This is a genomic window from uncultured Gordonia sp. (assembly GCF_937858515.1).
GTDB lineage: Bacteria > Actinomycetota > Actinomycetes > Mycobacteriales > Mycobacteriaceae > Gordonia.
This window is the reverse complement of sequence record NZ_CALLZT010000044.1, coordinates 1-41539: the sequence shown is the minus strand read 5'-3', so window position 1 is coordinate 41539 and position 41539 is coordinate 1. Positions and strand designations below refer to the sequence as shown.

Sequence of the window (41539 nt, the reverse complement as noted above, 5' to 3'; positions counted from 1 at the left end):
CCCGGACGGCGATCTCACCACGGTTGGCGATGAGGACCTTGCTGATGCCTTGGGATGTGTTCGCAGAGGGAGTGGGCACTGGTTCTCCTGGGCTGCCGCCGCCTCGTGTGCGGGGCACTTCTCGTAGTGGCTCTGACCTTGGTTCGCGTTGGCCGCCTCATGGAGTGCGAGGCGTGACCGACGACACTTGAGTGTAGGCGCCGTCGATTCCGCGACTCACCCTAGCGCACCGAACGATTGCTCGGTAGAAGGGTTACCGTTTACCCGTCAGTAGCGAAAGTACTGCGGTCGCCGATGTTCCTCAGCAGTTCGGCGAATCGGTGGAGATAGACCACCACCAGGTCGCCGGTGGACGGTGCGGAGGCGTCGGCGGCGGGGAAACGGGCCGACACCCGCAGGCCACCGGGCGTGCGGTTGAGCCAGATGAACACTTCCTCCGGCGCGTAGCTGTGGCTGCGCAGCACCCGCGCGCGACCGGCGTCGGCCGCGGCGGCACCGGGCGCATACCGGGTGTCGATGAACGACAACGCGAACCGAGGCTCACCCGCCACGACATCGGGGTGGGCACTTTCGATCAGCTCCGCGACGCGCAGGTACGGCAGGGTGGACCCGGCCCGGCCGTGTTTGAGTTCGGCGCCGGCACGGGCGATCAGCTGCCCGAACGTCGGCGAATCCGACATGTCCAGGCAGATGGGTGCGAGTCCGACGAACCAGCCGAGCGAGGCCAGCCATTCGGGTCCCTCGCGGGTATGCCGCGGCATGACGCACCGGAACTCGGTGTCGCCGGTCATGTCGTGATAGACGATGGCCAGTGCCGACAGCACCCCGGCGAACAGCGATCCGCCCGCCTCCGAACAGACCGCGGTGAACCGGTTGGTCTGGTCGTCGTCGAGCAGGAGTTCGGTGAGGGAATCCTGCGGCGGTCCCGACTCGGACGCGGATGTGGCGGCGTCGGCGCGCGACACCTCCGGCAGCCGGCGTTCAGCAGCGGCGAACCGTGGCATCTGGCCGTGTCCGGTGCGCAGGAACGTCGTCCACGCCTCGATCGCGGGATGGTCGGGGCCCGTCTCGTCGGCGAGCCTGCGTTCCTGCGCGCTGAAATCGACGTAGCTGCCGACGTCGGGCAATACAGGTGTGGTGTGGTCGCGGGCGGCTCGGTAGAGGGTGACCAGTTCGTCCTGGGCAACGATCAGCGAGTAGCCGTCGAGGAGCGAATGGTCGCCCGCGAACAGCAGCGTGAACGAGTCCTCGCGGGCGACGGTGGAGAACATGTACGCAGGCCAGTGCAGGGGGGCGGTGGCCCGGTCGAACGAACCCGCGATCTGATCGATCATGGGTGCCGGATCCGAGTACCAGCCGACTTTGCCCATGCGCAGGTGCACAGTTCCCGGTCCGGTGCTCAGCCGGACCAGTCCCGGTGCGCCGTCGTGCGGGCGGATGCCTTTGAGGACGACGTGACTGCGTAGGACCTCGTGCCGGTCGATCCACGCCAGCAGGGTGGCCCGGATCGCCGGGATCGACAGCGGCTCATCGAATTCGATGGCCAGGCCCAGCCACGATTCGCGGCCGCCTTCGCGTCGGGTCCGCAGCCGGTGCGCGAACGCCGAGCGCAGATGCTGTTCATGGTTGTGCGAGGTGGGCCGCGAGTCGGTGCTCCACTCGCCGAGACCACCGGGCACGAACGGAGTCCACTCCGCCAGTCCGCCCGGCGCGATGGGTTCTTCGAGAATCTGGACGAACTTCATACCGGGCCCCGATCGTTCGTCAGATCTGGCGGCGCACGGCCGCTTTGATCCGGCCCAGGATGCCTGCCATGCCGCGCAGCCGCAGCGGACTCACCGACTTGTCCAGGCCCAGATCGTGGTAGAAGTCGCCCGGCACGCCGAGGATCTCCTCGGCCGACGCACCGTCGAGCCCCTGATGCAGGATCGAGGCGAAACCACGCGTCGTCGGCGCCTCCCGCGGCGCGCTGAAGTACAGCCGGACGTGGGCCGGTTCGGAGGCGTCCACCGACAGGAACACCGGCGACTGGCATTCGGGCACCGGTTCCATCGCCTCGGTGCGCAGATGTTCGGGCAGGTCGGGCAACTCCCCGGCGAACTCCAGAAGCAGCGTCACCTTGTCCGGATCGGACAGGGCGGCGAAGTCGTCGACGATCTCGGCGAGCGCCGGGGGCACGCTCACGCCGGTGCCGTGCCCGGTTCTTCACCCACCGCGATCGGCGCGCGTACCGTGTTGCCCCATTCGGTCCACGAGCCGTCGTAGTTGCGGACGTCGTCGAAACCGAGCAGGTAGGTCAGGACGAACCAGGTGTGGCTGGATCGTTCGCCGATTCGGCAGTACGCGATGGTCGGGGTGCTCGGGTCGAGTCCGGCGTACACGTCGTCGAGCTCGGCACGGCCACGGAACCGGCTGTCGGGGGCGGCGGCCTTGGCCCACGGGATGGACACCGCGGTGGGGATGTGCCCACCGCGCAGGGCGCCTTCCTGCGGATAGTCGGGCATGTGGGTGCGTTCGCCCGTGTACTCCTGCGGGGAGCGCACGTCGACCAGCGGGACGGTGCCGATCGCCGAACGCACGTCGGCGGCGAACGCGCGGATCCTGCTGTCGTCGCGCTCGACCACCGGATAGTCCGAGCGCGGGAACTCGGGGACGTCGAACGAGGTGTCGCGGTCCTCGGCTAGCCAGGCGTCGCGACCGCCGTCGAGCAGCCGCACGTCGGGGTGACCGAACAGCGTGAACACCCACAGTGCGTACGCGGCCCACCAGTTGCTCTTGTCGCCGTAGATGACGACGGTGTCGTCGCGGCTGATGCCCTTGCTGCGCATCAGTTCGGCGAACTGCTCACCGGTGATGTAGTCGCGGGTCACCGGATCGTTGAGGTGCAGATGCCAGTCGATCTTCTGCGCGGTCGGGATATGACCGATGTCGTAGAGCAGCACATCCTCGTCGGATTCGACGATCTTCAGGCCCGGCGTGCCCAGATGCGCGGACAGCCACTGAGCGGACACGAGCCGCTCTGGATGGGCGTATCCGGCGAACGCGGGATCGGGGTCGGTTTCGACGCTCACGTACGGGTTCCCTTTCTGGGGTGGGAGCTTGCCTGCTTTCCGAGTGTCGACACTACCTACTACCGTGCGTCGGTGCGTGGGTAGTGGCCTACTGCGCGTCCGGCCCGTGCCGCCACAGGTCGGTGACGTCCACACCCACCGCTGCAAGCAGTTCCCGCACGGTCGGCAGACCGATCCCGACAACCGATGACGGGTCGCCGTCGATGCGGTCGACGAACCAGCCGCCGAGCCCGTCGAGAGTGAACGCGCCTGCCACCGACAGCGGCTCGCCGGTGCCGACGTAGGCGTCGATGGTCGCGTCGTCGACGTCGGCGAAGTGGATGGTCGTCGATGCCGTGCGAGCGGCCTGCCCGCTGAGTGCGCCGCCGCTGATGCGGGTTACGTGATGCCCGGTCAGCAACTGCCCGGTACCGCCGCGCATCCGTCGCCACTGCTCGCGTGCGACGTCGGCGGTGTGGGGTTTGCCGGTGAGCACGCCGTCGAGCAACAGCATCGAGTCGCAGGTGAGTACCACGGTGTCCGACGGCGTGGCTGTCCGGCCGACGATCGTCGCGCACACCTCGGCGGACTTGGCGGCGGCGAGCCGCACCACTGTGTCGGCGGCCCCGACGTCGGCGAGCTCACGCAGTATCGCGTCCTCATCGACGTAGGAGACGACGACCTCGGGGTCGAGGCCGGCATCGCGCAGCACCTTCAGGCGTGCGGGAGAGGCCGACCCCAACACCACGTGGATGCCTGGCGATGGGGTTGTCGCCACCGTCAACGGTGCCGGTGGGTGAAGCTCGTCGGCATCCCCCACGTCCCGCGCAGCCGCTCGGCGTAGTTGCCCCAGTCGTTGCGGACCTCGGGTTCGGGCGTGCCGCCGTTGCCGGCTGCCACCGCCAGCACCACCGTCAGCGCGGCGGTCTCCTCGTCGGTCGGGTTGCCTTTGACCACCTGCAGGAACGGGCGTTCGGGCTTGCTCTCGTCCGGCGTGTTCTGCTCGCCGGTCACGGTGTCGTCGCTCACAGGGGAATGTTCCCATGCTTCTTGGGCGGCAGGTTGACCACCTTGCGTTCGAGCAGCCGCAGCGCCGTCGCGATCTGTCCGCGGGTATGGCTCGGCGGGATCACGGCGTCGACGTAGCCGCGTTCGGCGGCCACGTACGGATTGACGAGCGTGTCCTCGTACTCCTGCTGCAACTCCAGCCGCAGCTCATCGACGTTCTCGCCGTTGGCCGCGGCATCCTTGAGCCGGTTGCGGTAGACGAAGCCGACCGCGCCGGAGGCACCCATGACCGCGATCTGGGCGGTCGGCCAGGCCAGGTTGACGTCGGCGCCCATGTGCTTGGAACCCATCACGTCGTAGGCGCCGCCGTAGGCCTTGCGGGTGATGACGGTGATCTTGCCGACCGTCGCCTCGCCGTAGGCGTACAGCAGCTTGGCGCCGCGGCGGATGATGCCGTTGTATTCCTGGTCGGTGCCGGGCAGGAAGCCGGGCACGTCGACGAGGGTGATGATCGGGATGTTGAAGGCGTCGCAGGTGCGGACGAACCGGGCGGCCTTCTCCGAGGCGTTGATGTCGAGACAGCCGGCGAACTGGGTGGGCTGGTTGGCGACGATGCCGACGCTGCGGCCGTCGACCCGGCCGAAGCCGACGATGATGTTGGTGGCGTACTCGGCCTGGACCTCGAGGAACTCGTCGTCGTCGAGGATGCGCCGGATGACCTCGTGCATGTCGTACGGCTGGTTCGGCGAGTCCGGGATCAGGGTGTCGAGTTCGAGATCTTCCTCGTTCAGGGAATCCTCGATGCCGGCGGCCACCGCAGGTGCGGGCAGGCGCGGGGCCTCGCTGCGGTTGTTGCTGGGCAGGTACGACAGCAGCTCGCGGACGTAGTCGAGGGCGTCCTCCTCGTCGGCGGCGACATAGCTGGCGGTACCCGACTTGGACATGTGGGTGTGCGCGCCGCCCAGTTCTTCCATCGTCACCTCCTCGCCGGTAACGGTCTTGATGACGTCGGGGCCGGTGATGAACATCTGGCTGGTCTGGTCGACCATCACGACGAAGTCGGTGAGAGCGGGGGAGTACACGTGACCACCGGCGGCGGCACCCATGATGAGCGAGATCTGCGGGATGACACCCGAGGCGCGCACGTTGCGGTGGAAGATCTGCCCGTAGAGGCCGAGGGAGACGACGCCTTCCTGGATGCGGGCGCCGGCGCCGTCATTGATGCCGATCAGCGGTCGGCCGGTCTTGACGGCCAGATCCATGACCTTCACGATCTTCTCGCCGTACACCTCGCCGAGGCTGCCGCCCAGAACGGTGGAGTCCTGGCTGAAGATGCACACCTCGCGGCCGTCGATGGTGCCGTAGCCGGTGACCACACCGTCGCCGACCGGACGACGATCGCCGAGACCGAAGTTGGTGCTGCGGTGGCGGGCCAGCGCGTCGAGTTCGACGAATGAACCCTCATCGAGCAGATGGGTGATGCGCTCACGCGCGGTGAGCTTGCCCCGCTCGTGCACCTTGGTGACGGCGCCCTCGCCAACCGGATGCAGGGTCTCGTCGAGTCGCTTTCGCAGATCGGCGAGTTTTCCCGCTGTTGTGTGGATGTCAGGCGTGCCGCCTGAGGTTTGCGCAGAGGTCATGAACAACGATGCTAACGACATCGTTGTGATGTACGTCAACTACTCCCAATGTGAGATTCTCCTCATGTTCCCGAGCGCTCGGTCGGGAACGGGGACGTGAAGGCCGTCGCGACCGGTAAGCTCGGCACCCATGAGCCTCGCGCCCGACCCCCAGGACCTTGCCGACCGCCTGTCGGAGACGCGCTGGCACACCATCGAAGTGGTCGAGTCCACCGTGTCGACCAACGCCGACCTGATGGCCCGCGCGGCCACCGAAGGTACGGCCGAGGTGGCCGGCGTGGTGCGCATCACCACTGACCAGACCGGTGGCCGGGGGCGGCACGGCCGCACCTGGACCGCGCCGGCCGGGTCGTCGGTGGCGATCTCCGCGGCGGTCGCGGTCGGTCCGCACGCCGACCGGCTGGGCTGGATGTCGCTGCTCGCGGGCGTGGCAGTCGCCCGGGCCGTGGACGCCATGGGAGTGGCGGCGGTCCTCAAATGGCCCAACGACGTGTTGATCGACGGTGCCAAGGTGTGCGGCATCCTCTCCGAATACGCACCGGCCCCCGATGGCGGCGTCGCGATCATCGGCATCGGCATCAACACCGACATGACTCCCGAGCAGCTCCCTGTGCCCACCGCGACGTCGCTGGCGATCGCCACCGGCGCCCCCGTCGACGTCCAGGATCTCACCGCCACCGTCCTGGCCCAGCTCGACGCAGTGCTCTACGGCTGGCCCGACGACATCGTCGCCCTCGCCGCCGCCTACCGCGACCGCTGCGATACCATCGGTCGCCGCGTGCGGCTCGTCGCTCCCGGCGACCGCGATGTCATCGGCACCGCCGTCGACATCGACGCCGACGGCCGGGTGATCGTCGAGACCAGCGCCGGGGAGCGCATCGTCGCCACCGCGGGCGACGTCACCCACCTACGCGTCGCCGACTGACGATTCCGTAGCCCTTTCGGACGAAACATCCCAGCACATCTTGCCGGGGGCGGCGCGGACTGCGAGTGTAGGTGGTCCGAGTCGTCGTTTAGGAGCGCTTTATGAAGGTTGTCCGTTACTCGTTGGTGGCCGGTGCCGTCGGCCTCGGTCTCGCGCTGTCCCCGATCATGGCCGACGCCGAAACCGGCGCTCAGACGGCACCGACGCAGTGCGTTCCGGGTACGGTGCCCGCCGGTCTGCCCGGAGGGTGCATCCCGGACATCTTCGCCGGATGGGCAACCGGCAGTCTCGGAGGGTAGCCATTGACGCTCACCCCCGACGATTCCCGCTCAACGATTTCCTTCAGAACCAAACGGAGCTGATTGGCGTTCAATGAAATCGCTGCGCGGGAAATGTTGCTAGTGGAGTGGATCGCGTGATTGATTCTGGGCGTAATGGTTGGGTGATGGTGGTGTTGTCTGCGCTTGCCGGGATATTGGTCGTTGCGCTGGTGGCTGCTCTGGTCTATGTGTTTGTCCTGCGGGACGAGTCGCCGTCGACGGCCCGATACGAGTCCGCGGACTTCGCCTCACAGATGCCATTTACCGAACCTGTGTTGGTGGGCGGTCCAGACACCGGCGCCTCGGTTTCCGGTGGCACCGTCACGCAGTCGCCGCGGTGCGTCGCGTCGAAGCTCAAGTCGCAGCTGGCTGCGCGACCGGATGTCGCCCGTGCGTGGGCACAGATCGTCGGTGTCGACGTGAGTGGCATCAGCAGCTATCTTGACACCCTGCGGCCCCAACTGATCACCGCGCCCCTTCAGGTCACCAATCACGACTACGAATCCGGGCAGCCGAGGGAACTGCAGTCAATCCTTGATGTCGGCACTGCGGTACTCGTCGACAGCCAGGGCATTCCCCGCGTCCGATGTGCATGCGGAAACCCACTGAAGCCAGCGAAGTCCAAGGCCTCCGAGATCAGTGGCGCACCGGACGGATTCGATGCCGCCGGTATTGTTACGACGTTCTCGGCGGATATTCTCGACGTGGTGTCCGTGGATAGTTATCGTAAGAACGGCACTCCGGAGTGGATTACGCACGATCGGAAGTTCCTGTGCCGGGCTCCTCGCGGACTTGGCGATAAGCTCGTCTGCGTACTCAGCGGTCTCACCCCACCTTTTACCGCCGACACACTGTGCTTCATCTACTCGCAGTATTCTCCGGAACCGAGCGCGTCACGGGCTATTTATCTGAGTGCTATGTCCGATGGTGTCCCGTGCCACACCATTCTGCAGGGTAATCCGGGAATATCTACGAGCACCGGATGGGAACTGCGAGGAAATGACGGTCGGCCAATTCGGCAACTCCCTGACAACAGCGCGATCGAATTCGACAGCAGCGAAGGGCTGGTCAGATGCGAGAGTCGAGGTGACGAGTTCGGTTGCCATTTCACCCAAACAAGTGTTGGTTTCGTCCTCTCGCCGACGAAAGCGGAATTCACTCGGTGACTGAGCAACGGCCACGTGGAGAACTGGTCCCTCGGGCATGTCGATCGTTGCATCTGGACTTGGTCAGATGCTGGACAGCTGCGCGACGCGTGCAAGACCCAACTTCGGGTGTCGCTCAAAACGATGAAATTTCGTCGGTCCCCGGCGGTTGACACCGTCGGGCGGCACGATGGCGTCATCAGTCAGCTCGGATGACGTGAGGGTGCTATGAATACTGTTCGTGTCTGCGGCGGCGTTGCGGCGGCCATCGTAGCTGTATCGGTGCCGCAGGTAGTTGTCGATGATGCTGTCACCGCGGCGCCGGCTCGGGTGGTACTGGGAGTGAGTCAGGGCAAGTACTCGATGGGTTACGGTGAGGTCCGTCCGTCGACACTCACTTCAAACTCGATGTGCGCCAATGTTATTAGTAAGATCAAATGGACTTCTTGGGGTGGCGCGAAGGCGCGTGGCCACGGCGTCTTCTGCCAGTCGGCTGGGGCTGAATATCGCGGTGAACCCATTCAACGGGCAACGCTGGTCGCCTGGGACATCGGGATATGCGGAGGGAAGCGCAGCTACCGCAAACTGAGTATCGATGGCTGGAAAGCAACCAACATCTGCCGGGCATATTAGCGACTACTTACGTCGCCGCGGCAGGAATACACCTGTTGGACCAGGGATGTGGGAACCATTCGGAAGGATACCTGCCATGAGAGTTGCTCGTCGTTGTGCGGGCACGGTCGCGGTTCTTGCGGCTGTGGTGATCGGTCCGCTTCAGGCGGCCTCGCCCGCAGCTGCGGCACCGGTGGTCAAGGTCCCGGCGAACATAGTGTCGCCAGACTGTCGTCCCATACTGTGGGAGGCCGTCGTCTGGACCGTGTCGGTTCTGGAACGTTCGTGCGTGGTGGTGGTGCACCCACAGGGCACGAACTCGCGCGAGGTGCTCGGGAGCTACTCCGTCGACGAACTTCTCGCCCTTATCCGAAAGCATGGCCCCCTGGCGCGGACGCCCCGCCCTTAGCCGCCCTTAGCCGCCCTTACACGACCGGTGCGGGTGCGATCACGACGAGGCGGGTGACTCCGCCGCTCGACACCGATTGGAGCACCGATCCGTCGGGGGCGACATAGACGCCGCCGGACGGTTGGCCGGGGATGTCGATGACGGTGGTGGTGCCGATGATGTGGACGTGGGTGGTGACGGTGCCGCCAGGGCCGTCGGTGTAGGTCGTGTAGTAAGCGGTGCCGTCGCTGCGGATGGCGACGTTGCCGGAGAGATAGCCGGTGATCGTCGCGCTGACCGTCGCGATGCCTGCCGGCGTGATCGTGGTGAGGTACAGATCGGGTGGCCAGGACCCGACCCCGGTGATCACGTAGGCAGTTCCGTCGGGCGCGATCTGAGTGCCCAGAATCGGCGCACCGTTGAGGTCGATGGTGTTCCCCGAGGGGGTGATACGGGTGAGGTGCCAGGTGGGGTCGGAGGCGTCGCCGGTCCGGCTGAGCTGGTAGGCGGTGCCATTGGGACCGATCTGAATCGCATTGCCGGGAATGCCCGCGAAGTCGACCACCGTGACGGCTCCGTTCGGTGCGATCTTGGTGACATACGTTTGGCCGGTGACTGATTGGTACGTGGTCTGGTACACGGTGCCGTCGGGAGCGACCCGGGCACCGTCGAACGGTTCGCCGGTCACCTGTATGGGCGTAATGCCCCCGTTGGGGGCGAACATGAGTACGTAGGTGGTCGCGACGCCGGAATCGATTTGCTGGATGGTCTGAATCGCCGTCCCGTCCGGCCGGAACCGGACACCGTCATTCGCCGGCAGCCCGGCGACAGCGTAGGTCACGGGGGCTTGGCCGGGCGCGAATACGGTGATGTGGGTGGCATACTCGTCGGACGCCGAGTCGTACGTCAAGGTTGTCTGGTAGGCGGTTCCGGTGGGGCCGACCTGGACTCCTTCATATGAGACGCCGGGTAGCGTGGTGGTCGTCGTCGTGCCGTCGACGGCGAGCTGGGTGACGTGGACATCGTCGGTGGTCGTGCTGGACAGGTAGGCGGTGCCGTCGGGTGCGAGCTGAACACTGCCGCGCGGGTAGCCGGGCAGTGACGTGCTCCTCACGGTTCCGTCGGCGGCGACGGAGATCAGCGAGTACACCTGATCGCCGGTGGACTCATCGACGGTCCAGGTGCTCAGGTAGGTGACGCCGTTGCCGGTCACGATGTCCGATACCGGGTTTCCCGGTATCGGCGTGGTCGTCGTGCCGGTGGGTGCGGTGCTGGCGAGGTAGAAGTCGACACCGGAACTGCCGAGGGTGTACGTCAACTGGTGGATCGTTCCGTCCGGACCGATCCGCGGCCCGAGGTATCCGTCGCCGGCCATGGTGATAGGGGCGATCTGCGTGGTCATATTGGCAAAGTTGGTGCCGCCGCGACCGTCGTCGACGACGACGGTGATGGTCTCGGTGGTGTGGTCCGCGGTCGCGTCGTATCTCGACGCGTCGAGACGCTGGGTGAGTGACGGTGTGTACGTGTAGATTCCGGCGGCGGGGTCGATGAACAGGGTTCCGCCGCCGCTGGTGGTGAAGGTGTTCGGGCCCGCGCTTGTTCCGCCGGTGACGGTGATGGTGAGGGGGTCGTTGTCGGCGTCGGCGACGCTGATAGTGCCGGTGGCCACGCCGGTACTTGCCGCCGGCGACGATGGCGCGGACAAGATGATCGTGGGCCCGCTGTTGGTGGGCGGTGGGGTTGATTCGGGGACGTTGACGGTGACGTAGCGGTTGTGCGGGTTCTGGCCGGTGAACAGGCCCAGGATGCTCGCAAGACCGTGCAGATGGGGGCCGCTGTCGGAGAGTTTGACGGTGAACTGGTCGGCGGCGGTGCTGCCCGGGTTATGCGCGTAGGTGATGGTGCCGTCGCCGTTGACTGTCGCGGTTCCGTTGGTGGGTGCGGTGGTGATCGTGGTGGTGAGCGGGTCGCCGTCGGGGTCGGTGGCGTTCAGGCTGATGGTGTAGCCGTCGGTGGTGGGCTGCAGAGTCGGTGCGGCGGTGGGGGGTTGGTTGGTGAGGGGCGGTTGGGGGCGCGGAATCCACCACAGCAGCGTCCAGGGAGCCGGGCTGACCGCGACGGAGTTGGTGGTCGGGCCGCCGACGGGTGGGATACCCAGGAATGTCAGGAGACCTGCGAGCGGTGCGCTCGTGGTGGTCTGCGGGGCTGTGGTTGTCGTGGTTGTCGCGCTGAAAAAGGCTGTGGGTGCGATCGACGGCTCCGCGGTGGTCTCGGGTGCGTCGTCTTCTTGGACGGTGGTGGTGAGGGCGGCCATGCCGCGCGCCTGCTGACCGGTCGCCGGTGTGTCGGGTGGATCGGATGGCTCCGTGGTACCGGTCGATGATGAGTTCGACTCGGATGAGTTCGACTCGGTGGTCTCGGGGCTCCCCGGGCCGAAGTTCGATGGCCCGGAGGTATTGGAGTCGAATGACGTCGTATCGGTCGTCGCCGTCGTGGGAGGGGTGAAAGTCTCCTTTTCCGTTGTGGTTTCGGCTACCGTGCCGCCACCGGAAGTTGCCGGGTTGCCGGTGGCGGGTTCAGCGGCGGCAGGTGTCGTGTCGATCGCGGTGGTTTTGGTCGTCGTCGCGGTTTCGGTCGCCCCGGTTTCGGTCGACTCTGTTTCGGTCGTCTGGGTTGCGGCGGTTCCGCCCGGGGGTTCGTCATCGCCGACCGGCGCACCGCCATTGGAACCGCTCTCGGTGGTGCTGTCCGCGGATACCTCATTGTCGCCGGATGTTTGACTGTCGCTGGATATTCCACTGTCGCTGGATGTTTCGCTGCTCGAGGTGTCGCCACCTCCTGAGCTCTTAACGGAAGCACTGCCGCCACCGGCCGACGATTCACCGCCACTCCCCGTCGACGTGCTGCTCTTCTCGGCGGCGCGGCCGGAATCCTCCGGCCCCGAATCACCGGACCCGCCGCCGGTGTCGGATTGCGACGCCGCCCCGGCCGGTGACCCGGCATCGTCGTCGGCGGCGGCCTGTCCGGGGTTGAGCAGCAGGCTGATGCCCGCTGCGGCAGCGACCAATCGAGCACGGTTCCGGTGCGAGATTCGCATGACACTCTCCTGAGAGTGGGCAGACGGCTGCTGTTGATTCTCTCAGATCGCGACGTATTTGAGAATGCCGCAAACTGCTTGATTTTCGCCCATGGACTACTCAGTCGCTGAATCAGGAATCGGAGACGCTGAGTGGGAGATGGGCTATCAAGCGCAAGCATTCAGTTCGTAAGCATTACAAAAGGCCACACCGATGTGTGCTTGACGTCCCGTTGGCAGGAAAATGCGATGCTGACTACAGGGGGCCTTGTGGGGGTGGCGCGTCGCTGCCGACGTCCAGCGTCGAAAGCAACTGGGCGAGTCCGAACAGCAATAGGAAGGTGCGGTTCTTTTTCTCCATGAGATCGTCCGATCTCTTGTTGATGATACGTTCACCTGACTGTATCCATACAAATATATCACGCTGTGGTCGTCGATGTCCGATATTCAGTTGAACTGGATAACAACAGTTTTCGTGATTGCAGGCAGAGGAACTGGGTCGATTCGGGATGGGCCGGGATTCACACGATGGTGGTACCGGCGCGTTTGATGACGACGATCTGGGTGACGTTATTACCCACATTTACAGTCTGGAGGACCGATCCGTCGGGCGCGAGATAGACGACGTCGGTGGGGGTACCGACGATCGTTGTGGTGGTCGTTACCCCGGCGGGCGTGGTTGCGGCGATGTAGTAGGTGTAGTTGCCCGTGCCGTCGTCGGTGGCGGTGGTCTGGTAGGCGGTGCCGTCGGGCGCGACCTGGATGCCGCTGACGACGATGCCGGTCAGCGGTCTGGTGATCGCGGTGCCGGTCGGCGTGATGGTGGTGATCAGGTAGGAGTTGGCGTTGGGGTCGTCGCCGGTGAATGTGGTCTGGTAGATGGTTCCGTCGGCTGCGAACTGGAGGCTGCTGTAGGCGAGCATCGGCGGCCGGCCGGGAATCATCGTGCTGGGTTGGGCGGTGGTCATTGCCGTGACGTGGGTGTAGTAGCCGTTGGTGGAGTCGCCGGTGACGGTGGTTTGGTAGGCGGTCCCGTCGGGTGCGATGCGGACCGCGTCGTAGGGCTGGCCGACGAGGGTGGTGGTCGTCGTGCCGGTGGGAGTGAAGGCGGTGACTGTGGTGCTGTAGCCGTTGGTGGAGTTGCCGGTCACGGTGGTCTGGTAGGTGGTGCCGCCTGGGGCGAATTGAACTGTGCCCGCGGCATTGCCGGTGATCTGGGTGCTGAGTACGGCGCCGTTGGGGCCGATGGCGGTGATGGTGGTGGTGTAGGTGCTGTAATCGCCGCCGACACCGGTGATAGTGGTCAGGTAGGCGATGCCGTCGGGGCCGACTTGGGCGCCGCCGCCGACGACCAGGCCGGTGACCGCGGTGCTCGTGGTGGTGCCGGCGGGGTTGATGGCGGCCACATGGTAGGTGTCGCTGTTGGTGGCCGGATCATAGGTGGTCGTCGTCTGGTAGACGGTGCCGTCGAGGCCGATCAGGACACCGGAATTGGGGAAGCCGGCGACTTCGATGGGGGGAAGGGCTTGGGTGGGGCTGATGGAGATGACAGTGGTGATGTAGCCGCCGTTGCCGTCGCCGGTATAGGTGGTCTGGTAAGCGGTTCCGTCGGGACCGAACTGGATGCCCGAGCGTGGGGCGCCTGCTGTGGTGTAGCTGACTGTGCCGGCGGTAACCGTCGTGGTGTAGCTGTCGGGGTCGACGATGAAGCTGAGGTCACCTGTGGCGGTGGTCTGGTAGGTCGCGCCGTCCGGGGCGATCTTGATTCCGCCGACGGGGGCTCCGGTGATTGTGGTGGTGGCTGAGGTGCCGATGGGTGAGATGGCTGTGACGGTCGTGGTGTAGCCGCTGGTGGCGTCGCCTGTGGAGGTGGTCTGGTAGATCGTGCCGTCGGGGCCGAGCTGGACACCGGCGGTACCGGAGCCGGCGAAGGTGATCGGTGAGACCGGTGCGGTGACGGACTTGGTGGTCGTCCCGCCATGGCCGTCGTCGACAGTGATCGTGATGGTCTCGGTGGTGTCGTTCGCGGTGGCGCCGGCGTACGAGGCGGCCCATTGCTGAGTGATCGACGGGGTGTAGGTGTAGACGCCCATCGTGGGGTCGATGACCAGTGTGGCTCCGTTGGCGGTGGTGAATGTGTTTGTGCCGGTGGAGGTTGCACCGGTGACTGTGAATGTCAAGGGGTCGGAGTCGTTGTCGGCGGCGGCCAGACCGCCGGTGACCGCCCCGGTACCCACCGCGGGCGCCGACGGCGCGGACAGGGTGAGAGTCGGTACCTCGTTGTGTACCGATGCAGGTACGGTGACGGTGATGGTGCGCGAGTGGGGATCTCGTCCTGTGAAGAGCGCGAGCAGACTGGACAGGCCATGTAGGTGGGGGCCCGCGTCGGAGACATTGACGGTGAATTGGTCACCTGTGGTGCTGCCGGGGTTGGCGGTGTAGGTGATGGTGCCGTCGGAATTGAGAGTTGCGGTGCCGTTCGTCGGTTGGGTTGTGATGGTGGTCGTCAATGGATCACCGTCGGGGTCGGTGGCGTTCAGGCTGATCGTGTAGCCGTTGCCTGCCGGCTGCAAAGTTGTTGTGGTGGTGGGTGTTTGGTTGAACAGCAGTGATTGGGTGCGTTGCCACCACAGCAGCACCCATGGGGTGGGGCTGACGACGATCGGGGTCGTCGTGGTGGTGCTGGTCTGCGTCAGGCCCAGGACGGCGAACACGGTGGTCAATGGACCGACGGATATGGTCGCCGACGGTGTGGTGGTTGCGGGGGAAAGGAATGCTGTGGCGCTGAAAGACTCAGGGTTGCCCTGAGTTTCGGGGTCGCCCAGGGGGATGGACGGAGTGAAGCTCAGCGATTGCGGGGCGATGATGAGCCGCTGTGCGGAATCGTCCGTGCTGGTGCCGGTATCAGGTGTACCGGAGTCGGCGGTAGCGGGGTCCGCGGTGGCGGAATCGGTGGTGGGGGGCGCCGTACTGAACTCGGTGGTCTCTGTGGTTCCGGTGATCGTCGCGCCGTCCGCGGGCGATCCGGAGGGGATCGGGTCGGTGGACGCGGTATCGGTGGTCGATGTTGCCGACTCGGTGAAGACGTCGTTCTCTGGGCTGGTAGCAGGAGTCATGTGGGTGTCGCTGGTCGGCGAGCTGCCGGTCTCGGCGACGGGTGCAGGGTCGGCAGGCGTGGTGTCGGCAGGCGTCGTGGTGGCGTCCGTCGGCGTTCCGTCATCGCCCGCCCCGACGCTGCCGCCCTCGTCTGTACCGGTCGGGGGAGTGCCGGTCTCGGTTGTGCTGGTGCCGTTACCGACCGGTGTGCCTTCAGCGCCCGACGTCCTTCCGTCGGTGCCGGTCTCGTCGGTGCCGGTCTCGTCGGTGCCGGCCTCGCCGCCGTCCTCCGACGCGTGACTGCCCGCACCGTCGCCGCCACCGGTGCCCTGGGTGGCGGCGTTCTCGCCGCTGGTCCCCGTTGACGCGCTTTCCGTGGCACCGTCGTTCGCGGTACTGCTCTCGTCGGGGCCGTCCGCTGCGGAATTGGCTGTCCCTCCGCCGGTATCCGTCTGCGACGCAGATACTGCGGGCGATCCGGCACCCTCGTCTGCGGTGGCGTGACCGGGGTTGAGCAGAAGGCTGATACCCGCAGCGGCGGCAACCAACCGGGCGCGGTTCCGGTATGAGATTCGCATTTCACCCTCCTGGTGTGAACAGACGACTATCGCAACGATCCACCAATCCGACGCGCTTGTATATGTAAGTGACTACCTAATTTTCGGAAACAATCCGTTCGATCTGGCATCAATTCGTAAGCGACACAAAATAACTGGCGGAAATGTCTGATACGGGGCCAGGCCTGATGCGAAGTCGGCGGTCGGTGCAGTGTGCGCCGCTAAGCACTCTCGCCCAGGGTTGGGCTGCCGGGAGATGCTTAGCATGGCAAGGTAATGATGTCCGTATCCGTTACCGAGTGAGGTCTCAATGAAGAACGTTCGTCGGCGTCTCTATGTCTCCGCTATCTCGACCGCGATTGCCCTGCCCGCGCTGCTGAGCGCCGCCCCCGCCGATGCCGCACCGGCGAAGGGTGCGCCCGGCCAATATCCCCTGGCGCCGTCGTGCCCGCCGCAGAAGGCTCCCGAACCCGCAGGTTCCTCCGTCAGCCCGTGCGCCCCACAGCAGCTGATCTACATCCTTGAGGCCACAGCCGTTGGCAGCTCGGCGACCGGCAGCAGCACTGGCAGTAGCACCGGCAGCTGACACACCCCCTTACGACAGTTCGCGCCCAGCCGCTTCCCTGATCGCCGATCGGATCCGATTGGCGTCATGAGAAGTGGTTGAGCGCGAACGTCGTTTCAGGTGGGCGTCAGCGGGTTGTTTTCAGGCTTTTTTGGCCCATGGTGGGGATGAGTCCCAGGATGGGCAGGCCGATGATCAGGTGCAGGATCGCGGTCGCGATGCCGACGGAGATCTCCGCCGACAGCAGTAGCGGGATGAGTACGGCGGCCACGATCAGCAGCGTCACCACCCAGCGAAAGAACGCGTCGGGGGACGGGGTGATGAGTTGCAGGACGTACCAGAGCGCGCCCGCGGTGATCGCGCAGAGCAATGCGACGACGGCGAACCAGTATTCGTCGCGGGACATCGGGTTCCAGACACCGAACTTGCCGGAATCGTTGACCTTCTCGGCGACGATCCGGGTGATCCACGCCGCCAGCCAAGCGGCCAGTCCAGTGACGATTCCGGTCATCACCACACCGCCGATGAACAATCCGGGATGGACGTCCGGACCGACCTGCTTGCGCTCGCGCTGCGATGAACCGTAGGCGCCATGTGCCGACCGGCCGTCGCGCGAACCTGACCGGGAGCCGGACTGTTCGTACTGGCGTGACTGCTCATACTGGGGCTGGTCGTATTGCGATGGCGCGCCGTAGGGCTGGCCGTACTGCTGGGGCGCCCCGTACTGCTGACCATAGGGTCGCGATGACTGGTAGTCGCGAGGATTGTCGTACTGATTGGGTGCGAGGTACTCCTGGTCGCGATAGATCGGACCGCCGTGAGAGCGCTCGTCGTAGTACTGGCCTGAACTCCCGTATTGTCCGGAATTGCCATACTGTCCGGAACCGCTGGATTGTCCGGTATTGCCGTAATATCCGGAGTCGCGTTCGTATCCGGCGCGTCCGGGGCCGGGCTGCTCTGGATATGCCCGCGTCGGGGGAACGGCACCAGCCGGATTACGCCGGTTGCGGTCGACCGGGTCGTGATAGCTCATGGGTGTGCCTCCTGACCTGTCATAGGCCACCCAGTCTACGCAAGCCGCCGCAGGGTTGAGCCGCAGGAGATGGGTGTCGGCGTGGCTTCACCGAACGACTTTCCGCAAATGTACAGGCCGGAGCACTAAGCTGACCGACATGGGTATTCCCAAGGAGAATCTGGCGCAGGGCGAGCGCATCATCCTGCAGCGGCACCCGCACTGGAAGTGTCTGGTGGCGCCCATGCTGGTTTTTGTCATCGCCACGGGAACTGCCGGGGTACTTGCGGGGCTGGCGTCGGACAAGCTCGACGGCACCGCGAGGACCTGGGCCCTCGGCACAGTGCTGGTGATCTGGTTGGGTATGGCCGGCTGGTTCCTGGTGCGGCCGCTGCTGTCGTGGAAGACCACACATTTCGTGGTCACCAACAAGCGAGTGATCTTCCGCAATGGAATCATCACCCGGTCCGGTAACGACATTCCGCTCCCACGCATCAACACGATCGAGTTCCAGCACGGGCTGATCGACCGCATGTTGCACACCGGCTCGCTTGTCATCGAATCGGCGTCCGACGAACCGCTGACCTTCGACAACATTCCGGAGGTCGAGCGTGTGCATGCGTTGCTGTACCAAGAGGCGCTGGACGACGCTTCCGGCGCTTAGGAGCAATGATGACCGACGTATTACTGGCCGAGGACGATGTGGCCATCGCCGAGCCCCTCGCACGGGCGCTGGGCCGCGAAGGCTATGGCTGTCAGGTGGTCACCGACGGTGCGCAGGCCCTAGAACACGCGCAGGACAGCAGGTATGAACTGCTGATCCTCGATCTGGGGCTGCCCGAGATCGACGGTCTGGAGGTGTGCAGGCGTATCCGGACGTCGCGGCCCGGGCTGGCCGTGCTGATGCTCACCGCACGCACCGACGAGGTCGACTTCGTCGTCGGTCTCGACGCCGGCGCCGACGACTACGTGGGCAAACCGTTCCGGCTGGCCGAACTGCTCGCCCGGGTCCGCGCGCTGCTGCGCAGGCGCACCGACTCGGAGGACGAGTCCGAGCAGGTCCTCGACGGCGGCGACATCCGGGTCGACCCCCGGGGGCGGCGGGTTCTCGTCGACGGCAAGGACCTGGTGCTCGCGAATCGGGAGTTCGATCTGCTGCGCTTCCTGATGGAGCGGTCGGGGCAGGTGATCAGCCGCGACGAGATCCTCACCGAGGTGTGGGGTTCGGCCGATCTGCGTTCCTCCAAGACCCTGGACATGCATATCTCCTGGTTGCGGCGCAAGATCGGCGACGACCGGCGCGACCGTCCCCGGCACATCGTCACCGTGCGTGGGGTCGGATTCCGCTTCGACCCGTAACCGGCCCCAGACCCGCGAACAACCGACTCCCGCGAACAACCGACTCCCGCGAACCACCTGACTTCCGCGAAACACTGATTGGGGCCGCACCGCCGTGCGCCGACGCATCCTCTATTCGATGATCGCCATGGTCGTGGCGGTCGGTCTGCTGCTCGGTATTCCGCTGGCCGTAATCGCCTGGTGGTGGGTCGCCGACAACGCCCGTCAGGATCTCGACGGCAGGATCAAGGCGATCGCCGATCAGCTCATCCGGCAGGAGGGTGAGGCGGGATCGATCAGGCCGGGCACGCTCGACGTCGACGCCTTCGGTGTGTTGCTCCCGGACGGCGGCAGGCTCACCATCCACTACCCGGTCAGGAGTTCGGTCGCCTCGCCCGGCCAGCCGGACAAGGTGGAGACCAGGGTGATCGGTGCGGAAATCGACGGGCACACCGTGTCCGACTCGATCGCGCTCGGTGCCGCGGGGACGCTTCTGCTGGAGATTCCCGCCGCGGACGTGCGCAGCGATCAGTTGTTCGCCGTGGGCATCGTGGCGATGGTGATGGCCGCTTCCGTGGCGGCCGGAACGGTTGTGGCCGCGGTGACGGCCGGGCGCTTGGCCGACCCGCTCACCGATCTCGCCGATCGGGCCGCGGCGATGGGCCGGGGCGAGTTCGGCGCACACTGGCGCAGATATGGCATCAGCGAACTCGACCGCGTGTCGTCGGCGCTCGGCGACGCCAACGCCGAGATCGCGCTGCGGCTCGAACGTGAACGCGAAACGGTGGGCGATGTGTCCCATCAGCTGCGCAGCCGGCTGACCGCCATCCAGTTGCGGCTCGACGAGCTGACGTTGCACGAGGATTCCGCGGTGGTCGTCGAGGCCGAGGCGGGTCTGGAGCAGATCGACCGACTCGCCCGGGAGCTCGACGAGTTCGTCGCCCAATCGCGTGAGGACGCCGCCCCGTCCCAGCGCGTCGACGTCGGTCAGACCGTTCAGACGCTGGTCGGTGACTTCGCCCCGGCGTTCGCGTCGCGGGGGCGTTCGCTCGTGGCCCGCGGTGGTTCCGAGTCCGTTGCGGCCAGTACCCGGCCGGGCCGGCTCCGCGAGGCGCTCAGCGTGCTCGTCGACAACGCGCTCACGCACGGGGCGGGTCAGTGCCGTATCGACATCGGTGAGTTGTCGAGCGGTCTGGTCCGCATCACGGTTCGCGACGACGGACCGGGCGTCGCCGACGACCTGGCAGTGATGATCTTCCGTCGGGGTTTTTCCGCGGGCAGGGGCACCGGTGTCGGGCTGTCGCTGGCCCGGGCGCTGGTCGAGGCCGACGGTGGCCGTCTCGAATTGGGGTCACGTCGTCCGCCGGTGTTCTCGATCGTCATCCCGGCCTGGCCCAGCGACGATCGTCAGGCCGGCGACGGGGCGGACCTCACGCGCGGCCGAGTTCCCCATCGCTGAGCTCGTCACCGCTGAGTTCGCCACCGCTGAGTTCGCCGCCGTTGAGCTCGTCGTCTGGCTGCGGGTCGTCGGGTTGCCTGGCGCCGGCGTCCGGCTCCGGTTCGTCCTCGTCGAGGATCGCGAAGTCGGCTTCGGGGAAGGCGAACTTGCGCAGCGCCCAGAATCGGAAGCCCATCTGCAGCAGGTTGCCGATGATGAACCCCAGCACGAAGTCGACGACGGCCAGTTGCAGCGTCGCCACGTTCTCGCGGAGGCTGAACACATTGTTGGCGAACCACAGCGGCGCGGCCTGCAAAGCGACGCCCATGCCGCTGATCACGAAGAACAGCAACGCCTCGTGGTGGCGTTCGCGTCCGCCACGGTTCTTGAATGCCCATTCGCGGTTCAGGACGTAGCTCAGAATGGTCGCGAGAACCCCCGAGATGATCTTGGCGATCACCGGTTTGTGCTCCAGGATCGTCAGGGTCAGGGCGAAGTAGATGACCATGTCGACGACGAACGTCGTGCCTCCGACGAGTGCGAACTTGATCAGCTCGTGGTAGCGCTTTGCGAGCCCGTGTATGGGTCCGGGCAACCGGTCGACCAGGTCATCGATAAAGGGCACAAGATCCGAGTGTACGAAACGATCGGAGGCCGGCATCCGTCCCGGCCACGATGTGCGGTTCGCGGACGCGACATGCCACCATGTCAACCGTGAGTTCCGAGCCAGCCGCGCATATCCGGCAAGCAGGTCAGATGCCGACGGTGACCATGATCGGCGGGGGTCAGCTCGCCCGCATGACCCACCAGGCCGCGATAGCCCTGGGCCAGTGTCTGCGGGTGCTGGCGGCTTCCCCGGGTGACCCCGCGGCGATGGTCAGCGCCGACGTGGTGCTCGGGTCGCATGAGAACATCGACGACCTGCGCCGCGCCGCGCGGGGGGCGACGGCGTGCACGTTCGACCACGAAGGGGTGCCGCTGACGTATCTGCAGGCGCTCGAGGCCGAGGGGGTACAGGTCCGTCCGCCGTCGAAGGCGCTGCACTACGCGCAGGACAAACTGGCGATGCGGCTGCGGCTGGCCGAACTGGGGCTGCCGGTGCCCGACTTCGCCGACCTGGGAGGGGCCGATCGCAACGCCGCGCGGGAGCGCCTGACGGAGTTCGGCCAAGACCACGACTGGGCAGTCGTGCTCAAGGCGGTCCGCGGCGGTTACGACGGGCGCGGCGTCTGGCTGACGGAAACCCGCGACGAGGCCCTGGCGGTCTTCGATGAGAACTTCGGCAACGGCGCCGAACTGATCGTCGAGCAGAAGGTGCCGATGCGCCGCGAACTGTCCGCGCTCGTCGCCCGCTCACCGTTCGGTCAGGGCGCCGCGTGGCCGGTGGTGGAGACCGTGCAGCGCAACGGTCAGTGCGCGGTGGTGCTGGCCCCGGCACCCGGCCTCGATGAGGCATTGGCACAGCAGGCGCAGGAGATGTCGTTGCGGCTGGCGTCCGAACTGGGCGTCGTCGGGGTGATGGCGATGGAACTGTTCGAAACAGTGGACGGCCATCTGGTGGTCAACGAGCTTGCGATGCGTCCGCACAACAGTGGCCACTGGACGATGGACGGCGCGGTCACCTCCCAGTTCGAGCAGCATTTGCGGGCGGTCCTGGACTACCCGCTGGGCGACACCTCGCCTCGTGCCCCGGTTACGGTGATGGCCAATATTCTCGGCGCCGAGCAGGCCCCCGAGATGTCGATGGACGAGCGGCTGCACCACCTGTGCGCCCGGATGCCTGAGGCGAAGGTCCACCTATACGGCAAGGGGGAGCGGCCCGACCGCAAGATCGGGCATGTCAATATCGTGGGCGCAGTAGATCAGGGTGTCGAGGACGTCCGGGAGCGGGCCGAACGGGCCGCGCACTGGATGTCCCGCGCCGAGTGGACCGACGGATGGGACCCGCATTCATGACCGACAGCAGCGCCGGAGCACCCCGCGTAGGGCTGATCATGGGCAGCGATTCGGACTGGCCGACGATGCAGGCGGCGGCCGGGGCCCTCGCCGAGTTCGAGGTGCCGTTCGAGGTGGGTGTGGTGTCGGCGCACCGCACCCCGCAGCGGATGCTCGACTACGCCGCAGGTGCGGCCGGCCGGGGGATCTCGGTGATCATCGCGGGCGCCGGTGGTGCCGCGCATCTGCCGGGAATGGTCGCCTCGGCCACGCCTCTGCCGGTGATCGGCGTACCGGTTCCGCTGAAGTACCTCGACGGCATGGATTCGCTGCTGTCGATCGTGCAGATGCCCGCCGGGGTTCCCGTCGCCACGGTGTCCATCGGCGGCGCCCGGAATGCGGGCCTGCTGGCGGTGCGCATTCTCGCCGCCTCGGATCCGGCGCTGCTCGAACGGATGGCGGCGTTCCAGCGAGCGCTGGAGTCGATGGTGTTGGACAAGGACGCGGCGCTGCGCGACAAACTGCTCGGCGAATAACCCGCCCCAGCGCAGGACCGCCCCAGCGCAGGACCAGATCAGCGCAGGACCAGGGTCGCCTTCTCCGTCTGCGCGCGGCGATCGGTGGCGTCGGGGTCGGCGTTGGCCACCGATACCAGCGACGCGCCCCGGGCCAGCACGGACAACAGGTTGCGGGTGAGCGCATCAGCGTCGGCCCAGCCGCGGGTCGAGAGCACCCGTGCGCCCGGAGTGACTCCGTCGGTATCGGCCTGAGCCGCGGCCGTGGCCAACACATCGGCGGTGGAGACGTCGTTCAGGGCTTCGGCGGCCCGCACCCGTGCGGCGTAGTTGTCGCCGTGAACCCGGACCGCGGTGGAGAAGTCGGTGACGCCGGGCGCCAGATCACGTACGGGCAGGGCGAACGGGTCGAGCGAGGTGACGACGACCTCGTCGGCGTCGTCGTGGTCATCGAGCCTGCCGACGGAGGTGAACACCGCGACCGCGTCGTCGGCCTCGCCCGCACCGAACCGGACATGCGCACCGGCCCACCAGCAGCCGAGCAAGATGGCCGCCGTCTGCCAGTGCTGCGGCAGGTCGACGGCGACCACATCGCCGGGCACCGCCCCCAACTCGTCGACGACGAAGTTGGCGGTCTTGGCGGCCCAGTTGCCCAGCGTCGCCGCCGACAATTCGGTGCGTTCTCCCGTCGCGTCGTCGTAGAACGTCAGCATCGGGCGTGTCCAGTCGCTGATCGGGCCGAACACGGCCGCGGTGACCGTGGGGAAGGCGGCAGCGGAGGAGACGGTGGACATGCGGTGCCTTTCGGGATCAGTTGACGCACACGGGGCCGTCGGTCTCGGCGGTGATCGGCGACTTGTTGCCGCCCGGAGCCGAATTGACGTCCTGGCCGTTGCGCTGGGGCTGGGCGATCTCGTTGACCGGGTCGGCCGCCGAGCCCGGTCCGGCGTACGAATTGGTGAGGATCACCCGGAGTTGCTTCTTCGGAACCGAAGTGTCCTCACGGATGGTGAGTCCGCCGAGATCCTTGGCCAGTTGGCGCGCCCCCGCATCGTCCTGCGAATGCGCCAGGATCACCGAATCCAGGTCCTCGGTTCCCTGTGTTGCTGTGCTGCCCCGCTGGTATCCCTTGCCGGTCAACACATTTGACACGTTCGATGCCAGGCCGTCGACGGTGCCGGCATTGGTGATGTCGACCGTGTACTCGCCGCGTTCGGTCTTCTTCTCCTTCTTCTTGCCCTTGAGCAGATCCCCGGTGGCCTCCTTGACCTGTGCCGGGTCGACCTGCACGACGCTCTGCTGGCCGTCCTCGCTCCAGCCGTGCTCGGTGATCACCGGAATGGTGGAGAAGGTGATGTTGCCACCGCTCAGATCCTTGAGCTGCTGGACGAAACTCACGATGTCCCAGCCGTCGTCGATCACGATCGACCGGGCCGCGGCGCGCTGCAGTTCCGACACCTTGGACGGGCTCGTCAATGTCTTGGCGGACAACACCTTCTGCGCGAGCGAGGCCATGAACACCTGCTGCCGGGTGATCCGGTCGAGATCCCCGCGTGGCAGATCGTGGCGCTGCCGGACAAAGCTGAGTGCCTTCGGTCCGGTCAGCGTCTGCGCTCCCGCACGGAATCGGGCGCCCGAAAGAGGTTCGGACACAGAATGTTTCAGGCAGACATCGACACCGCCGACCGCATTGGTGAGCAGGACGAACCCGAGCAGGCCGACCTCGGCGTAGTGATCGACACGTACACCGGTGAGGTTGGAGACGGTGTCGATCAACGCCTTTCGGCCTGCCTTGGTGCCTTCGGTCTCGGCTTCCTTCTCGGGCTTGCCCGCTTTCACGGCCGCCGCGCGCACATGCTCGCGGGTCGCGCCGTACGCGGCGTTGATCTTGCTCATTCCGATACCCGGCACCTCGACGTAGGAGTCGCGTGGAATGGAGATCGCCGTCGCCGATGAGCCGTTGTTCGGGATGCGGATCAACAGGATCGTGTCGGTGTTGGTGGCAACGTCGTTACCCGAGCGCAGCCAGCGCAATTCCTTGGCGTCCAGGGGATTTCCCTTGGCATCGGTCCGTGAGTCGGTGCCCACCAGCAGGACGTCCGTGGCACCGTCGCCACCACCGCCGAGACCCAGGCCCGACAGCCGGGTCACGCTCTCGCGCAGGTCGGAGATGCTGTGCCAGGCGTAACCCGTGCACACCAGGACGGTCACGCTCAGCAACGCCACCATCATGCGCGCCACGTTGTGACGATCCCGCAGCGCGGTGCGCACCACACCCACGACACCGGCCGGTGGGGGAGACGACGCGGCTATCGACGGCGTACCGGCGTCTGTGCCCCGCGGAACCCCGGAATCGTTGGCCGGCCGCCGAATTCGGTGTCGCGGCGCTTCGTCGCGCTCGGGTGCGCGGCGGCGCGGCGACGTGTGAATCTCGCCGGAAGCGCGACGAACGTCCAGGTCGTTGCCGTCACGGGGATCCCCGGGGAGCCTGGTCGGTGCGGGGCGCCGATCGCCGCGACGTCCTCGGTCGCGTGAACCGTCGTCCCCGGCGGGTCGGCGCCGCGGTGCCTCACGGCGTGCCTCGTTGGAGCGCACGGGGATCCGGTCCCCGCCCCGGGCCGGGGGTTCGGGGGCGCGGCGCCGGGGGTCGATCCCGCCGCGGTCGTCGACCCCTCGGTCGGCGACCCTTCGTTCGTCGACCCTGCGCTCGTCGGTTCTGCGCTCGTCCACCCTGCGGGCACGGGGTTCGACACCCGGCCGTCGCACCCGGCCACCGGTGCCGCCGCGGACCGGTGGCTGGGCCCGTCTCGTCTCCCCGGCGCGCTCCCGGCGCCGGGGCACCTCTGCCCGCTCCCGGCGGTCATACCCCTCTGCCCGTTCCCGGCGGTCGTACCCTTCAGTGCGCTCCCGGCGTTCCGAGACGCGGGCCCGCTCGCTGCGCTCCCGGCGCTCCGAGACGCGGGCCCGCTCGCTGCGCTCCCGGCGCTCCGACACCTGGGCCCGCTCGCTGCGCTCCCGGCGCTCCGACACCTGGGCCCGCTCGCTGCGCTCCCGGCGCCCGTGCCCGTTGTCTGATCGAGAGTCCACGAGTTGGCCGTTGCCTTTCCGGTGAGATTGGTGGTGCTGGTGTTAAAGGTGCAACGCCAGGCTACTGGTGTGAAGTGAGAATGCAGTCGCGCAACGCCGGGCGAGTCGTGTGAAGCGTGGGACCGGCAGGGGGCACCATGGTCACCATGACTGGACGACTCTTCGTGACCGGTGCGGCCGGGCAACTCGGAACCGCTGTGCGGCAGGTCGCCGCCCGCGGCGATTCGATACTTGACGTGACGCCGCTGACCTCCACCGACCTCGACATCGCCGACTCCGAATCGGTGCGATCGGCGCTGACCGATCTCACCGCCGACGACGTCGTTCTCAACTGCATCGCCTACACCGACGTCGACGGCGCGGAGGAGGACCACAGCGGAGCCCATGCGGTGAACGTCGACGGACCGGCCCACCTCGTCCGCGTCACCAAGGAGAAGGGGGCATGGCTCATCCATATCTCCACCGACTATGTGTTCTCGGGCACACCGCCGCGCGTCGCGGACATCGAGGGATACGAGCCGGGCGACATCGATCCGCGGGAAAAGCCGGCCACGGTCTACGGCCGCACCAAACTGCGTGGTGAGAACGTCGTCCTGCGCAACGATCCGTCCAGCACCATCGTGCGGACCGCGTGGCTTTACACCGGCGGCCCCGAATCCAAGGACTTCGTGGGCACGATGCGCAGGCTCGAAGCCCAGCGCGTCACCATCAGCGTCGTCGACGACCAGACCGGCTCGCCCACGTACGCCCACGACCTGGCCGCGGGACTGCTCGAACTCGCCGGCCGTGGCTGGACCGACGCCGTCGCCGGGCAGGTGCTGCACGCCACCAACGCCGGCCGCGCCACCTGGTACGAGTTGGCCGCTCAGGTCTTCACCGAAATCGGCGCCGATCCTGCCCGCGTGCAGCCCTGTACCACCGCCGACTTCCCGAGACCCGCGCCCCGGCCCGCCTATTCGGTCCTGTCCGGACGATCGTGGGCGGCCGCCGGGCTCACCCCGCTGCGCGACTGGCGTACGGCACTGGGCAGCGCGGTCGCCGGCCAGGACAGTCCGGTGGATCACACTTAGGACCGGTCGCCCGGGGATTGGTTACCCTGTCCCGGTGACTTCACAGCTGGCCGTCGTGACGGTGACCTACAACTCGGGTGACTATCTGACGACGTTCCTGCGCAGCCTCGCCGAGGCCACCACTGCAGATCCGCAGGTCATCATCACCGATAATGGCTCCGTCGACGGTGCCCCTGACAGGGCGGAACGAGACTTCCCGTCGGTGCGACTGGTGCGTACCGGTGGCAACATCGGCTACGGCGGTGCCGTCAACCGGGGTGTGGCCGAACTCGGACCCGATATCGAGTACGTGGTGGTGGCCAACCCCGACGTCGAATGGTCGCCGGGATCGATCGACGAGTTGGTGGCCGCGGCGCGGCGCTGGCCGCGGGCCGGGTCGCTCGGTCCGTTGATCCTCGAACCCGACGGATCGGTGTATCCGTCGGCACGTCGCGTTCCCGATCTGTTCTCGGGCACCGGTCACGCACTGTTCGCCGACATCTGGAAGTCCAATCCGTGGACCGCCGCCTACCGCGCCGACGATGTCGCGCCGAGCGAACGGCCCGTGGGCTGGTTGTCGGGTTCGTGTCTGCTGCTGCGCCGGGCGGCCTTCGATTCGGTCGACGGATTCGACTCGCGCTACTTCATGTATATGGAGGACGTCGACCTCGGTGATCGGCTCGGCAAGGCGGGCTGGCTCAACGTGTACGTCCCGTCCGCGGTCATCGTCCACACCAAGGGGCACAGCGCGGGCAAGAATCCGGAGCTGATGCTGCCGGCGCATCACCGCAGCGCCTACCGTTTCCAGGCGGACCGCAACCCGGGCGTCCTGCGGGCGCCGCTGCGGCTGGCGCTGCGTGCCGGGTTGGCGTTGCGTTCCAAAGTGGCCGTTCGAGCGGCCCGTAGAGCTCTCGACCAGGAGAGCTATCTGACAGGGGATGAACGATGACCGACTCCGCGACCCAGAACGCCGCCGAGGCCGCCGGAAAGCACGAGGCACCTGACGATGCACGGCCCGATGTGCAGGCCGTGATCCTCGTCGGCGGTAAAGGAACGCGTCTGCGGCCGCTCACGCTGTCGGCGCCCAAGCCGATGCTTCCGACCGCGGGCCTGCCGTTCCTGACACACCTGCTGTCCCGGATCAAGGCCGCCGGTATCGACGACGTGGTGCTCGGCACCTCGTTCCAGGCGCACGTCTTCTCCGAGTACTACGGCGACGGATCCGAACTCGGCCTACGGCTGCGGTATGTGACCGAGGAGGCGCCGCTGGGCACCGGCGGAGCCATCCGCAACGTGCTCGGTGAACTCACCGCCGACACCATCCTGGTGTTCAACGGCGACGTCCTCGGCGGCACCGATGTGCGGCAGGTCCTCGACACCCATCGGACCAGCGGCGCCGACGTCACGATGCACCTGGTCCGGGTGTCCGATCCGCGTGCGTTCGGCTGTGTGCCCACCGACGACACGGGCCGGGTCACCGACTTTCTGGAGAAGACACAGGACCCGCCGACCGATCAGATCAACGCGGGTGCGTACGTCTTCCGGCGATCGGTCATCGAGGCGATTCCGGCAGGGCGGCCGGTGTCTGTGGAGCGGGAGGTCTTTCCCGGACTGCTCAGCGCGGGCAGACACATCCAGGGTCACGTCGACTATTCGTACTGGCGTGACATGGGGACGCCCGAGGACTTCGTGCGCGGCTCGGCCGACCTGGTGCGCGGTATCGCACCGTCGCCCGCGCTCGGTGACCGGCGCGGCGAATCCCTCGTCCACGATGGTGCGGGAGTGGGGCCGGGCGCCGTGCTCATCGGCGGCACCGTCGTGGGCCGCGGAGCGGAGGTCGGACCCGGCGCCAGGCTCGACGGTGCGGTGGTGTTCGACGGCGCGGTGATCGAGGCCGGCGCGGTCGTCGAACGCAGCATCATCGGCTTCGGTGCCCGTCTGGGCCCGCGGGCGCTGATCCGCGACACGGTGATCGGCGACGGTGCCGACGTCGGTGCCCGGTGCGAGTTGCTGCGTGGCGCTCGGGTGTGGCCGGGCGTGACCATCCCCGACAACGGCGTCCGGTTCTCGTCCGATATCTGACCGGGGCGTTTATCTGACCGGGGCGTTGTCTGACCCGGTACTTGTCTGACCCGGTACTTGTCCGACCCGGCACTTATCTGGCGCGGTCGGGTGCCTTGGCTGCGGCCAGCACTCCTTTACCGAGGGGGATGACCACCGGCAGCAGCCGGTCGTCCTCGGCGACGATGATCGCGGCGCTGCGGGCGGCGTCGGTCATCGGATCGTTGCGTTCGGGATCGCCGATGGCACCTTCGGCCGTCGCGTCGTGGACGACGAGCACGCCTCCCGGCCGCAGCAGGCGGATGGCCTCGACGACGAAGTCGGGCAGTTCCAGTTGCGGGCCGTCGACGAACACCAGGTCGTACGAGCGGTCGGACAGGCGGGGCAGCACGTCGCGGGGAGCGCCGTTGATCAGCCGGGTGCGTCCGGAGGACACCGCCGCACCCGCGAACGACGCACGCGCGGCACGATGGTGGAGCGGTTCGGGGTCGATGGTGGTCAGCACACCGTCGGCGCGCATCCCGGCGAGCAGCCACAGCCCACTGACGCCCGCACCGGTGCCGATCTCGACCACGTTCGTCGCGTTGACCGATCGTGCGAGGAATGCCAGCAGCGCACCGGTGGCCGGGCTCACTGCGGTCGCGCCGAGTTCTTCTGCACGGCCGCGGGCCGCCGCCACGGCGTCGTCCTCGATGATCGCGGACTCCGCGTAGGAGAGCACGGAGGCGGCCGCCTGCGCGGACAAAACGGGCGAAGGTGATTCACTCACGATGCCAGCGTAATCGGGTGGCGGTCACCGCTGTCGCAGGGCACGCTGATTTCGGCTGAAAGTCCCAGGTGGCGGCCGCTCCGTGAACTGTTCCCGGCTTCCTCAGGGAACACACAGCCATCTCATACGGCGACCACACGCCGATAGGAGAGGGTTGACCCATCGCGGATGAGCGCGAACGGCGACTCGGGGGATTCGGGAATCCGGGGAAACGGGCCGGGGCGGGAATAGACCGGGCACCGGACCGGTTGATCCGATACCCCCGGCCGCACCACCAGCGTGAACGAAGGGAACGTGCACCAGCAATGTCTGCATCGCCAGTATCAGCGTCCTACGACGAGACCGCCGACCGGATTCCGTCCGGCACCGCGGGCTTCGACGCCACGGGCAGCGCGGGTCTGATGCCGTCGTGGGACGAACTGGTACGTGAGCACGCCGATCGTGTCTACCGGCTCGCCTATCGTCTGTCGGGAAATCAGCACGATGCCGAGGACCTGACCCAGGAGACCTTCATCCGCGTCTTCCGCTCGCTGTCGAACTACAAGCCGGGCACCTTCGAGGGCTGGCTGCACCGCATCACCACCAACCTGTTCCTCGACATGGTGCGCCGCCGCGGCAAGATCCGGATGGAGGCGCTGCCCGAGGACTACGACCGGGTGCCTGCCGACACCCCCGATCCCCAGCAGCTCTACGCCGACGCCAATCTCGACGCCGACCTGCAGAGCGCGCTGGATTCGCTGGCGCCCGAGTTCCGCGCCGCCGTCGTGCTGTGCGATATCGAGGGGCTCTCGTACGAGGAGATCGCCACCACTCTCGGGGTCAAGCTGGGCACGGTGCGCAGCCGCATCCACCGCGGCCGGCAGGCGATCCGCGACCATCTGGCCGGCAACGGTCACCTCGACGGCCGCTCGGTTGCGATGGGGTCGGCCCGCTAGCGTCGATCCAGGCCCACGCCGTAGCCCCGGCCGGGAACCTCCGGCTCGCGAGCATCGTTGAGTGCTTCGGATAGGCTGGCGGCAGTGCGCGCATCCGACCCGATGGGAAGGTTCTGCGCGGCGTCATCGCCACGGCCGAATAGTCGAGACGGAAGGGCAAACCATGGACACCGGCAGGAGTCGTCAGGGCCCCGAGAGTCCTCAGATTCCCGGGGGGCTCACGGGCCCACAGTCGCAGCTCGATGCGACCGGTATGCGCCGGCGGCGCCGTTCCTCCTGGAACCCCGCGACCTGGTCACCCGGTGCGCCCTGGTTGACCCCCAATCCGGGCTATCGTGCGCCGGGAACCCCCGGTGGCCGGGACTTCGCTCCAACCGAACATCTCAATCCGGAGGCGGTTGCGGCGTTCGCCGACGGCGAGCTCGCGATGACACCCCACCTGCGCGCCGGTCGGCACTTGGCCGTGTGCGCCGAATGCACTGCGGCCGTCGACGCCCAGATCGCGGCCAGCAAACGCCTGCGTACGTCCGGTTCCGTCGAGATCCCGGCCTCGTTGCTGGGGCAACTGGCTCAGATCCCGACGCGTGAGTTCGACATGCGGCGTGTCGTCGACGGAAACCACCTCGATGCCTCCGGATTTCCGGTGCACGACGCGCAGGGCGCCCACGATGCGCAAAGTGTCCGGAGTGCTGTGACGGACAACACCAACGGCCGCGCCCCGCGCCGGTGGGGTCGCTGACAGGTGGAACAGATCGACGACAAAGCCGACCTCTTCGTGGGCCGGCATGTATCGGTGTCGCGGGAGACCGCCGAGGTATTCGGCAGGCCGGCGGGTGTCCGGGGTTCCTTCGCCGACAGCGGCCAGTCCGATTCGCGGCCCGCACCCGCGATACGCCCGCCCGATCCCGTCCTCGCCGAGGCGTTCAGTCGTCCCGCAGGTGAGCCCGACAGCCTGCAGCGCGATCCGCTGGCTTCCTACGGTGTGCCCGACGAACCTCCGGCGCGGGCGGATCCGTGGCGCGATCCCGACAGCACCCCCACACTCGATCGTCCGGCCCTGAGCGTTCCAGTAGCGCCCGAGCCGACCCTCGCGGGCCCGAAGCTCGGCGTGCGTGAGGTCCTGTTCGGTAACCGGATCAGCTGGTGGGCGCTGGGCACGCTGGCGATGATCGCGTTGCTGATCGGGCTGGTCGGTGGTCTGCTCGGCCGGTGGACGGCCGAGGTCGCGGCACCGCTGCATTCCAACAGCGTCAAACTCCATCAGTCGGGCGGGGGCGGTGATCAGCCGCGCAGCCAGGTGGCAGCCGTCGCGCGGGCGGTGGAGAAGTCGGCGGTGTCCATCGACATCCGCACGGCCAGCGCGTACGCCAACGGCTCCGGTTTCGTCATCGACGCCAAGGGGTACATCCTCACCAACAACCATGTCGTGTCGATGGCCGCCAATGATCGCTCGGCCAAGCTCGAGGTGGTGTTCTCCGATCGCACACGGGTTCCGGGCCGGATCGTCGGCCGTGATGTGCGGACCGATCTCGCGGTGGTGAAGGTCGACAAGATCGAGAATTTGACGGTGTCCAAGCTGGGTAACAGCGACAAGCTGCAGATCGGCGAGGATGTTGTGGCGTTCGGTTCGCCGCTGGGCCTGGACCGCACGGTGACCAGCGGCATCGTCAGTGCGATGAACCGTCCGGTACCGCTCAAACCCGACGCCGAATCGGACACCGACGCGGTGATCGACGCGATACAGACCGATGCGGCGATCAATCCCGGCAACTCGGGCGGCCCGCTGGTGAACGGCAAGGCCGAGGTGGTGGGCGTGAACACGGCCGGTCTGGTGCCGGGCGGTGGCTCGATCGGGCTCGGTTTCGCGATCCCCATCAATCAGGCGCTGCCCATCGCCAAGGCCCTCATCGCCGACGGCAAGGTCAATCATCCGCAGATCGGCATCAACGCCAGCTCGGTGCGCAACGAGCGGGTGCTGGGAGCGCAGGTGCGCAATGTCGTCGCCGGCGGTGCTGCGGATCGGGCCGGCGTGCGGGAGAATGACGTCATCATCTCGTTCAACAACCGGACCATCGAGAGTGCCGACGAACTGACGGTTGCGGTGCGCACGTCCAAGATCGGCGAGAAGGTTCCGTTCACTTATTGGCGGGACGGCCGGACCTTCAAGTCCACCATCACGCCGGGCAGCGACTAGAGGCATCCGAAGGTGTCGGACTTCATATCCGGTCTCCACAGCACGTCAGGGGGTGCACGAACATGTTCAGCAACATCGGGTGGGGCGAACTCCTGATCATTCTCGCCGCGGCGCTCATCGTGCTCGGCCCGGAGCGGCTGCCCGGTGCGGTGTCGTGGACGCTGCGCGCGGTGCGTCAGGTCCGCGACTACGCGACGGGTGCGACGAGCCAGCTCAAGGACGAGCTCGGCCCCGACTTCGAGGATCTGCGCAAACCACTCGCACAGCTCAATGAATTGCGGGGGATGACACCGCAGTCGATCGTCACCAAGCACCTGCTCAACGGTGACAGCTCCATTTTCGATGACGTCCGGAATGGATTCGACGACGTCAAGAAGGGGTTCGACCTGGGGGAAGCGCCCGGGTCTGCGAATCCGTCGATGACCAAGCGGCCGTCGTCCGCACCCGACCTGGGCTCCAAACCCGATCTGGGTAAGACGCCGAAGGCTCCCGGCGGCGGCCCGCACGACGCGAGCCGCTGGGACGCCACCTAGGGCCACCTTGGGCGGTTACAGCAGATTGCCGGGTTCGGCACGCCTGGTGGTGTCGATGCCCAGGCTCATCCCGGCCAGTCCGCGGCGCCGCACGGCCAGTTGATCGGCGACAGCCCGCAGCGCCGAACCCGAAGCCGATTCCGGGTGCGCGAGTACCACTGGCGTACCCGCGTCACCGCCTTCGCGCAGCAGCGGTTCGAGCGGGATCTGACCGAGTAGTTTGACGGGTGCGCCGACGGCGCGAGTCAGCCGGTCGGCGACCTTCTGACCGCCGCCGGAGCCGAACGGCTCCATGCGGCTGCCGTCGGGCAACTCCATCCACGACATGTTTTCGACCACCCCGAGGATCTTCTGACGTGTCTGCAGGGCGATCGCGCCGGCCCGTTCGGCCACCTCCGCCGCCGCCTGCTGCGGGGTGGTGATGACGAGTATCTCGGCGCCCGGGATGAGCTGGGCGATGGAGATGGCGACGTCACCGGTGCCCGGCGGTAGATCGAGCAGTAGCACGTCGAGATCGCCCCAGTACACGTCGGCGAGGAACTGCTGCAGCGCCCGGTGCAGCATCGGGCCGCGCCAGGTGACGGGGGTGTTGCCGTCGGTGAACTGGCCGATGGAGATGAACTTCACGTCGTGGCTGACCGGCGGCACGATCATCCGTTCCACCTGGGTGGGTTTGGCGTCGCTGCCGAGCATGCGGGGCACCGAATGGCCGTAGATGTCGGCGTCGAGCACGCCGACGGAGAGGCCGCGCTCGGCGAGGGCGGTGGCCAGGTTCACCGTGATCGACGATTTGCCGACGCCGCCCTTGCCGGAGGCGACCGCGTACACCCGCGTCAGCGATCCGGGCTGGGCGAACGGGATGACCGGCTCGTCCTTGTCGCCGCGGAGCTTCTTACGCAGGGCGGTGCGCTGTTCGTCGTTCATCACGTCGAGCTCGACCCGCACCTGACCGACGCCGGGTACGTCGGCGACGGCCTTCTCGACCCGGCTGACGATCTCGGTGCGCATCGGACAACTCGAGGTGGTCAGGTACACGCCGACGTCGACGCTGGCGTCGTCCGCGACGGCGACCGATTTGACCATGCCGATCTCGGTGATGGGTTTGCCCAGTTCGGGATCTTTGACCTTGCTGAGGGCCGAACGGACGGACGACTCGGTGGGAACGACTCCGGTACTCATCGCTCACCAGCCTAGGGCATGTCCCCCGGGGGTATCGCTCCCCGGGCCGGTCGGAACGGTCAGCGAGGTGCGCCGCCGGCCGCCGCGTGCTGACGCGCCGCGCCCTGCCTGGGGGTGTTGGTGGCGGGCTTGCGGGTAGGCAGCAGAAGACCCGGAATCCGGAGGTTGGGCGCCGGTTTGATCGTCGTCGTCGTGACGGACGGGGCGCCCGGCGCGCTGGTCTTGGCCGGTGTGGTGGGCTTCGGCTGGTCGGGCAGCGGGAGACCGGGAATGGTCACGCCCGGCGGCAGGCACACCCCACGCGCCACGCACTGCTGGGTCGGCTTGGTGGGGGTGGTGGAGGAGGCGCTGGGCGTGTCCGACGGGGCCGACGGGTCGCCCGGTTTGCGGCTCTCCGATACCGATCGGTCGGCCGAACGTCCCGGTTTCCTGCTGCTCGACGGTGTCGGGCGCTTGGGTTCGGGGATCGGGTTGGTCGGCATGACACCGGTCGAGTAGGCAGTGGCCCAGCTCAGCACGTTGGCCACGTATTCCATCGAATGGTTGTACCGCAGGACGGCGGCGACCTTGTTGCGCTCGGTCATGATGTCGGTGACGCCCGCGCACAGGTAGCGGCCGGCCGAGTAGGTGGCGTCGAAGACGTTGTTGGGGTCGGCCTTGCCGTCGCCGTTGGCGTCGGCCCCCCAGGACGCCCAGGTGCTGGGGATGAACTGCATCGGGCCCATGGCGCGGTCGTGGGTGGCGTCGCCGTCGATCCGGCCGCCGTCGGTGTCCGTGATGACCTCGTTGCCGGCGAGCGTTCCGTTGAGGACGGGGCCGGCGATGGGGTTGATGGTGGTGCCGTAGGCGTCGACGGAACCATTGCCGGCATGGTCGGACTCGATGCGGCCGATCCCGGCGAGCAGGAACCACGGCAGTTTGCATTGCGGGGACTCGGATCCGACGCGGGTCGCGGCGAGCTTGTACGCCTTGAGGACCACACCCGGGATGCCCAGCGGCCCCGACGGCAGGTCGACGGTGGTGCGGAACTGCGGGGCCACACCGGCGCCGTTGGTGGCGTTGTTCGGCGCCGGCGGGACGAACCCGGTCATGGCCGTGGCCATCGAAGGTGAGACCTCGTAGGCGGGGGCGGTGACCACCGGTTCCTGGTTGGCGACGGTGTCGATCGCGGAACTGTGCGCACTCGACGACGCGGCGCCGAGCACCATCGCACCGACCAGGATCGATCCGGTTCCCACCGCCAGCGTCCGCCGGGGGACGCGCGCACGCGAGGATCCGCCCGATTTCCTGAACACCGAACTCATCGGCAACTACCCCGATAGTGCCTGGTCTCTTCCACGCCTAGCTCCGTACACCACACAGTCGTCGTTCCCGCACGCGGCGGCGCGGGTGTTGTTGCAGCCCCCGGCCCGCGGTGAGCGGGTTGTCATTGCCCGGTCGGGTGTGTCCCGACCGATAGTCGTGAACCACCATACAGATCATGTCTCATTTTGAATACGAGATAAGACAGTTCTCTTACCCCTGTGCATCGCCGTCGGGTGGTGGTGTTGTTACGTGCACCCGCGTCCGACCTGGTAAATTGCGGCCCACCTGTCCACCGAACGGATGAATTGTGCACCGGAGACCACGAAATCGTGCCTGTTCGGAAATCGTGACCGTTCGGGTTCAGTCGACGGTCGGATCGTGATCGTCGGTCTTCGGCTCGTCGAGCGGGTCGGTCTCCTCGGTCCGCTCCCGTAGCCGCTCGGTGAGTTCGTCGATGAGGTCGTCGAGTTCCTTGCGCAGGTAGTCCCGGGTGACGGTGTCGCCGACGGCGAGGCGCACCGCGGCCAGCTCCCGGGCCAGGAACTCGGTATCGGACTTGGTCTGCTCGGCCCGTGCCCGGTCCTCTTCCAGCGCGACTCGGTCGCGGTTTTCCTGACGGTTCTGAGCCAGCAGGATGAGCGGCGCCGCGTATGCGGCCTGCGTCGAGAACGCGAGATTGAGCAGGATGAACGGGTATGGATCCCACCGGATCGCCACGGCGACCAGGTTCAGCGCGATCCACACGATGACGACGACCGTCTGGATCGCGAGGTAGCGCCCGGTACCGAGGAATCTGGCAACGCGTTCGCTGTAGACGCCGACGATGTCGGAGTCGAGATTGAAGGTGGGCCGCCAGCGTTCCTGCGGGGTGTCGAGCTTGCGGCCGACACGTTCGGTGCTCATCGCGGCGACCGCTCGGCGGCCGGAACCGTGGCGTGCGGACCGGCGCCGGGGTGCGGATCGGTTTCACGCCAGTCGCGTGGCAGCAACTCGTCGAGGAGGTCGTCGACGCTGACCGCTCCCAGCAGGTGGTTCTCGGCGTCGACGACGGGTCCGCACACCAGGTTGTAGGTGGCGAAGTAGCGGGTGACCGTGTCCAGCGAGTCCTCCGGGCCCAGTGAGATCAGGTCGGCGTCGAGGATGCCGCCCACCAGTGAGGCCGGCGGCTCGCGCAGCAGCGCCTGGAAGTGCACGCATCCCAGGTATTTTCCCGTCGGTGTAGCCGTCGGTGGGCGCACCACGAACACCAGGCTGGCAGCGGCCGGGTTGATCTCGGGGTTGCGGATCCGGGCCAGCGCCTCGGCCACGGTCGTCGAGGCGGTCACGATCACCGGTTCGCTGGTCATCAGGCCGCCCGCGGTGTCGGGGGAGTGCGTCAGCAGCCGGCGCACCGGTTCGGATTCCTCCGGATCCATGCGGGCCAGGAAGGCCTCGGCCTCGGTTGTGGGCAGCTCGCCGAGCAGGTCGGCGGCGTCGTCGGGGTCCATCGCCTCCAGGACGTCGACGGCGCGGTCGATGCCGACGTGGTCGAGGATGGCGGTCTGGTCGTCGGGCGGCAGCTCCTGCAGGACGTCGGCCAGGCGCCCGTCGTCGAGTGCGGCGGCGATCCGGTCGCGGCGGCGGGGCGGGAGATCGCGCAGGGCGTTGGCGACGTCGGCGGGGCGCATGCCCTCGAACTGGGACAGCTCCTGTGCCAGGCTCTGTCCGGGAAGTTGCAGCGCGTGTTGGGTCAGGCCCACCACGTGACCCCATTCGACGACGTGAATATCACCGCGACGCAAGCCTTTTCGGCTGGTTCGCACCGCGACGCGGGAAATCACCCAATCGCGGGTGCGGGTGCGTTCGATACCGAGGTCGATCACTGTCAGGTCCTGATCCTCCAGGCCCTTGAGGTCGGGATCGTGGATCCGCACGCGGGAATCGACGATCTGCCCCATCGCCAGTGCCTCGCCGGGACGCAACTGCATCTGCCGCAAGTTCACCTGGCCGGTGCCCAGGGTCACGGCCTGTGGCTCGATGGACGTGATGCGCAGCATGGGCACGAAAATCCTTCGCCGGGTGGGCAATTCGACGGCCAACCCGAGGGCGCGCGGACGTTGGCCGGACAGGCGCAGAGCGACGACGACATCACGGATTCTTCCGATCGACTCGCCGTCGGGACCGAGTACCGTGAGCCCGACTAATCTGGCGATGTAGACCTTGCCCAACGATGCCATGGGCTAAGGGTAGAGGTCGCTGACAACAGGAGTGGAGACGACATGTCCAACCCGATTCAACCGCCCAGGCCCGGTGCTGCGCTGCCCACGCCGCCGAAGGGGTGGCCGATCGGTTCCTACGGTACGTACGCAGAGGCTCAGCGCGCCGTCGACTACCTGTCGGATCAGGAGTTCGCGGTCCAGGATGTGACCATTGTCGGGGTCGACCTGATGCAGGTGGAGAAGGTGATCGGCCGGCTGACGTGGGGCAAGGTCATCGGCGGTGGCATCGTGTCGGGGGCGTGGCTGGGCCTGTTCTTCGGTCTGCTGGTGTCGCTCGTCGTCGACAACCCTTTGGTGCCTATTGTTTTCGGCCTCGTCGGCGGCATCGTCTTCGGTGTTATCTCCACGACGATCCCTTATGCGGCCACGCGCGGGCAACGCGATTTCGCCTCGACCATGCAGCTGGTGGCGGGCCGCTACGACGTGCTGTGCGATCCGCGCAGCGCCGAGAAGGCACGAGACATGCTGGCGCGGCTGACAATCTGACGATCCCGCATCGATCGACACCAATCCGGGCATGTTCCCTGGCCATTCGGCTCTGCTCGCTGGCACGCTCGAACCAATGGTGCGGTAGCTCACATCATGCTCTGTTAGGTTGAGAAACCGAACAATGGCGTGAGGAGGGCATGTGACGATCAGGCACACCGGGGTCCCACACGACGGGGTTCCATGCACCGGGGTTCCAAACGACAGGGCGCCACGAAAATGGGTCCTACGCAGGGCACTCGGCATCGCCGTGGCGGTGGCCGTGGGTCTGCCTGTGGCCGCGTGCGGATCGGGACACACCCCCGGCACCATCAACATCTATACCAACGCCGACGGTGCGGCGATCACCCGCACGACCAGTGCCGCGTGCACCAAGGATTCGGCCGGTAAATACACGATCAAGGTGCATGTCCTGCCCAAGGCCGCCGACGACCAGCGACTGCAGCTCGCGCGCCGGCTGGCCGGCAACGACAGCGGGGTCGACCTGATGGGTCTGGACGTCGTCTGGACCGCTGAGTTCGCTGATGCGGGCTGGATCGAACCGGTGCCCGACCCGCTCGCGGCCAAGATCAAGGAGACCACGCTCGGCGGCCCGCTCGCCAGCGCGCTCTGGCAGACCACCGACGATTCCGAGAAGCGGCTGTATGCGATCCCGACGTGGAGCAATACCCAGCTGCTCTGGTTCCGGCCCGATCTGATGAAACAGTATCTCGGCACCACGAGGCCTCCCGCCACCTGGGACGAGATGCTTGATGCCGCGGAGAAGATCCGCAAGGCCGGGGGACCGAGCTGGATCATGGAGCAGGGGGCCCAGTACGAGGGCCTGATGGTCTGGTTCAACTCGGTGCTCACCAGTGCCGGTGGTTCTGTCGTCGATCCCGACGACGCGTCCACACAGACGCTCAATGACACGGCCGAGCACCGCGCCGCCACCCTCAAGGCCTTGCAGATCCTCAAGGCGGTGGCCACCGCGCCCGGTCACGATCCGTCGATCACCAACGCCGACGAGACGGCCGGCAGGCTCGGAATGGAAAGCGGCAAAGCCGCCTTCCAGATCAACTGGCCGTTCGTCTTCGCCTCGATGCGGTCCAATGCGGCGGCCGGTGACGTGCCGTTCTTCAAGGAGATGACCCGGTACGCCGATCTGCTCAACAGCAATCCGCAGAACAATCAGCTCGGCGAGGTGAACAACTTCGTGCGCACCAGGTTCGACTTCGCGCCCTATCCGGGCGTCATCCCGGGGGTGCCGGCCAGGAGCACCATCGGCGGCCTGAACATCGGTGTCGCGAGTACGTCCAAGCAGAAGGCGCTGGCCTTCGAGGCCGCAGAATGTCTCACCACGCCGGCGGCGCAGAAGATCTACGCGATCGACGGCGGCAATCCGCCGGTCCTCAAGGCGCTCTACGGCGACCCGGATTTCCGGGCGGCCTACCCGATGGGTGACATCATCGGTCAGCAACTGGCCGCCGACCGAGCCGCGACGCGCCCGCCATCGCCTGTCTACCAATCGATTTCCACTCTGGTCACTGCGACGCTGTCGCCGGTGGGTGCCTGGGACCCGGAGTCGATGGTCGATGAGCTGGCGGATCAGGTGCAGAAGGCCATCGACGGGAAGGGGCTGATCCCATGACGAACGACGGCAACGGCGGGGGCCGGCACGCTCTCGGTGGTGGTGAGCCGCGGCGTGGCTGGTCGCACCCGGAGGTGGCCAAGAGTCCCGCGCCGGGTTCGGCCGGTAAGTGGGTGCCGCCGGAACAGATGCCGGGCGCCGTGCACCGGACTTCCGACCGGCCGGCCGCGGCGGGACCGGCCGGCCCGGCGGCCGGTTCACCGGTGCGTGCGGCCGCAGCGGTGGCAACCGTGACGCGGCCGGAGTCCCCGGCCACGAGAGGCGGCACCACGGGCGGGGGCAGGATCAGCGACGGCAAGTCCGCCGAACGCAGGCTCGCGTTCTGGCTGGTCGCCCCGGCCGCCGCGCTGATGGCGCTGGTCACCGGTTATCCGATCATCTACGCGTTCTGGTTGTCGCTGAACAAGGAGAGCCTGTCGGCGCCGGGCGAACGCAGCTTCGTCGGGTTGAGCAATTACGTCACCGTGCTCTCGGACGGCTACTGGTGGACGGCGTTCGGCGTGACGATGTTCATCACCGTGGTCTCCGTGGCGATCGAACTGGTGCTGGGCATGGCGGTGGCGCTGGTGATGCACCGGACGATCTTCGGCAAGGGCGTGATCCGCACCGTGGTGCTGATCCCATACGGCATCGTCACCGTGGCGGCGGCCTTCTCCTGGTACTACGCGTGGACGCCGGGCACCGGCTATCTGGCCAACCTGTTGCCCGACGGCAGCGCGCCACTCACCTCGCAGTGGCCGTCGCTGTTCATCATCATCCTCGCCGAGGTGTGGAAGACCACTCCGTTCATGGCATTGCTGCTGCTGGCCGGTCTGGCGCTGGTTCCCGACGATCTGCTCAAAGCGGCCCAGGTCGACGGTGCCGGTGCCTGGACGAGACTCACGCGCATCATCATTCCGCTGATGAAACCGGCGATCCTCACCGCACTGCTGTTCCGCACGCTCGACGCGTTCCGCGTGTTCGACAACATCTACGTGCTCACCAAGGGCTCCAACAACACCTATTCGGTGTCGATGCTGGGCTACGACAACCTGTTCAAGGCATTCAATCTCGGTGTGGGATCGGCGATCAGCATTCTGATCTTCCTCTGCGTCGCGATCATCGCATTCGTCTTCGTCAAGGGCTTCGGCACGGCCGCGCCCGGCTCCGACAATGAGGGGCGGTAGCGGAATGAACCAGACCGGATCCAAAAAAGCCTGGTGGACCATCGCCAACGTCCTGGTGGTGCTGTACGCCGTCGTCCCGCTGATGTGGATCGTCAGCCTGTCGTTCAAGACGCCGGGCACCGTCAAGGACGGTAGTTTCATCCCCAAGGAATGGACGTTCGAGAACTACACGGGCATCTTCGAGGCGGGGGGCTTCACCCCCGCGCTGCGCAACTCGATCGGCCTCCGCCTGGTCACCACCGTCATCCCGGGGCTGCTGGGCCCGCT

At 66.9% G+C, this 41539-nt stretch carries 37 protein-coding genes and 1 pseudogene; 21 read left to right on the top strand and 17 right to left on the bottom strand.

Annotated elements, in window-relative coordinates:
* Nucleotides 1–260 precede the first annotated feature (260 nt).
* The 6 genes from Q0627_RS03420 to Q0627_RS03395 form a co-directional block, all read right to left on the bottom strand.
* A complete protein-coding gene (locus Q0627_RS03420) occupies nt 261–1745 on the bottom strand; it encodes a condensation domain-containing protein (protein WP_291017824.1) in 1485 nt (494 codons plus the stop codon).
* 19 nt (nt 1746–1764) lie between these two features.
* A complete protein-coding gene (locus Q0627_RS03415; RefSeq protein ID WP_291017821.1) occupies nt 1765–2184 on the bottom strand; it encodes a SufE family protein in 420 nt (139 codons plus the stop codon).
* Nucleotides 2181–3071 carry a sulfurtransferase gene (locus Q0627_RS03410; RefSeq protein WP_291017819.1) on the bottom strand — a complete coding sequence of 297 codons (891 nt, stop codon included), beginning with the start codon at nt 3069–3071 and terminating at the stop codon, nt 2181–2183. Before Q0627_RS03410 ends, Q0627_RS03415 begins: the two co-directional genes overlap by 4 nt.
* Before the next feature lie 88 nt (nt 3072–3159).
* Nucleotides 3160–3798, bottom strand: coding sequence for a nucleoside triphosphate pyrophosphatase (locus Q0627_RS03405; RefSeq protein WP_291017817.1), 639 nt, complete (start codon nt 3796–3798; stop codon nt 3160–3162).
* 32 nt (nt 3799–3830) lie between these two features.
* The gene (locus Q0627_RS03400) at nt 3831–4079 is read right to left on the bottom strand and encodes an acyl-CoA carboxylase subunit epsilon (RefSeq protein WP_291017815.1); all 249 of its coding nucleotides are present in this window, start codon (nt 4077–4079) and stop codon (nt 3831–3833) included.
* Nucleotides 4076–5698 carry an acyl-CoA carboxylase subunit beta gene (locus tag Q0627_RS03395; protein WP_291017813.1) on the bottom strand — a complete coding sequence of 541 codons (1623 nt, stop codon included), beginning with the start codon at nt 5696–5698 and terminating at the stop codon, nt 4076–4078. Before Q0627_RS03395 ends, Q0627_RS03400 begins: the two co-directional genes overlap by 4 nt.
* Nucleotides 5699–5828: 130 nt before the next feature.
* Here Q0627_RS03395 and Q0627_RS03390 point away from each other — a divergent pair, with 130 nt between their 5' ends.
* The 4 genes from Q0627_RS03390 (at nt 5829) to Q0627_RS03375 (ending at nt 8721) form a co-directional block, all read left to right on the top strand.
* Nucleotides 5829–6623, top strand: coding sequence for a biotin--[acetyl-CoA-carboxylase] ligase (locus Q0627_RS03390; RefSeq protein ID WP_291017810.1), 795 nt, complete (start codon nt 5829–5831; stop codon nt 6621–6623).
* A 101-nt stretch (nt 6624–6724) separates the two neighbouring features.
* Complete coding sequence (locus Q0627_RS03385) at nt 6725–6922, top strand: hypothetical protein (RefSeq protein ID WP_291017807.1); 198 nt, start codon at nt 6725–6727, stop codon at nt 6920–6922.
* Nucleotides 6923–7029: 107 nt separating this feature from the next.
* Entirely contained in the window at nt 7030–8109 is a 1080-nt protein-coding gene (locus Q0627_RS03380; protein ID WP_291017804.1) for a DUF6777 domain-containing protein, read from the top strand.
* A 207-nt stretch (nt 8110–8316) separates the two neighbouring features.
* Complete coding sequence (locus tag Q0627_RS03375; RefSeq protein ID WP_291017802.1) at nt 8317–8721, top strand: hypothetical protein; 405 nt, start codon at nt 8317–8319, stop codon at nt 8719–8721.
* A 404-nt stretch (nt 8722–9125) separates the two neighbouring features.
* On the opposite strand, the gene Q0627_RS03370 is transcribed toward Q0627_RS03375, so the two are convergent.
* Together Q0627_RS03370 and Q0627_RS03365 are read right to left on the bottom strand one after the other, a co-directional pair.
* Nucleotides 9126–12185, bottom strand: coding sequence for an Ig-like domain-containing protein (locus Q0627_RS03370; protein WP_298807685.1), 3060 nt, complete (start codon nt 12183–12185; stop codon nt 9126–9128).
* Nucleotides 12186–12685: 500 nt separating this feature from the next.
* Entirely contained in the window at nt 12686–15838 is a 3153-nt protein-coding gene (locus Q0627_RS03365; protein ID WP_298807684.1) for an Ig-like domain-containing protein, read from the bottom strand.
* 289 nt (nt 15839–16127) lie between these two features.
* Between Q0627_RS03365 and Q0627_RS03360 the strand changes: the two genes are divergently transcribed.
* The gene (locus Q0627_RS03360; RefSeq protein WP_291013559.1) at nt 16128–16403 is read left to right on the top strand and encodes a hypothetical protein; all 276 of its coding nucleotides are present in this window, start codon (nt 16128–16130) and stop codon (nt 16401–16403) included.
* Nucleotides 16404–16509: 106 nt separating this feature from the next.
* Here the strand turns inward: Q0627_RS03360 and Q0627_RS03355 are convergent, their stop codons facing one another.
* Nucleotides 16510–17190: a DUF6069 family protein gene (locus Q0627_RS03355; protein WP_291013566.1), complete on the bottom strand. Its 681-nt coding sequence runs from the start codon at nt 17188–17190 to the stop codon at nt 16510–16512.
* A gap of 364 nt (nt 17191–17554) precedes the next feature.
* Between Q0627_RS03355 and Q0627_RS03350 the strand changes: the two genes are divergently transcribed.
* The 3 genes from Q0627_RS03350 to Q0627_RS03340 all read left to right on the top strand — a co-directional run bounded on the left by Q0627_RS03350 (nt 17555) and on the right by Q0627_RS03340 (nt 20191).
* Nucleotides 17555–18058, top strand: a complete 504-nt coding sequence (locus Q0627_RS03350) for a PH domain-containing protein (RefSeq protein WP_298807683.1) — start codon at nt 17555–17557, stop codon at nt 18056–18058.
* 8 nt (nt 18059–18066) lie between these two features.
* Complete coding sequence (locus Q0627_RS03345; protein ID WP_291013563.1) at nt 18067–18753, top strand: response regulator transcription factor; 687 nt, start codon at nt 18067–18069, stop codon at nt 18751–18753.
* Between the two features lie 94 nt (nt 18754–18847).
* Complete coding sequence (locus Q0627_RS03340; RefSeq protein ID WP_291017854.1) at nt 18848–20191, top strand: HAMP domain-containing sensor histidine kinase; 1344 nt, start codon at nt 18848–18850, stop codon at nt 20189–20191.
* Here Q0627_RS03340 and Q0627_RS03335 read toward each other — a convergent pair.
* The gene (locus Q0627_RS03335) at nt 20163–20795 is read right to left on the bottom strand and encodes a GtrA family protein (RefSeq protein WP_291017856.1); all 633 of its coding nucleotides are present in this window, start codon (nt 20793–20795) and stop codon (nt 20163–20165) included. The two genes, Q0627_RS03340 and Q0627_RS03335, sit on opposite strands and share 29 nt — an antisense overlap.
* A gap of 131 nt (nt 20796–20926) precedes the next feature.
* Here Q0627_RS03335 and Q0627_RS03330 point away from each other — a divergent pair, with 131 nt between their 5' ends.
* Nucleotides 20927–22126 (top strand): 5-(carboxyamino)imidazole ribonucleotide synthase, encoded by a 1200-nt coding sequence (locus Q0627_RS03330; protein ID WP_298807698.1) that lies wholly within the window; start codon nt 20927–20929, stop codon nt 22124–22126.
* Nucleotides 22123–22641 carry a 5-(carboxyamino)imidazole ribonucleotide mutase gene (gene purE, locus Q0627_RS03325; RefSeq protein ID WP_291017858.1) on the top strand — a complete coding sequence of 173 codons (519 nt, stop codon included), beginning with the start codon at nt 22123–22125 and terminating at the stop codon, nt 22639–22641. The genes Q0627_RS03330 and purE overlap by 4 nt, the downstream gene beginning before the upstream one ends.
* A 38-nt stretch (nt 22642–22679) precedes the next feature.
* On the opposite strand, the gene Q0627_RS03320 is transcribed toward purE, so the two are convergent.
* On the bottom strand, nt 22680–23414 hold the full coding sequence (locus tag Q0627_RS03320; RefSeq protein WP_291017861.1) for a TIGR03089 family protein: 735 nt from the start codon (nt 23412–23414) through the stop codon (nt 22680–22682).
* 16 nt (nt 23415–23430) lie between these two features.
* A complete protein-coding gene (locus tag Q0627_RS03315; RefSeq protein ID WP_367180755.1) occupies nt 23431–25707 on the bottom strand; it encodes an LCP family protein in 2277 nt (758 codons plus the stop codon).
* 137 nt (nt 25708–25844) lie between these two features.
* Between Q0627_RS03315 and rfbD the strand changes: the two genes are divergently transcribed.
* From rfbD to Q0627_RS03300, 3 genes are read left to right on the top strand one after another with little or no spacing between them, the layout of a single operon-like run.
* A complete protein-coding gene (rfbD, locus tag Q0627_RS03310; RefSeq protein WP_298807679.1) occupies nt 25845–26777 on the top strand; it encodes a dTDP-4-dehydrorhamnose reductase in 933 nt (310 codons plus the stop codon).
* Between the two features lie 34 nt (nt 26778–26811).
* Nucleotides 26812–27705 carry a glycosyltransferase family 2 protein gene (locus Q0627_RS03305; RefSeq protein WP_298807677.1) on the top strand — a complete coding sequence of 298 codons (894 nt, stop codon included), beginning with the start codon at nt 26812–26814 and terminating at the stop codon, nt 27703–27705.
* On the top strand, nt 27702–28838 hold the full coding sequence (locus Q0627_RS03300) for an NDP-sugar synthase (RefSeq protein ID WP_291017871.1): 1137 nt from the start codon (nt 27702–27704) through the stop codon (nt 28836–28838). The genes Q0627_RS03305 and Q0627_RS03300 overlap by 4 nt, the downstream gene beginning before the upstream one ends.
* A 73-nt stretch (nt 28839–28911) precedes the next feature.
* Here the strand turns inward: Q0627_RS03300 and Q0627_RS03295 are convergent, their stop codons facing one another.
* The gene (locus Q0627_RS03295; RefSeq protein ID WP_291017874.1) at nt 28912–29586 is read right to left on the bottom strand and encodes an O-methyltransferase; all 675 of its coding nucleotides are present in this window, start codon (nt 29584–29586) and stop codon (nt 28912–28914) included.
* 305 nt (nt 29587–29891) lie between these two features.
* Here Q0627_RS03295 and sigE point away from each other — a divergent pair, with 305 nt between their 5' ends.
* The 4 genes from sigE to tatB all read left to right on the top strand — a co-directional run bounded on the left by sigE (nt 29892) and on the right by tatB (nt 33248).
* On the top strand, nt 29892–30521 hold the full coding sequence (gene sigE / locus Q0627_RS03290) for an RNA polymerase sigma factor SigE (protein WP_291017876.1): 630 nt from the start codon (nt 29892–29894) through the stop codon (nt 30519–30521).
* Between the two features lie 253 nt (nt 30522–30774).
* Nucleotides 30775–31260 (top strand): hypothetical protein, encoded by a 486-nt coding sequence (locus Q0627_RS03285; protein WP_291017908.1) that lies wholly within the window; start codon nt 30775–30777, stop codon nt 31258–31260.
* Nucleotides 31261–31263: 3 nt separating this feature from the next.
* A complete protein-coding gene (locus Q0627_RS03280) occupies nt 31264–32715 on the top strand; it encodes a S1C family serine protease (RefSeq protein ID WP_298807676.1) in 1452 nt (483 codons plus the stop codon).
* Between the two features lie 62 nt (nt 32716–32777).
* Nucleotides 32778–33248 carry a Sec-independent protein translocase protein TatB gene (gene tatB, locus Q0627_RS03275; RefSeq protein ID WP_291017880.1) on the top strand — a complete coding sequence of 157 codons (471 nt, stop codon included), beginning with the start codon at nt 32778–32780 and terminating at the stop codon, nt 33246–33248.
* A 15-nt stretch (nt 33249–33263) separates the two neighbouring features.
* Here the strand turns inward: tatB and Q0627_RS03270 are convergent, their stop codons facing one another.
* The 4 genes from Q0627_RS03270 to Q0627_RS03255 all read right to left on the bottom strand — a co-directional run bounded on the left by Q0627_RS03270 (nt 33264) and on the right by Q0627_RS03255 (nt 37948).
* Nucleotides 33264–34427 carry an Mrp/NBP35 family ATP-binding protein gene (locus tag Q0627_RS03270; protein ID WP_291017882.1) on the bottom strand — a complete coding sequence of 388 codons (1164 nt, stop codon included), beginning with the start codon at nt 34425–34427 and terminating at the stop codon, nt 33264–33266.
* Nucleotides 34428–34486: 59 nt separating this feature from the next.
* Entirely contained in the window at nt 34487–35731 is a 1245-nt protein-coding gene (locus Q0627_RS03265; protein ID WP_291017884.1) for a lytic transglycosylase domain-containing protein, read from the bottom strand.
* Nucleotides 35732–36092: 361 nt separating this feature from the next.
* Complete coding sequence (locus Q0627_RS03260) at nt 36093–36635, bottom strand: DUF1003 domain-containing protein (protein ID WP_291017887.1); 543 nt, start codon at nt 36633–36635, stop codon at nt 36093–36095.
* Nucleotides 36632–37948, bottom strand: a complete 1317-nt coding sequence (locus Q0627_RS03255; protein WP_298807672.1) for a magnesium transporter MgtE N-terminal domain-containing protein — start codon at nt 37946–37948, stop codon at nt 36632–36634. The genes Q0627_RS03260 and Q0627_RS03255 overlap by 4 nt, the downstream gene beginning before the upstream one ends.
* Before the next feature lie 42 nt (nt 37949–37990).
* Here Q0627_RS03255 and Q0627_RS03250 point away from each other — a divergent pair, with 42 nt between their 5' ends.
* The 4 genes and pseudogenes from Q0627_RS03250 to Q0627_RS03235 all read left to right on the top strand — a co-directional run.
* Complete coding sequence (locus Q0627_RS03250; protein ID WP_291017893.1) at nt 37991–38476, top strand: general stress protein; 486 nt, start codon at nt 37991–37993, stop codon at nt 38474–38476.
* Between the two features lie 244 nt (nt 38477–38720).
* Nucleotides 38721–40106, top strand: coding sequence for an extracellular solute-binding protein (locus Q0627_RS03245; protein ID WP_291017911.1), 1386 nt, complete (start codon nt 38721–38723; stop codon nt 40104–40106).
* Complete coding sequence (locus Q0627_RS03240) at nt 40103–41272, top strand: sugar ABC transporter permease (RefSeq protein ID WP_291017896.1); 1170 nt, start codon at nt 40103–40105, stop codon at nt 41270–41272. Before Q0627_RS03245 ends, Q0627_RS03240 begins: the two co-directional genes overlap by 4 nt.
* A gap of 4 nt (nt 41273–41276) precedes the next feature.
* Nucleotides 41277–41539: pseudogene (locus Q0627_RS03235) on the top strand (carbohydrate ABC transporter permease); the annotation flags it as partial.

Excerpts from the sequence above, each read along its gene's own strand:
- Q0627_RS03420 (WP_291017824.1), bottom strand. The coding sequence starts at position 1,745 with ATGAAGTTCGTCCAGATTCTCGAAGAACCCATCGCGCCGGGCGGACTG.
- Q0627_RS03395 (WP_291017813.1), bottom strand. The coding sequence starts at position 5,698 with ATGACCTCTGCGCAAACCTCAGGCGGCACGCCTGACATCCACACAACA.
- Q0627_RS03390 (WP_291017810.1), top strand. The coding sequence starts at position 5,829 with ATGAGCCTCGCGCCCGACCCCCAGGACCTTGCCGACCGCCTGTCGGAG.
- Q0627_RS03385 (WP_291017807.1), top strand. The coding sequence starts at position 6,725 with ATGAAGGTTGTCCGTTACTCGTTGGTGGCCGGTGCCGTCGGCCTCGGT.
- Q0627_RS03375 (WP_291017802.1), top strand. The coding sequence starts at position 8,317 with ATGAATACTGTTCGTGTCTGCGGCGGCGTTGCGGCGGCCATCGTAGCT.
- Q0627_RS03370 (WP_298807685.1), bottom strand. The coding sequence starts at position 12,185 with ATGCGAATCTCGCACCGGAACCGTGCTCGATTGGTCGCTGCCGCAGCG.
- Q0627_RS03365 (WP_298807684.1), bottom strand. The coding sequence starts at position 15,838 with ATGCGAATCTCATACCGGAACCGCGCCCGGTTGGTTGCCGCCGCTGCG.
- Q0627_RS03360 (WP_291013559.1), top strand. The coding sequence starts at position 16,128 with ATGAAGAACGTTCGTCGGCGTCTCTATGTCTCCGCTATCTCGACCGCG.
- Q0627_RS03350 (WP_298807683.1), top strand. The coding sequence starts at position 17,555 with ATGGGTATTCCCAAGGAGAATCTGGCGCAGGGCGAGCGCATCATCCTG.
- Q0627_RS03345 (WP_291013563.1), top strand. The coding sequence starts at position 18,067 with ATGACCGACGTATTACTGGCCGAGGACGATGTGGCCATCGCCGAGCCC.
- Q0627_RS03330 (WP_298807698.1), top strand. The coding sequence starts at position 20,927 with ATGCCGACGGTGACCATGATCGGCGGGGGTCAGCTCGCCCGCATGACC.
- purE (WP_291017858.1), top strand. The coding sequence starts at position 22,123 with ATGACCGACAGCAGCGCCGGAGCACCCCGCGTAGGGCTGATCATGGGC.
- Q0627_RS03320 (WP_291017861.1), bottom strand. The coding sequence starts at position 23,414 with ATGTCCACCGTCTCCTCCGCTGCCGCCTTCCCCACGGTCACCGCGGCC.
- rfbD (WP_298807679.1), top strand. The coding sequence starts at position 25,845 with ATGGTCACCATGACTGGACGACTCTTCGTGACCGGTGCGGCCGGGCAA.
- Q0627_RS03300 (WP_291017871.1), top strand. The coding sequence starts at position 27,702 with ATGACCGACTCCGCGACCCAGAACGCCGCCGAGGCCGCCGGAAAGCAC.
- sigE (WP_291017876.1), top strand. The coding sequence starts at position 29,892 with ATGTCTGCATCGCCAGTATCAGCGTCCTACGACGAGACCGCCGACCGG.
- Q0627_RS03285 (WP_291017908.1), top strand. The coding sequence starts at position 30,775 with ATGCGCCGGCGGCGCCGTTCCTCCTGGAACCCCGCGACCTGGTCACCC.
- tatB (WP_291017880.1), top strand. The coding sequence starts at position 32,778 with ATGTTCAGCAACATCGGGTGGGGCGAACTCCTGATCATTCTCGCCGCG.
- Q0627_RS03270 (WP_291017882.1), bottom strand. The coding sequence starts at position 34,427 with ATGAGTACCGGAGTCGTTCCCACCGAGTCGTCCGTCCGTTCGGCCCTC.
- Q0627_RS03265 (WP_291017884.1), bottom strand. The coding sequence starts at position 35,731 with ATGAGTTCGGTGTTCAGGAAATCGGGCGGATCCTCGCGTGCGCGCGTC.
- Q0627_RS03260 (WP_291017887.1), bottom strand. The coding sequence starts at position 36,635 with ATGAGCACCGAACGTGTCGGCCGCAAGCTCGACACCCCGCAGGAACGC.
- Q0627_RS03255 (WP_298807672.1), bottom strand. The coding sequence starts at position 37,948 with ATGGCATCGTTGGGCAAGGTCTACATCGCCAGATTAGTCGGGCTCACG.
- Q0627_RS03250 (WP_291017893.1), top strand. The coding sequence starts at position 37,991 with ATGTCCAACCCGATTCAACCGCCCAGGCCCGGTGCTGCGCTGCCCACG.
- Q0627_RS03240 (WP_291017896.1), top strand. The coding sequence starts at position 40,103 with ATGACGAACGACGGCAACGGCGGGGGCCGGCACGCTCTCGGTGGTGGT.